This is a genomic window from Mesorhizobium sp. J428, assembly GCF_024699925.1.
Lineage (GTDB): Bacteria > Pseudomonadota > Alphaproteobacteria > Rhizobiales > Rhizobiaceae > Mesorhizobium_A.
Genome location: NZ_JAJOMX010000001.1, coordinates 4,871,117 through 4,924,369 on the forward strand (window position 1 = coordinate 4,871,117; position 53,253 = coordinate 4,924,369).

Sequence of the window (53,253 nt, forward strand, 5' to 3'; positions counted from 1 at the left end):
ACCTTGCCGGCGGCCAGCAGCACCTCCACGTCCAGCCCGCCGGCGAAGGTTTCGAGCGTTAGCCCGCGCACCGGCGAGGCGGCGATTTCACGCACCAACGCCATCGGCTTGCGATCCAGGCCGAAGCCGCCGAGTCCGATGCACATGCCGTCCCGCAGAAACGGGCGCAGCGCGCTCGAGGCGTCGGTCAGCTTGCCGAGCGTCGCACGGTCTTTTCTCAGGCTGCCGGTGTCGTCCGCCACGCAATGCTCCGGATGGTTTCCTCGCCCACGGTCTCTTTGCGCCTTTGCCGCCGCCGTGTCGAATACTCTTAAGGACAAATCTGTCGCTCGTAAAGATAATGCAACCGACTGGACGGTTGAATATTATTCGGATAGGATCGAGGCGCTGCGACGGGAGGACGGAGTGCGTTTTCCACTGACCAAAGATGAAGAGGCGTTCCGCGCGAGCGTGCGCGATTTCTGCGCGCGGGCCTTGCCCCGTCCGCTCAAGGAAAGGGTCGAGGCGGGCGTCGATCTCGACCGCGCCGACTATGTCGGCTGGCAGCAGACACTCGCGGCGGGCGGGTTGCTGTGCGGTGCCTGGCCGAAATCCTATGGCGGCAAGGGCTGGAGCGCGCTCCAGTCCTATCTCTTTGACGAGGAATGCTCGCTGGCCGGAGCGCCCTGGCTGCTCCCCTTCGGCGTCAACTATCTCGGCCCGGTGCTGTGCGAATTCGGCAATGAGGAGCAGAAGCGGCGCTACCTTCCCGGTATCCTCGACGCCAGCACCTTCTGGTGCCAGGGCTATTCCGAACCCGATGCGGGCTCCGATCTCGCCTCCCTGAAGACCCGCGCGGTGCGCGACGGCGACCACTATGTCGTCAACGGGCGCAAGATCTGGACGACGATGGCGCATTGGGCCGACCGTATCTTCTGCCTCGTGCGCACGCGGGCCGACGGCAAGCCGCAGGCGGGTATCTCCTTCCTGCTGATCGACATGAAGGCGCCGGGCGTCATCGTGCGGCCGGTCGTGTCGATGGAGGGACGCCATCACCTGAACGAAGTCATTTTCGAGGAGGTGCGCGTGCCTGTCGCGGACCGCGTCGGCGAGGAGAATGCCGGCTGGACGATCGCGAAATTCCTGCTCGGCAACGAGCGGTTGCTGGTGGCCGAGATCGGCAAGCAGAAACGCACGCTGCGGCTGATCCGCGAGGGGCTCGACCATCTGCGCGACGGCGGTGCGCCGCTCTCCGGCAGGACCTGGGTGAGCGAGCGGCTGGCCGAACTCGACGCGCGGCTGATGGCGCTGGAGTGGACGGCGCTGCGCATCGTGCGCACCGCCGACAGTGGCGGCCCGACGCCGGCCTCCGTCAGCATGCTGAAGATACGCGGCTCCGAACTGGAACAGGCATTGACCGAATTTGCGATGGATGTGCTGGGCCCCGCCGGACTGCGCTACGACCCGCATATGAAGGCGGGCGACGCCGACCCGGCGGAGGTGAGACGCAACGGAGTGGTCGCGCGGCTGCTCGCGGCACGGGCGGCTACCATCTATGGCGGCTCCAACGAGGTCCAGCGCGGCATCATCGGCCGCAGCCTGCTGGGAGTATGACGACGTGCAGGGTCTGATCTCGAGCGAACAAGACATTTTCGGCGGCTCGGTCAAGCGCTTCGCCGAGCAGGAATATGGTGTCGGCCTGTCACCGCACCGGCTGGCATTCGACCGTGCGCGGCTGCGCCGGCTGGGCGATCTCGGTGTCCTGTCGCTCGCCATTCCGGAGGAGATGGGAGGCATCGGAGGAGCGGTCGAAGCGATGGTCGCTCTGGCGGCGCTGGCTCCGGCGCTCCCGCCCGAACCGATCGTTGCAAGTTCGATCCACGCCGCAGCGCTCATCGCCGAAGCGGCTCCGTCCGATGTAGCGGCGCCCCTGCTGCAACGCATTGCCGAGGGACAGGCCGTCGCTGCCGTCGCGGACCTGGAAGCTGCGGCGCGCTACGATCGAGCGGCAATCACGGCGACGGCCGTCGCCAAAGACGGCTCCTACCTGCTGGACGGCGTCAAGCCGATGGTGCCGTTCGGGGCCGAGGCGGATCTGCTTGTCGTCAGCGCCAACGTCGGCGGCGACCCGGCCCTGTTTCTCGTCGATCCGAGGAGCGATGGGGTCACGCGAACATCCCGGCCGCGGATCGACGCCATGCCGGCGGCCGACATCGTGCTGTCGGGGTGCGCAGTGCCCTCGGCGTCGCGTCTGGAGCACGCTCCCGTGCTCCCCGCGCTGGAACGCGCCGCCGACCTCGCCACGGCGGCGCAGATTGCCGAGATGGTTGGCCTGATGGATGCCCTGATCGCCGCGACCGTCGACTACGCTCATGCCCGTAAGCAGTTCGGCGTGGCGATCGGCAGCTTCCAGGCGATCCAGCATCGTATTGCCGATATGTGGATCGCCTGCGAGGAGGCGCGCTCGCTGGCAGCTGCGGCCGCGTTGGCCTGCGCTTCAGGCGAAACCGGGCGCGCGCGCACGGTGTCGGCGGCCATGATCACTGCCTGCGACGCGGCGCATCGGGTCGGCAACGAAGCGATCCAGATTCACGGCGGCATCGGCATGACCGACGAGTTGGTCGTGAGCCATTGAGTACCGGCGCCTGTGGGCGCTGCGCCAGGAGGGCGGCGACCGCCACTGGCACCTCGAGCGACTGGCGAACTGGAGAATCTATCTGCGATCGAAGGCAGGGCGCCGCCCTTCGCGGAAGGCGGCGACCGCTTCGCGATGGTCGGGCAGCATGCTGGAGGCGACCTCATAGCCGAGTGAAGCGTCGAGGACGGAATCGGCGAGCTGCCTGAGACCGATGTTGACCGACATTTTCGTCCAGCGGATCGCGTGCTGCGCGCCACGGAGAAGCTTGTCGGCGAAGCGGGCCACTTCCTCGTCGAGCTTGTCGGCCGGCACGACGATGTTGACGAGGCCGATCGCCTCGGCGCGCTCGGCGCCGATCAGGTCGCCGGTCATGAGAAACTGCTTGGCGCGGGAATAGCCGACGAGTTGCGGCCAGATCACGGCGCCGCCGTCGCCGGCCACCAGCCCGACGCGGACGTGCGGGTCGCCGATGCGTGCGTTCCTGTCGGCGATCACCACGTCGCAGAACAGGGCAAGGGTCGCACCGAGGCCGATCGCGTCGCCGTTCATCCGGCAGATGACCGGCTTGTCGAGATCGAGCAGCGAATGGATGATCCGCCGGCCCTCGATGCCGATGCCGGCCATGCCGCCCGGCGCGTCGAGCAGTGTCTGCATCCAGTTGATGTCGCCCCCGGCGCAGAAGGCCGTGCCGGCGCCGGTCAGCACCACGACATCGGTCTCGTCGTCCTGGCCGGCATCGATGAAAATGGTCGACAACTCGGCATGCATCCTGGCGGTGACTGCGTTGAGCGCTGCGGGATTGCTCAGTGTCAGGGTCAGCTTGCGCCCTTCGCGGCCCACCTCGATGGCCTCGTATCGGTCGTAGTTCATGATCCCTCCCGGTCATGTTCCGCCGGCGGGTGGCCGACCTGTTCAGGTGAGTGTCAGGCCGCCGTCGATGACGAGCGTCTGGCCGGTCACGTAGCTCGCGCCATCCGAGGCCAGGAAGGCCACCGCGGCGGCGAGCTCGTTCGGATCGCCCAGCCGCTTCATCGGAATGTCGGCGCGCATCTGCTCCACGATGTCGTCCGGCACGGTCAGCGTCAGGCCCGAGCGCATCTGGCCCGGCGCGATGGCGTTAACGCGTATGCCGCGGTGCGCCCACTGCGCGGCGAGGTCCCGCGTCAGGTGGATGAGCGCCGCCTTTGTCGTGGTGTAGGGCACGATCTGGGCCCGCTCGGGCGTGAATGAGGTCAGTCCCCCGGTCGAGGCGACAAAGATGATCGCGCCCTTGCCATGCTTAATCATCAGCCTGGCGGCCTCGCGCGCGGCGATGAAGGCGCCGGTCAGGTTCACGTCGACGATCTTGTTCCAGCCGGAAAGCGGAATGTCCTCGGGTGCGCCGGACCAGGATGCGCCGGCATTGTTGATCAGGATGTCCAGCCGTCCGAAGCGTTCCTGCACGGAAGCGACCGCGGCCTTGACCTGCGCCTCGTCGGAGATGTCGCAGGCGAGCGCGACGGTCTCTACTCCGAACGTCGCCGCGATGTCGTCCGCCAAAGCCTGGCACTGGTTCAGTTTGCGGGCCGCCAGGACGATGCTGGCACCGTGGTCCGCAAGCGCCGCCGCCATCGCGCGGGCAAGTTCTCCATGCCCGCCAAGGATGAGCGCCGTGCGCCCCTTCAGCGAGGCGAGGCCCGTCAGAAAGCCGGGCCCGAATTCATCACCGTCCGCCATTGCCGTTCCTCGAAAAAGCGGCCCCGCGCAGCTATGGCGCGGGGCCTACGGGAGGAAGGGTTCTACCTGCCGACCCAAGTCGGCTGGCGCTTCTCCAGGAACGCGCTCACGCCTTCCTTGGCGTCGGCCGACTGGTGGACGACGTTGCAGGTCATGGTCTCGAGCGTGATCAGGGATTCCGTGTCGGCGTCGAGGCCGCGGTTGATCGCTTCCTTGGTCATCCACATGCAGAACGGGCTCTTGTCGATCAGCGGTTCGCAGAACTTCTCGATCAGCGCGTCGAACTGATCCGGTTCCGAAACATCGTTGACCAAGCCCCATTCCATCGCCTCGGTTCCACTGAGCAGCTTGCCGGTCAGCATCAGCTCCTTGGACTTGCGCAGGCCGATATAGCGCGGCAGGCGGTAGATCGGGCCGGCGCCGCCGAACAGCGCACGGCGAATATGGAAATCGCCGATGCGCGCCGTGGTGGTTGCAAGTGCGAAATCGCAAGAGATCATGAGTTCGAATCCGCCGGCGACGGCGTAGCCCTCGACCGCGGCGATGGTCGGCTTCTTCATGTTGAAGAAGTGATTGTAAGTGCGGGCCGACTGCTGCGCCAGATCGAGCGAGTCGACCGTGGTGTGCAGGGCGGGGCCGACCAGCTGGCCCAGGTCGGCACCAGCGCAGAAGGTGTTGCCGCGTCCGCGGAAGACGACGACCCTGACGCTCTTGTCCGCTTCGGCCCGACGGCCGAACTCGCCCAGCAGGTCGAGCACGCGTGGGCTCACGCAATTCTTCACATGCGGGCGGTTGATCCAGATCGTGGCGACAGGACCTTTCACCTCATACTGGACGACATCCTCGGTAACAACCTGGTTCATTTTCCTCTCCTGTGCGTTCCTTGGCGCCTGCTTCGAGGGCCGAATGAGGCGGATTGATATGATCGACTGACTAGTCGGTCCATGAATGCCGACAAAGAGACTCGTTGTCAAGTGCACAGCACGGTAGTGATACGTGCGGAGACACGACCGGATTAATTCGACTTTCTGGACGGTTTATAATTTCCCTGTTATCTGTCGGGACGAAACGAAGGGAAGGCAGTGTCGGTGAACGATTCAAGCCAAGATCGGGACGGGACGATGATGACCGAAAAGCCGGCGCCGCGAAAACGTGGGCCCAAGGTCGACATCGAACTCACCCGCCAGAGGCGGAGCGACATCGTGCGCGAAGCAGCGCATCTTTTCGACCAGGTCGGCTATCACGGCGTCAACATGGAGATGATCGCGGAAGCGGCCGGCCTGAAGAAGCCGACACTCTACCACTATGTCACGGGCAAGGACGAGATCCTGTTCAACATGCAGGAGTCCATGATCGTGCGCATGCGCGAGAACATGGCCGAACGCGTGCGCGAGGGGCAGGACTGCCTGGCGATCCTGCGGGGCGTCTACGAGGACATATTCACCCAGATGCGGGACTCCCCGGGCACGGTGCGCTCGTTCTTCGAGCATCAGCGCGAAATGAGCGAGGAACAGCAGGCCAGGATCCGCAAGGAAAGGCAGGATTACACCGCGCTGGTGATGAAGGTCCTGTCCGATGGGATGGACGCCGGTGTGCTCGTTCGCGGCGATGTGCGGCTGACCGCCCTGTGCTTCTTCGGCATCTGCAACTGGGCTTACCAGTGGTATCGGCCGTCGCGGGATCCCGATCCGGAACTCGTGGCGAGGCAGTGCTTCGAGATCTTCGCGCGCGGCATCGCGGTGCAGCGCTAGCATGCTGCTCAAGGACAAGATCGGCTTGTGACGGGCGCCTCGGGCGCCCTGGGCAGCGCGATCGTGGCGGCGGTGCGGGAACAGGGTGGGACGCCGTTCGCAACCGATCTCAAACCGGACGGCTCGATCGACGCCGCGCACGACGTCACGTCCGAAGCCAGCTGGAGCGAGGTATGCGCTGAGATCGACAGGCGGCACGGCCGGCTCGACGGACTCGTCAACAATGCCGGCATCATTCATGTCGGCAATGTCGAGACGACGGACCTTGCCGCGTTCCGCAATGTGATGGCGGTCAATGTCGACGGCCTGTTTCTCGGCTGCAAGCTGACATGGCCGCTGTTGCGCAGGAGCGCCGCCGCGTCGATCGTCAATGTCAGCTCGACAGGCGGGCTGGTCGGAAGTGCCGACCACGTCGCCTACACGGCGTCGAAGGGTGCCGTCAGGATCCTGTCCAAATCGGTCGCCTTGCACGGAGCCCGCTTCGACCCGGTTATCCGGTGCAACTCGCTTCACCCCAGCCTGATGGCCGGCAACATGGCCGATACGATCGTGGCAGGCATCAGAAACCCGGCCTTGACGGCGGAGAGCGTCGCGGCGGCGCGCAACCCCATGCGCCGGCTGGCGCTGACGTCAGAAGTGGCGGGCGCGGCGGTCTTCCTTCTGTCTTCGCTGTCCGGTTTCGTCACCGGCAGCGAGCTCGTCAGCGACGGCGGACTGACGGCCATCTGACATAAATTATAAACAACCGACTAGACGGTTGCCTTTTTATTGCGTAGGAATCTCCCTGATCATTGGTTGCGATTAGGGGGAGGCCCAGTCGATGTTCGAGTTCTCCGAACGGTCCCTAGACCTGCAAAGGCGCGTCAAGGCGTTCATGGAAGAGCACGTCTATCCGGCCGAGAGCGTCTACAAGGCGCAGCAGGCGGAGCTCGCGGACCGCTGGGACAGTCCCGCCATCATGGACGAGCTCAAGCTGCGCGCGAAAGCAGAAGGGTTGTGGAACCTGTTCCTGCCGGAGAGCCACGACGGCGCCGGCCTGACCAACCTGGAATATGCGCCGCTGTGCGAGATCATGGGGCGCTCCTACATCGGCCCGGAGGTCTTCAACTGCTCGGCGCCGGACACCGGCAACATGGAAGTGCTGGAGCGCTACGGCACGGACGAGCACAAGGAGCTCTGGCTCAAGCCGCTGCTGGACGGCGAGATCCGTTCCGCCTTCTCGATGACCGAGCCCGCCGTCGCGTCTTCCGACGCCACGAACATCAGCCTTTCCTGCGTCCGCGACGGCGATCACTACGTGCTCAACGGGCGCAAGTGGTGGACGTCCGGCGCCGGAGACAACCGCACCAAGATCCTCATCGTGATGTGCAAGTCCAACCCGGACGCCGCGCGCCACCAGCAGCATTCCATGATCCTGGTGCCGAAGGACACTCCGGGCGTGCGCCTGGTCCGCTCGCTGAAGGTGTTCGGATACGAGCACATTCCCTGCGGCCATTTCGAGATCGAGTACAAGGACGTGCGGGTGCCTGTCGGGAACATGCTGCTCGGCGAGGGACGGGGCTTCGAGATCGCGCAGGGTCGTCTCGGCCCCGGCCGCATCCACCACTGCATGCGGATGATCGGCGTGGCCGAGCGAGGACTCGACTCAATGATCGCGCGCGCGCGCCAGCGCGTCGCCTTCGGCAAGCCGCTGGCGGACCAGGGAATGGTGCGCGAGGCGATCGGCCTGTCGCGCATCGAGATCGACCAGGCGCGCCTGCTCACGCTGCATGCGGCGAACATGATGGACAAGGTCGGCAATAAGGCCGCCCGCAGCGAGATCGCCCAGATCAAGGTCGCGGCGCCGAACATGGCCTTCCGCGTGCTCGACCGCGCGATACAGGTGCATGGCGCCGCCGGCGTCAGCGAGGATTTCGGCCTCGCTGATGCGTGGGCGTTTGCCCGCGCGGTCCGGCTGACCGACGGGCCGGACGAGGTGCATCTCGCCGCGATCGCCAAAATGGAACTCGGGCGCGACCTCCCGGCAAAGCCGTGGTGAACGGGCGGTACGCAAGATGAGTCTCGCCGACGAAACGACTCCAATCCGCAGCGGCCATGAGTTCGAGGTCGCACGCCTGCTCGACTACCTGGCGCCGCACATTCCCGGACACCAGGGCGAAGCGCGCGTCACACAGTTTCGCGGCGGCCAGTCCAATCCGACGTTTCTGATCCAGTCGGATGACCGCGTCTGGGTGCTGCGCAAGAAGCCGCCAGGCGTGCTGCTGCCGTCGGCGCACCAGGTCGAGCGCGAGTACCAGGTGATGAAGGCGCTGGCCGGAACGGACGTTCCCGTACCGCGCATGATCGTCCTGTGCGAGGACGCGTCCGTCATAGGCACACCCTTCTATGTGATGGAAGGCATCGAAGGCCGGGTGATCCGCGACCTGACGCTGCCCGGTCTGTCGCCGGGCCAACGCCGCGCCGTCTACGACGTCCAGGCCGAGACCCTGGCCAGACTGCACACGGTCGACTGGCGGGCCGTCGGCCTCGAGGGCTTCGGCAAACCGACCGGTTACGTCTCCCGCCAGGTCGCGCGCTGGACCAAGCAGTACGAGGTGACGCGGACCCACGAGATCGCCTCGATGGACAAGGTAATGCCTTGGCTCGCCCGCAACATCCCCGAAGGCGACGAGGCGGCGATCGCGCATGGCGACTTCCGGCTGGAGAACATGATCCTGCATCCAACCGAGCCCAAGGTGCTGGCGGTGCTTGACTGGGAACTGGCGACCATCGGCCATCCGCTGCCCGACCTGGCCTACAATTGCCTGCCGCGTACCGCGTCGATCCGGATTTCCCGGGCGTCGGCGGCCTGCGCGACCTGGACTATATGGCGACGGGCATCCCGAGCGAAGCCGACTATGTCGCCACCTATTGTGCCGCGGCCGGGCGCAAGGGCATCGACCATTGGCACTACTATCTGGCCTTCTCGCTGTTCCGCACGGCAGCCATCCTGCAGGGCGTCTACAGCAGGGCGCTTCAGGGGACCGCCTCGAACGCCAATGCGCTCGAGGTCGGCAAGCTCGCCGCGCAGGCGGCGGACATGGCCTGGGAACAGACCCGTCTCGACGGGCGCAACTAAGGGAATTGAATCATGCCGGCCGCCGTCATCGTATCCACCGCCCGCACTCCTATCGGCCGCGCCTATCGCGGCGCCTTCAACGCCACCTCAGCGCCCTCGCTTGCGGCGCATGCGATCGGCCATGCAATCCAACGCGCGGGAGTAGCGCCAGACGAGGTGGAGGACGTCGTCCTCGGCTGTGCGCAGCAGCAGGGGCACCAGCGGCTTCAACGTCGCCCGGCAGGCGTTGATCCGGGCGGGATGGCCGGTCCAGGTGGCCGGCACGACGGTAGACCGCCAGTGCGGGTCGGGGCTGCAGGCGATCGCAAACGCCGCGCGCGCCATTGCGCTCGACGGCGTTCCCATCGCGGTCGCCGGCGGCGTGGAATCGATCAGCCTGGTGCAGAACGAGCATTACAATCTGTTCCGCTGGAATGATGAGGACATCCTGCGCGACAAGCCCGCGCTCTACATGCAGATGATCGATACCGCCGAGACCGTCGCGGCGCGCTACGGGATCTCGCGCGAACGCCAGGATGCCTACAGCCTCGCCAGCCAAAAGCGCACGGCCGATGCGCAGGCGGCTGGCCGTTTCGACGCCGAGATTGTCCCGATGCAGGCGACGATGTCGGTTGCCGACAAGGCGACAGGAGCCGTGAGCCAGCGCGAGACCGTTCTGTCGAAGGATGAAGGCAACCGTCCGGACACCACGGCCGAGAGCCTTGCCGGGCTCAAGACGGTGCGCCAGGACGGCACCATCACGGCGGGCAATGCCAGCCAGCTGTCGGACGGCGCCAGCGCCTGCGTGCTGATGAGCGAGGCGGAGGCGGAGCGCCGCGGCCTCGAGCCGCTCGGCGTCTTCCGCGGTCTGGCAGTCGCCGGCTGCGAGCCGGACGAGATGGGCATCGGGCCGGTCTTCGCCGTGCCGCGCCTGCTCGAACGGCATGGCCTGACGATCGACGACATCGGCATCTGGGAGCTGAACGAGGCGTTTGCGGTACAGGTCCTCTACTGTCGCGACCGGCTTGGCATTCCCGACGAACTGCTCAATGTCGACGGCGGCGCGATCTCGATCGGCCATCCATACGGCATGAGCGGCGCCCGGATGGCGGGTCATGTGCTGATCGAAGGCAAGCGCCGCGGGGCGCGCTACGGCGTCGTCACCATGTGCATCGGCGGCGGAATGGGGGCTGCCGGTCTGTTCGAGATATTGTAGCGAGAGACGCAGCGATGACCACGCAGGCCGACACGACCGCACTCTCAGGCGAGCCCGACTGGTACGCGGAGGGCTCATGGCGTTCCGAACCATTGTGGGCGAGCTTTGTCTCCGCCGCGCAGGGGTCGGGCCGGGCCGCCACGGTACGGGAAGGCGATCATGTCCTGACGTTGCCCGAACTCCTGGCGCGTGCGCAGCGCATCGCCGGAGGCCTCGCTGCGGAAGGCGTCCGACCGGGTGCCGCCGTCATCGTCCAATCACGCAATTCGATCGACGCCTTTGCCTCGCTGCTGGCCTGCTATTCCCAGGGTTTCGTCTCGATCCCGCTGCCGCCGATGTTCTCGCCGGCGCAGATCTGCGCCGTGGCCGACAGCGCCGCGGCCGAGGCACTGATCCTGCTTGAGGACAACACCGGCCCGACGATCACGCATGTGCTCGCCAATTCGCCAACGGTGAAGGCGGCCTTCGTCGTGGACGCCGATAGCGCGGGCGATCATGCCAAAGTTCGGCCGTGGACCACCTGTCTCGCCGCTGCGCCCCTGGCCGCAAATCCGCCGTCGCCCGACGCGGACGCCATCGTCCTCTACTCCTCGGGCTCCACCGGGGCGCCCAAGGGCGTCGTCCACAGCGGCAATTCGCTGCGCTTCGCGGCCGAGGCATTGGCGAGGTTCCACAAGGTCGGCCCTTCGGACCGGGTGCTCGTCGCCCTGGAGTTCGGCTTCGTCGGCGGCACCGTGTTGGGCGCGATGCTCGCTTTCCTCGCCGGGGCTTCCACAGTGCTCATGCGCAAATGGGATGTCGAAACCTGCCTCTCCGTCATCGAGCGCGAACGCATCACCTACACGCTGCTGATGCCGACACACTGCTACGACGTGCTGATCCGGGACGACCTCGACAGCTTCGATCTCAGCTCGCTCGGCCGCGCGATACTGGCGGGCGCGACGGCAGAGCAACGGCGCAAGGCGGCAGGCCTGTTCTGCGGCGTGCCGCTGCCGATGTACGGCATGTCGGAATCGATGGGACATTGCACATGCGCACCCGGCGACGCCGACTCCGGCCTGTTCGGCTCGGACGGCCGCACGCTGCCGGGAACCGAGATGAGAGTGCTCGACGAACATGGCCGGCCGGTAGCGCCGGGCGAGGTCGGCAACGTCTTCCTGCGGGGCCCCAACCGCCTGCGGCGATATCAGGCGCGACCCGATCTCACGGCGCGCGCGATCGATCCGGAGGGCTGGTTCGCGACCGGCGACCGCGGCCGGCTCGACGAGGGCGGCTTCCTGACCTTCGTCGCCCGCGCGTCCGAGATGATCCGGCGCGGCGGCATCATGATCCAGCCGGCGGAGATCGAACTGGCGCTGGGCACGCATCCGGCGATCGCGGAGCTCTCGGTCATCGGCGTCCCGGACGACCGGCTGGGCGAGCGGGTCTGCGCCTGCGCGCGGCTGAAGCCCGGCCATGCGCTCGATCTCGAGGAAATCCGCGCGCATCTGCAGAGAGCCGGCCTGCCACGCTATCAGTGGCCGGAGTTCCTGCTGCTGTTCGAGGCTTTCCCGCGCACGCCGTCGCTAAAAGTGCGCCGCGCCGATCTGGCCGCCGAGGCGCGGTCCCGCCTTGTGGCCGAGAAAGACTGACCGATGACTCCCGCGGTCGTGCAACCTGCGACGCAGGTCAGGCTTGCCGCGAGGCCTCGAGGTCAGCCGAAGCTTGAGGATTTCGAGATCGCCACGGCCCCTGTCGCCATTCCGGGCGAGGGCGAGATCCTTGTGGAGACGACCTATCTTTCGCTCGATCCGGCACTGCGGCCTCGCATGAACGAGGTCTCGGCCTATGCCGGGGCCGTTCCGCTCAACGCCACGATCCCGTCCCCGGCCTTGGGTATCGTGCTGGAATCGCGCAGTCCGCTGCACCGGCCCGGCGACCATGTGTTCGGCATGTTCGGCTGGCAGAGCCATGCCACCGTGCAGGGTTCGGAGGCGCGGCGCATCGATCCGGAACGCGCGGCGCTGCCGCGGTGGCTGAGCCTGCTCGGTCTATCGTCCTTCACCGCCTATGTCGGCCTGGTCGAACTGGGTCGCCCCAGGCCAGGCGAGACAGTGGTGGTTTCGGCCGCGGCCGGCGCGACCGGGGCCGCGGTTGGCCAGATCGCAAAGATCCTGGGCGCCCGCGCGGTCGGCATAGCCGGCGGAGCCGCGAAATGTAGCGCCGTCGTCGATGCCTATGGTTTCGATGCATGCGTCGACTACAAGGCGGCGGATTTCCTGGAACAGCTCGATGCCGCATGTCCCGACGGGGTAGATGTCGACTTCGAGAATGTGGGCGGCGACATCCTGCGCGCCGTCTACGACCGCATGAATCCGGACGGGCGCGTGATCGTCTGCGGTCTGGTCTCGGAATACAGCCGCGACGACGGCTTCCTGCCCGGTCCGAGCCTCTGGCCCGCCGTCTACAAATCGCTGCGGATCGACGGCTTCCGGGCTTCCCGCTATTTCGACCGGATTCCGGAGTTCGTGGACAAGGCGCTGGAATGGTCGCAAGCCGGCCTGTTCACGCACCGCGAACATGTCACCGAGGGCATCGAGCACGCTCCCCAGGCCTTCATCGACATGTTGGCCGGCCGGCATTTCGGCAAGGCGATGGTCAAGATCTGAGTCATATATCTCACGGCTTGGAGAGTTCGCTGTGGCAAGAGCAAACGCAGGGGCGCGTGCGAGAAGAAGGGCAGCAAGGCAGCGAAGCCCTGCGGCTGCGTCCGGATGCCATAAACCCCATGGCGCACGGTGGGCCGCCCGCGGTCGAACTTCGTCTTCGACGTGACCATCCGCGAGGATCGACGATCCCAAGCAGCGTCTCACAACGGCCGAGCAGCTTTCGGGGAGCCAATGGTGAGCATAGAACGACCGAGATGGCGCCGGAAGCTGCCGTCGGACGCGCGACCGTGCGTAGGGAGCTTTGAGGCCTGAAGAAGGGGTTTGAGTAGCGTTATCAAGACGTTCAGGTCCTGAAAATCCCGCTCAAAGTAGCAACTCTGCGCCCAAGTTCTGCAACAGTGATGACCATGGGCTTACGGCATCCGCGAGATCCTGCGCGGTCGCCCCTTGCCATAAATACGTGACTCGAGTCGCAAGCAGCTAAAACGGGCGCGGCCCGCGGACGAGGTTCGAGCTGCTGAGAACATTGACGGGCACGGGTGAGGTTAGAACCCCAATGCAATCAGTGCCCGTTTCTGTCGGAAATGGCGGAGGGAGTGTCATTCACACTACTCTCCGCCATCGTCCGCGACCGCCCGAAAATGAACGGTATGCGCGCATTTCACGCGTTTTGCGATTGCCGGCGTCCGCCGCCGTTCGCTAACATCCCCACTTCGAAATGGGGATGGAAGTGGGGACAATGGCTCGCACTCTCTCGAAGCTTTCGGCAATTGCAGTTCGCGGGACGTTGAAATCCGGTCGCCACAGCGACGGCGGCGGGCTCTATCTCAACGTAGGACCGACCGGCGGGAAGAGTTGGCTTTTTATGTGGACGCCCCGCGGTGGGAAGCGGAGGGAGATGGGCCTTGGCGCCTATCCGACCGTGTCGCTAGCCGACGCTCGCGTGAGGGCTGACCAATGTCGGCGGCAAGTCGCTGAGGGAAGGGATCCGCTGACAGAGCGCGATCGGGGGAGCGCCAAGACCTTCGGTGACGCCGCCGACCAATTCATCGCTTCGATGGTGGCCGGCTGGCGCAACGAGAAGCATGCCGACCAGTGGCGGATGACATTGGGGGATACGTATTGTCGAGCGCTCCGGAGCAAAGCTGTCGCCGCGATCGACACGCAAGACGTGCTCGAGGTCCTCAACCCGATCTGGCAATCCAAAGCCGAGACGGCGGCTCGGCTTCGCGGTCGGATCGAGCGTGTTCTCGACTTCGCGCAGGTAAAAGGATGGCGATCGGGCGAGAATCCTGCGCGTTGGCGCGGACACCTTCGGAATGCCCTACCGGCCCGACAGAAGCTCGCCAGAGGCCATCACGCTGCAATGGCCTATACCGACGTGCCAGCCTTTGTGGCGCGCCTTCAGCGCGCCGACGCGATGGCGGCGCGTGGCCTAGAGTTCCTCATCCTGACGGCCGCGCGGTCAGGAGAGGTGCTAGGTGCGCGATTTGACGAGTTCGACCTGGCAGGCAGGGTGTGGACGGTTCCGGCCGCACGTATGAAGGCGGGGAAGGTTCACCGCGTCCCGCTGTCAGATCATGCCGTGACAATAGTCACCGCTTTGCTCGAGACGCGCGTCAGCGATTTCGTCTTTCCTGGGGAGCGACCGCAGAGGCCACTTTCCGTGATGGCGTTCGCGATGCTCATGCGGCGAATGAAAGTCGGCCATCTCACCCCGCACGGATTCCGGAGCGCCTTTCGCGATTGGTGTGGGGACGCGACCACGTTCCCCCGCGAGCTGGCGGAGGCGGCGCTAGCGCACAGAGTCGGGGATGACACTGAGGTCGCTTATCGACGGAGCGACGCACTCGCGCGCCGGCGGAAGTTGATGGACGCGTGGGCGAGGTATCTTGCGAGGTCGACGGCCGCCAAAGTCATCGATTTTCCGCAGCCCGCCGTAGCGGGCCGTTGACAGTCGGGACGGTTTGTCCCTATTTTGTTCTCCGATGACTGCCCTAGGTGAAGCGCGCGGGCGCCCCTCCCGACAGGTTGTTCTGTAGATAATCGGACGGATGTCACCACGACCCAAATAGCGCTTTGCATGGCGCGAACAGGAAGGGTGATCAAGAGCACCGGCCGCGACCAAGGCTCCTCTTTCTTCGGAAGGCGGGGCCCTGGTCGCGGCCGTTTTCGTTTGCCTCGAGCGCTGAAAGGAGTTGCGTTGTGAGCGAGGTTGGAAAGCAGGGGGCGGTCGAAAAGGCCGCCTACACGATTGACGAATTCTGCGTCGCCTTCGGCGTTGGGAAGACCTTGGCCTATGAGGAGATCGCGGATCGCCGACTGAAGGTGCGCAAGGCAGGCAGGCGGACGCTCATCCGTGCCGTTGATGCGCATGCCTGGTTGGACGCCCTTCCGGAAGGAAGCGTAGCATGAAGGCGATCGATCCGTTACAGGGAGGCCTGGTCGACGCTCACCCTGAATGGTCAAATTGGCGTCGAGGAGATCCCCTCCCACATGGATTCCGTTTCGACGGTACCGGCGGCGAATACACAGTCTTGCCCGAAGTGATCGGCGTGAGCCTGTTCGCCGTTCTCAGGTGCGACGATCGTGAGCTGGGCCGATTCGCTACACCAGCGGCCGCGAGTGCCGACCTGCCAGCGGATGTCCCGAAGGATTTGAACAATTGGCGGTGGGCATGAAACCTGTCACCCCCGCGAAGTTCGACGCATTTGCAAAGGCGAAGCCCCGCCAGCGGATCATCTTCACATTGCTGGCGGTCGGCGCCGCAGGCGCTGAAAGCCGGTCGCTTCCCGCCGATAAAAGGCGAGCATCTCAGACCCCACGGCCCTGATCGAGACAACTGGCGACACACTGAACCTGGAGGCAAAGAGGTCCGCCGCCACGCATGGCATTCCTTTCTGGAAGGGACTGGCGACGATCTGGTTCCAGAAATCGAAGAAGCAACCGGCGGCGGCGAGGGAGGCCGCACAATGAGGTGGGATCGCATCAAGCAACAGAACGCGATGAGCCGCAACGGCTATGAGCCTGCGGCGGGGCCCTTGGCCAAGGATGCGCTGCCGCGCGACGCCGACCGGTTGCTCGGCTACAACATTTGAGTCCGCCTGTTGAACCGCCGCAAGCCCAACATTCACCGTTTCCTGGAGGGGCACGGTATCCGCTGCCTGCCGACCCGCCAGGCGACGGAGCCGCGCCCGCGCAACGTCATCTACGGCGGGCGCCTCGTCGGCCGCATGATCCGCCGGCAGGGCGAGCAACACACCGGCAGGGTCATCGCCGCCGTCATCGCCTCAAATCCCTCTGCGCTCTACGGTGACGTCCTGTTCGCGGTGTCGCTGTTCATCACGGCGCACCGGCCCGATGCACAGGTCGCCGATCTACGAAGGGAGTTCGCGGCGATCGACGTCTTGGCGCTACGCGCAGCCGCCCAGCATCTCGCGCATGGCCGCGGCGGGGTGATCGCCGCCCGCGCCCGCGCCCTCGCTCTCCTGATCGCCTCCACCCTGCTCACGAAAGAAGCCGCATGACCTGGACACCCGATATCGTCATGGTTCGCCTGATCGAAGCCTACATGATTGTGGAGCGGCTACCTGCTGCCCAGCGCCCACCGACCACGTCGGCTTCGGCCTGGCCGAACGCCCGCATGTTCGACAGCGAGGGCCGGGCGTTCGAGTTCGAGCGCGTCGACCTCACAACCAACGGCGGCGAGGCTATGCGGCAAATCAAGGAAGCCCGCCGAGAGGATATCGAACGCGCCGCGCGCAAGCGTGTCCCTGCGGTTGCGATCTCGCTCGCCACCGAGGCTCTGCGCTGGCCGATCGACATGATCGAAGATCCTCGGAAGCGGCAATGCCTTATCGCCTACGCCACCTGTCGAGCCCGAAACGTCGCCTGGACGAAGTGGCTGCAGGCCAGAAATCGGCGCGCGGAGAAGGAAAATGCATGGCTCAGACTGAAAACCTACCGCTGGAATGAGCAATCATGTCAACGGATTACGGACAATCTTCTCAAGGCCGACGTGGTGTTGAGGCTGCCGTGGGATTGCTCGATGATACAGCTTGAGCCAAAAAGGCAGGGCGAAACAGATAAGCTGGCTTCGCACGTGTGGATGGCTTCGGACGCAAAACCTCAGCGCCTCATGCCCGAGACGCCAGAGCCTTCTATCCCGACCCCACACGACAATCAAACCGCACGGGCGGCGTAGGGTTACAGAGCCGAGGCAGGCTTAGGTAGGCTGGTCCGCGACTACCTTGGCATCATGCACGAGCCGAGGGATGCCACTGCGTTTTGAAGGCGTCGCCGCTCGTGTCGAGGTCCCTTGCCTCGGAAAGAACGAACCGCTCGACCGAAAGGATGTGCATCTTTCGCAGTGTGGCGTGCCCGCCCTCGATGTCCTGGTAGGCGCGAAGCTTCAGGCCGATGCCTTCGGCCCCAGGCCAGCCAAGCCAGCTTGGCCGCGATGGAACGAATCCGCAGACAATCGAAAGGTGCTCCCGTGACGATGACGGCGCGCGTTGTCTCGAACCTCGACAAGTTCACCAAGGCGCTGATGCATGTCCAGAACGAATTGGACTTTGCGCAGGCCGTGGCGCTGACGTTTACGGCGAAGGACTGTCAGGCGGCAGGCAATGCGTCGATGACAGCGCGCCTCGATCGACCGGTGAAGTTCACCCAGATTGCGATGGCGATCAGGCCAGCGACGAAGGGCAGCCTCAAGGCCACTGTGTTCGCCAAGGATATCCAGGCCGAATACCTCCGCTACCAGGAGACAGGTGGCGAGCGGCGGCCGAAACGGCGGGCGATCCTCGTGCCGGTGAAGGGCTCCCGCAATCAGGCCGGCAACATGCCGCGAGGCTATGTCGCCGGGCTGCTTGGACGAAGCGATGTCTTCTCGGGGCGGGTAGGTCGGGCCGAAGGGCTGTTCCAGCGGCTGAAGAACGGCAAGCTGAAACTCCTCGTCGCTTACGAGCCCGACGTTGACTACGACAAGCGTCTCGGCATGCGAGAAACGGTCATCGCGACCGCACATCGGCAGTTCCCCCGCCGCTACGCTGCCGAACTCGACAAACTCTTCCGCAGCTAGGCCTGCAACCCCCCGGGTCCTTCCAGGGGACCCCAAAGCCCGCGGGTAATTCGCGCCGCGGTCGGTTTTGACGTGAGTGGTGTGGAGCGGGTTGGGAATCACCTTGTTGTTGTTGTTATGGGCAAATGCAGACCGGTGAGCTGACGCAGTCCGAGATCGAGGATCTTGTCGCGCGCCATCCGCTGCCGGAGGGTGTCGGCGACGTCGTGCTGAATCGCGATGAACTCGCCGAAGCGCTCGACGTCTCGTCGAACACGGTCACGGCCTGGATCAACGCCGGGATGCCGGTGCAGCAGGCCGGCGGCAACGGCAAGCCCTACGAGTTCCGGCTGGCGCACTGCCATGCCTGGAACCAGGCGCGCAAGGCCGACGAGGACCTCCGCACAGCGAGCGCGCGCCAAGCCATCGCGGCGATGCGTCTGGCGCTGGTTGGCGGGTCTAGCGGCCAGTCGATCGAAGCGCTGGATCCGAAGCAGCGGCGCGAGATCATCGCCGCGCAGATCGAGGACGAGCGCTTCGCCGCGCAGCGCCGGCAGTTGATGCGCCGAGACGACGTGCGCGAGCTGACCGAGAGCCTGATGATGCTGGTGCGCGACACCATGGAGAGCGCGCCCGACCGCGTCGAGCGTGTCGAGGCGATGCCGCCCAAGGCGGTCGACGCCTTCGTGGACGTCTGCGACGAACTGCTCGAGGAGTTCGCGCGCCGCATCGCCAACTTCTGGGACGTCAACCGGGAAAACCGGGCGCCGGTGAAGCGGGACCTGTTCGATGCTTGACCAGGCCTGGCGCCGGTTCCTGCCGGACACGCCGCCGCCGCCCTTCGCCTCGGCCGAGGACGTGATTCGTGACGCGCTGCCGACGCTTCAGCCGCGGCGGCGCATCACGGTGCCGCAATGGGCGGAGCAGTCGCGGCTGATCGACTTCTCGAACGCGAAGGGGCGCTGGTCCAACGCGTTCACGCCCTACATGACCGAGCCCTCGACGATGGTCACCTCGCGGCGCTTCGGCGCGGTCGTGTTCGTCGGACCGGCGCGGGCGATCAAGTCGGAGCCGCTAATCCTCAACACGATAGGCCACGCCATCGAGTGCAAGCCGCGCGACACGATGGTGGTGTGCCAGACACAGGATTCGGCAAAGCAGTTCTCGGAACGGAAACTGGGACCGATGCTGCGGCACAATCCGCAGCTGATGGCGCGTCAGCTGACTGGCCGGGGTGCCGACAACATCCACGAGAAGAAGTTCGAAGGCGGGATGAACCTGCAGATCCGCTGGCCGGTGATCGGGAACTTCTCGCAGAACGAATATTTCAGCGTCCTGCTGACCGATCGCGACCGCATGACGGACGATGTCGACGGCGAGGGCGATCCCTTTACCCTGGCGCGCAAGCGCGTGCAGCACGCCGGCTCGCTTGGCATCGTCGTCGAGGAGAGTTCGCCAGGCCGGCCGATCGAGCGCGACGACTGGGAGCCATCGACCCATCACGAGGCGCCGCCCTGCGCAGGCATCCTGTCCGACTACAACCTGGGCACCCGCGGCAAGTTCTACTGGTGCTGCCCGCACTGCGGCGACGCGTTCACGCCGATCTTCGAACGGCTGAAATGGGACAGCCGCGGCACGGAGAGCGAGAGCGCCAAGACGGTCTGCATGGTCTGCCCGTCCGGCTGTGTCATCGGCCCTGACCGGAAAAACGAGCTCAACGCCGGCGGGATATGGCTGCACGAGACCGCCGACGGCGGCAGCGCGGTGCCGATCGATGACCCGGCTGTGCGCGACACCGACATCGCATCCTACTGGTGCGAAGGACCGGTGGCGGCGATGCAGAGCTGGGAACAGCTCGTGCTGCGCTACTTGCAGGCGAAGGCGTCCTTCGACGAGCGCGGCGACGAGAAGGCGCTGCTGTCTACCGTCACGCTGGACCAGGGCCGCCCCTACCTGCCGGCCGTGCGCCAGATCGGCGAAGGCCTGTCGGTCGAAACCCTGAAGGCGCTGGCGGAGGGCCATGCGCTCGGCGAGCTGCCGGCGGCGACGCGCTTCGTGACGGTGCAGGTCGACGTGCAGAGCAATCGCTTCGTCGTCTCGGTGGAGGCGTGGGGCCAGGAACTCGAGCACTGGCTGGTCGACCGGTTCGACATCTCGACGCCGCCCGCCGGCGCGCCGGGCGCGGAAGCGGGAAGTGATGGCAAGCCTCGCCGCGCGATCGATCCGCCGCGCTATTTCGAGGACTGGGCGGCGCTGCGTCCGCTGCTTGACAGGTCGTGGCCGGTCTCCGGCAGCGACATCTCGCTGATGCCGCGTGCGTTGATCGTCGACTCCGGCGGCGCGGCCGGCGTGACGCAGAACGCCTACAAGTTTTTGCGGGCAATGCAGCGTCAGGGCCTCGGTGGCCGGGTGTTCCTGGCCAAGGGGCACGGCGGCCTCGATCGCCAGCGCGCCGTCTATGGCCAGCCGGAAAAGGTGCTGGGCACACGCAAGAAGCGCACGACCGACCTGCGCATCGTGGTTGTCGGAACCGACCCGCTGAAGGACGAGGTGGCGCTGTCGCTGACCCGCAGGGAGCCGGGGCCGAACGCCTATCACCTGCCGCGCGCGCTGACCGACACGGTTTTCGCCGAATTCTGCGCAGAGGTCCGCACCGACACCGGATGGCAGGTGCGCAAGCAAGGGCTGCGCAACGAGGCCTTCGACCTCGCGGTCTATGCCAAGGCGCTGGCAATCGTGCTGAAGGCGGAGAAGATCGACTGGTCGCGCCCGCCTGCCTGGGCCGCCGATCCGGGCGAAAATTCATTTGCCGTGCGGGTGGCAGCGCCGACGCAGACGGCGCCCGCACCGCCGACTCCCGTCGTGGTGGGCCGTCCTCGTGGCCGGCGCGTTCGTTCAAGGGGAATCTGAGATGGCCGGAATCACACTCGCACAGGCCGAGGCGCAGCTGGCGCTCTGGCTGACCGCGTCGGAACGGGTGTCGCAGAAACAATCCTACTCGATCGCCGGTCGGTCTCTGTCCTTCGCGGACCTTGCCGACATCAACGCGCAGATCCGCTACTGGGATAGCGAGGTCAAAAAGCTATCCCGCGTCGCCTCGGGCCGCGGTCGCATCCGCTACGCGGTGAGCGAGTGATGCGCGTGCGAGCGGCGGCACCGAACCTGCTCGATCGGCTGGTTGGGTATTTCGCACCCGGCCTGGCGGTCGAGCGCATCCGCGACCGGACCATGCTGTCCATGGTCACCGGTTCCGGCGCGGGCGGCTATGCCGGGGGCAAGCGCGACCGGCGCGCGACGAAGAACTGGCGGCCGGGCAATGGCTCGGCCAATGCCGACCTGCTTCCGGAACTCGACACGCTGCGCTCGCGCAACCGAGACCTGGTGCGCAACGTTCCGATCGCGTCGGGCGCGGTCTCGACCAACAAGACGCATGTCATCGGCGACGGACTGGCCCTCAATGCCACCTGCGACCGCGACGCGCTCGGTATCAGCCAGGAGAGGGCGGCAGCGCACAACAAAGCGGCCGAGCGCGAGTGGGCGACGTTCTGCGAAACGGCCGACTTCACGGGCGTGCAGCACCTCGCGGACATGCAATACATGCTGTTCGGCGCGGTGCTGGACTCGGGCGATGTCTTTGTGCTGCGCCGCTACCGTGACGTCGGCACGCGCTACGCGCTGCGCCTGCAGGCGATCGAAGCCGATCGCGTGACGAACCCGATGTGGCGGGCGGACACGACGACGCTGGCCGGCGGTATCGAGCACGATTCGGACGGCGTTCCGGTCGCTGTCCACATTGCGGACCAGCATCCCGGCGACATTCGCCGCACGTCTATGTCCTGGCGGCGGGTGCAAATGCGGTTCGAGGATTCAAGCCCGGTTGTGCTGCACCTGTTCGACCGGTCACGACCGGACCTCGCGCGCGGCGTGCCGTATCTTGCGCCCGTGATCGAGATGCTGAAGAGCCTCGGCGACTTCACCGACGCCGAAGTGCGCAGCGCGCTCGTCGCCGCCATGTTCGCGGTGTTCGTCGAAAAGTCGCCCGACGCGGAGTCCTCGCCGCTGCCGACGACGGGCGAGGGTTCCAACGGGAAGGACGAGGTGGAGCTGGGATCCGGCGCCATCATCGACCTGGCCGAGGGCGAGAAGATCACGGTCGCGAGCGGTGCGCGGCCCAATCCGCAGTTCGATCCGTTTATGATGGCGATGTTCCGTCAGATCGGCGTTGCGCTGGAGCTGCCAGTCGAGCTGTTGATCAAGCATTTCACGGCGTCCTATTCGGCCAGCCGTGCCGCACTGGAAATGGCGTGGCACACGTTCCGCCGCCGGCGGTCCTGGTTCGCGCGCACGCTGCTGCAGCCCGTTTATGAGATGGTGATCGAAGAGGCCGTGCTGCGCGGATATCTCGACTGCCCCGGGTTCGAAGATCCTCTGCTGCGCGCCGCCTGGTGCAAGGCGACCTGGTCCGGACCGGTGCGTCTCTCTCTCAATCCGAAGCTCGAGGCGGAGGCCGACGAGATCGACCTGCGCAATCACCTGAAGACGCGTCAGCAGGTAATGACGGAGCGGACCGGTGGCGACTTCGATCAGAAGATCGAGCAGGGCAAGCGCGAGAAGGCAGCGATCGACGACGCGTTTCCTGCTGCTGTGCCGGCGCCGCCACCTTCGACAGAAGGCTCCCCGCAGGTCGATGAAAAGGCGGAGCCCGAAGAGGACAAGGAAAACGACGAGCCATGAGCAACACGCTTTTCCATATTGCCGACCGCGTTCTCAACAGGCCGCTGCTGATCACGCCCGACAAGGCGCAGATCATCCTGGAGGTGGTCGCCGGCCGCATCGGTGTAAACTCTCCGGAGGCCAGCCGCTTCGAGGGCGATCAATTCGAACGGGATGCCAGTGGCCAGCCGGTTCGTTTCAAGCCCTATAAGGTGAGCAGCGGCGTGGCGATCATCTCGATCGTTGGCTCCTTGGTGAACCGTGGGGCATGGGTCGGTGCTTCATCGGGGCTCGTCTCTTACGAAGGTATCCAGCACCAATTGCGGAGCGCTGCTCGCGACGAAACGGTTCGTGCAGTGATCCTTGATCTGTCGACGCCTGGCGGAGAGGCCATCGGAGCATTTGAGACTGCGGCGGCGGTGCGCTCTCTCGCAGCGGTGAAGCCGGTTACTGCCATCGTCAACGGCATGGCCGCCAGCGCCGGCTATGCGATCGCTTCTGGCGCATCCGAGATCGTCACCACGGAAACCGGCGTTTCCGGCTCGATCGGCGTCGTGCTGCTTCACGCCGACTTCTCGCGCTATCTCGCGAACGAGGGCATCCAGCCGACCTTCATCTTCGCCGGTGCCCACAAGGTCGACGGCAATCCGTTCGAGCCGCTCGGTGCGGCGGTCCGTGAAGATCTGCAGAGCGAGGTCAACGCCTTCTACGAGCAGTTTCTGAAGACCGTCGCCACCGGTCGCGGTGCGCGCCTGTCGATCGACGCCGCCCGCGCAACCGAAGCGCGGACGATGATCGGCGAGGCGGCCGTCGCGATCGGTCTTGCCGACCGCGTCGGCACCTTCGAATCGGCGCTGGCCGATCTCCAGCAAGTCGCAAACCGCGCACCCGCATCGGGGCGCACAACCTCCATGAAAGGCAAAACCATGGACACGACCACGGGCGCGCCCGCCGCCGATGCGGGCATTTCCCAGGCTGACCATCAGTCCGCCGTGGCGGCGGCCGAACAGAAGGGCGCCTTGACCGAGCGGACCCGTCTCGCAGCCATCCTCGGCGGCGAAGGCATTCGGGGCGATGCGGGCCGCATGGCAGCGGCCATCGATCTCGCAGTGAAGGCACCGACGATGTCTGCTGCCGACGTGACCGCCTTCGTGTCGGCCAACGTGGCGGCGGCCCCAGCGGCGGGCGCCGCCACCGTCTCGGCGCTGCTGTCCAAGCTCGACAAGGCGGCCGAAGGCGTGCAGTCGCGGCCTTCGACCGATGGCACGGCCGGCGCCGCCGACGCGCCGAAGGCGACCACGCCCGAGGGCTGGAAGGCGGAATACGCGGCAAGCGCCACGATCCAGGCCGAGTTCCCGACCGCCGAGGCATACGTCGCCTACCAGAAGCGGCAGGCCGTCAAGGCCGCCTGACCTGGCCGCCCGCGGCAAGCCGCGGGTTTCCATCCGGCGGCGGCGCACGGATCTTCGGGCCGCATCTTCCTCAACCTCCAAGGAATAAACCGATGAAAACAAACCTGCTTTTCGCGGGCGCGCTCGCGTTCGCGCTTGTCGCCGTCGCGGTTCACACGATCTCGCCGGGCGCCGATATCTTCTCGCTGATGCCGGACGCCGGCTTCGCCACCGCGATGGCGACGCTCGCCGTCAACAAGCAGCGCGACTACCAGATGGGCGACAAGGAAGAGTATCCCGTCATCGCCGCCGACATCATCTACCAGGGCGCTGCCGTCGGCGAGAATGCGTCCGGCTATGCCCGGCCGCTCGTCGCCGCCGACCCGTTCCTCGGCTTCGCCGAGGCCATTGCCGACAATTCGGCTGGAGCGGCCGGCGCGATCAATATCAACGTGAAGAAGCGCGGTAACATCGTGCTGCCGATTTCCGGCCTCGCCATCACGGCGAATGACCGGCCGGCGGTCTATGCCTCCGACGACGACACGTTCACGCTGACCTCGGCCGGCAATTCACTGATCGGCTACGTGTCCCGCTGGGTGTCGACGGGCGTGGCCGTCGTGGAGTTCGACGCCGCTCTCGTCAAGGCCGCGTTGCAGGCCTGATCCGCCTCTCGCCTGATCGTCCCGGGCCGGCTTCGGCCCGGCTTCCCGTCCTGCCGGCTCGCCCGGAATCCCCAACACTGCAACAGAAGGAGTGAAGCGCCATGCTTCCGCAGCAGTTCCAGAAAATCACGACCAAGGGCGTGGTCGGCATGATCCTCGCCCGCCTCGAAACCGGCTCGGCCGCATGGGTATCGCTGCTCGCGATGCGCATGACCTCCACGCAGGCGATCGAGGAATACGCCTGGCTCGGCAACGCGCCGGCGCTGCGCGAGTTCATCGGTGGCCGGACGCCGGCCGAATTGTCCGAGAATTCGTTCAAGGTCTCGAACAAGGATTACGAAGGCTCGATCCTGATCAAGTCGAAGGACATGCGCCGCGACAAGACGGGGCAGATCCAGATCCGGGTGAACCAGCTCGCCGACCGCGCGAACGACCATCCCGCCAAGTTGATGTCGAACCTGATCATCGCCGGCGAGTCGACGGTCTGTTACGACGGGCAGTATTTCTTCGATACCGACCATGAAGAGGGCAAGAGCGGTTCGCAGTCGAACGACATCGTGTTCGACATCTCGGATGCGAATACCGGCGGCACGCCGACTGCCCCGACCGCAGCGACCATTGCGGCGGCAATCCTGCGGGCGATCCAGCAGATCTACACCTTCATGGACGATCGCGGCGAGCCGATGAACCAGGGCGCGGCGAGCTTCGTCGTCATGGTCCCGATCAGCTTCATGGCTGTCGGTCTGGAGGCGATCTATGCGCAGCTCACCGGCGGCGGCAACACCAACGTTCTGAAGGCGCTGGAAGGCCGCTTCTCGATCGAGCTGGTGCCGAACCCCCGGCTCACCTGGACAGACAAGATGGCCGTGTTCCGCGTCGACGACGCCGCGAAACCCTTCATCCTGCAGGAGGAGGACATTCCGGATGTCATCGCGCTCGGCGAGGGCTCGGAATACGAGCAACTGAACAAGGAACAGCTGTTCGGCATCGATTGGACCGGCAACGTCGCCTACGGCTACTGGCAGCATGCCTGCCTGGTCACGCTCCAGGCCTGATCCCCGCCCTCCTCGACGCGATCTCCCGGCCGCCTGGCGCGGCCGGGAGGTGCCCTTTCCCGACGCGCTTTCGCGTCCGGCAAGTGCACCGCAACGCAAAAGGAATCCCGACATGAAATTCATGGTTACCGGCGGCACCGCCGAGATCGGCACCGACATGGCGCTGAAGCTGACGCCCGAACAGAGCGCCGCGCGCGCCTTCGCGATCGAGGAGATTGACAAGGGTCTTTTCCGGCCGAAGCAGGTCGTCCAGTTCAAGGCGGGCGAGACCGTGGAGATCGTCGACACGGACCTTGACGACATGCCGCGCACGCTTGCCTCGCTGCTGCAGCCGATCGAGATCAAGGGCAAGGGTAAGGGCAAGGGTAAGAAAGACGAAACGCCGCTGAAGACCGACGGGCCGACGGTCGAAGAATACGTGGCGGCCGGCTATTCGGCGAAGAGCTACCCGCCCAAAGGCTATGCTTCTCGCAGCAGCGACGAAGACATCGCAGCCGCGATCAAAGCCGAAGCCGGCGCCTGATCCATGCCCGTCGAGACCGCCGCGGACCGCGCACTGTTCGTGGATCCGGATGAGTTCGGGTCCGTCGCATCCTGGGTCGTCGGATCCAATACGCCGGTCGTGGTCGCGGGCATCTTCGATGCGGCATCGCTCAACCTGGCGATCGGCGACGGGCTCGATCTGTCAGATGTCGGCCCGCAGTTCCTGATGCGGGCGACGGACGTGCCTGCCGGTGGCCGTGATGGCGACGTTCTGACGATCACGATCGACGGCGTGGCGACCGCCTATACCGTCCGGACACGCGAGCCCGACGGCACCGGGATGGTGCTGCTGCGGCTGGAAAAGAACTGATCGGCGGGATCTGCGATGGCGGACCATATCTGGCTGCAGATCCGCGACGGCTTTGCCGACGTGCTGGACGGCGTCGAAGTGGCGGCGGGCGTTGTGCCTGCCGTTGAAACCGACATGACGCATCGGCCCAACACCGACCGCCTGCCACTGTGGCGGATCAAGTGGGGTGACGAGAGAGTCATCGAGCGGACGCGCGAGGACATCACCCGCGAGGTGCAGTTCCTGGTCGAGGGCTGGTGGACCGGCAAGCCGCTGGAAGCGCTGCTTGCATCGATGGCATTGGCTGCCGAGACCGCGATCGAGGCCGACCCGACGCTCGGCGGTCTCGTCGCCCGAGCGTTTTATGCCGGATCCTCGCTGCAGGTCGACGGCGAAGGCGAGAAGCGCGCCGGGGTGGTTACGTTGCAGTATCGCGTCGTCGTGGTGACGAGCCGCACGGATCCGACACAGCGGGCGTAGCGCCGCGCTGCCGGAACGACTGAACATTTCAAACATCGTGAAAGGATGAGGCGATGACTGTTTATGCGGGCAATGATGGCGTCGTGAAGGTGGGATCGAATGCCCTGACGAAGGTGCTTTCGTTCGAACTGAACGAGGAGGAAAGCACGTCCGACCGGACCGACGGCATGGGCGAGGAGTGGGAGGATTCGATCGGGATCAAGAAGCGCTGGGCCGGTTCGCTCGAATGCCGGCGCAACGATGCCGACGCCAACGGACCGGTGACCTGGGATGTCGGCGACGTGCTGGCGCTGAAGCTCTATCCTGATGGTGACGGCGTCGGACGGCAGGAACTGGCGGGTTCGGCCCGGGTGACGTCGATCGGCAACCCGGTCGACATGGAATCGACCAACCGCATCTCGGTCGAGTTTACCGGCCAGGGCGCGCTGACCAAGACGACGGTGTCGGCATGAGCACCCTGCACGCCAAGGGTGCGCTGCACGCCAAGATCAAGGCGCAGGGCGCCTCCGTCACCTGGCGCACGGTCGGGATTCCCGAGTGGGGCGACGAGGTCAAGGAGGGCGGCAAATCCGTCATCAAGCCGCTCGTGGTCAAGGTGAAGACGCTGAACCTCGACGAGTATGCGACCTGGACCAAAGTGCTGCAGGAAGATGGGACGACGACCGAGCGGATCCAGCTTATTCAGCAGCGCACCTATGATGAGACCGGAAGCACGCTGTTGTTTCCGCCCGACGACCTCGATGCGTTCTCTTTGCTGCGCAATGATGCCGACCCGATCATCATCTCGCGGCTGATCCTGGCGATCACCCGCTACTCGGATCGGGCGACCGCCACAAAAAACTGACCGCCGGGTCGGTCCGCTGGAAGTTCATCCTGGCGGAGCGGCTCGGCAAGACCGTCGGCGAAATCGAAGCGACGATGAGCGTGGATGAGTTCGTCCACTGGCAGGTCTTCCTGTCTGAAAAGACACCCCGCAAGCCGAAGAGGAAGACATGATTCCCGATCTCATGTTCGACCTGCTGGCGCGCGACCTGACCAAACCGGCGTTCAAGTCGGTCGAGGACAGCGCCGCGCGGACCGACAGCCGCGTCAAGCAGATCGGCTCGTCGATTGCCGGGCTCGGCGCGCGCGTCGGGCGGGGGCTGTCGGGCATCGCGGCCGGGCTGACCGGACTCGGTGCCGGCGCGGCGGCGATGGACTGGCTGAATGCGTGGGCAGATGCCGACAAGGCGATGGCCTCGGTCGATCAGGCGGTCACGTCGACCGGCGGGGCGGCGGGTCTCACTTCGGCGGCGCTGGGCGAGATGGCGGCCAAGCTGCAGGGCCTGTCCGTCTATGACGACGACGATATCCTCGGCAACGTCACTGCGCCGTTGCTGACCTTCACCAAGGTTGCGGGGGAAGAGTTCGGGCGCGCGCAAGGGCTGATCCTCGACATGGCGAGCCTGCTCGGCACCGACCTGCAGTCGGCGGCGATGCAGGTCGGCAAGGCGCTCAACGAGCCGGTCAAGGGGATCGCATCGCTGTCGAAGGCCGGCATTCAGTTCACGGCCGACCAGAAGGAGATGATCAAGGCGATGGTCGAGGCCGGCAACGTCGCCGGCGCGCAGAACATCATTCTCGACGAACTCGCGACCCAGTTCGGCGGGCAGGCGGAACGCATGGCCGCCTCCGGCCTTGGCCCTCTCGAGCAGATGAAGAATGCGTGGGGCGACTTCAAGGAAGAGATGGGGGCCGGCGTGGCACTCCTGCTGCCACCCGTGACTCAGTTCCTGAAGGCGGTGGTCGGCGGTTTTCAGGCGCTGCCGGAGCCGGTCAAGCTGGCGATCGGCGCATTCGCCGGCGGGGCGGCGATCATCCTGCCCGTCGGCGTGGCGCTCGGTCTTGTCGCGACCGGCATAGCGGCGATCGGCGTGCCGGTGGCCGCGACCGCTGCCGGCATCGCGCTGCTGACGGCCGGCATCGTCGCGTTCTGGCCTGAGATCAACGCGGCGGCGACCGCCATCACCACCTTCCTGACGGGCGCGTGGGCGTCGTTCGAGGCCGGATGGGATTCGATCGTCGGCAAGGTCGCGACGGCAAAGGCGGCCGTGACGCAATTCGCGGTCGACATCGCCAGCGCGTTTGCTGCTCTGCCTGGGGAGATGCTGGCGATCGGCGGGCAGATCATCGACGGACTGTGGCAGGGACTCCAGTCGAAGTGGGCTGGCGTGAAAAACTGGCTCTCAGGCATCGCCAACTACATCCCGAACATCTTTCGGGAGGCGACGGAGACGCATTCTCCCTCCCAGGTGATGCACGACATCGGCGTCGATATCATGCAGGGCCTGCAGAACGGTCTCAGCAGCATGACGGGCGGCGTGACCGGGACCGTGAGCAGCATCGCCGATCAGGTGACGGGCCTGTTCGAGAACATCGCCGATTCGATCGGTCAGGCCATCGCGAGCACGAAGAGCTGGAAGGACGTCGCGCTGGATGCGCTCAAGGCCGTCGGCAACATGCTGATGTCGCAGATAAGCGCGGGAGGCGGGCTCGGCGGGATATTCGGCAAGCTGCTGAAGGGGATCTTCGGCGGCTTCTTCGCCGACGGCGGCACGCTGCGGCAGGGACAGATCGGTGTCGTCGGCGAGGCCGGGCCGGAGATCATCTCGGCTGGATCGACGCCAGTCGTCGTGACGCCTACGGACGACCTGCGGGCGCCGCGCGCGGGCCGTGCCGGCCCGGCGTCGGTCAGCAATGTCGCGACGATCAATCAGGCGTTCCATCTCGACGGTGCGATCTCGCCCAGCGACGTGCTGGCCATGGTGGCGCAGGGCTCGGCAGCGGCGGTCGCCGAAATCAAGCGCCAGCTGCCCGACATGCAGTTCAAGACCCAGATGTTCGGTCGGGCCTATTGATGACGACCATCTACAACTTCCCGCCGATCGTGCCGCGTGACATCAAGGTCTATGCGCTCACGTCGCGCTTCGCGCCCGGCATTTCCCGATCGGGCAAGACCAACGGCATTCCGGAGCCGAACGGGCGCTGGGCCATGGACCTGGCCTGGGCGCGGCTGAAGAACGCAAGCGGCTCGCTCTGGTATGCGTGGTTTGTCGATGCGCTGCAGGGCGGGGCCGCCGTGTTCCAGGTCAATCTCTGGCGTCACGTCGAAACGGTGACGCCGGAGGCGCTCGGCCTGACCGATCTCACGGCGTTGCCATGGTCGAGCGGCGCGGCGTCGCCGACATTCTCCGATGGGACGGGATTTGCGTTCCAGCCGACCGCGACCGTGACTGCCGTCGCGCTCGCTGGCACGGCCCGTGTGAGCGTCGACACCGGAGACTATGGCCAGGTGCTGAAGCCCGGTCACCTGATCGGCTTCGGCGACGGGGTCAACCGTGTGATGGACATCGAATGGACGGGCAGCGTGGCGGATATCACGCTTCGGCTGCCGCTGCGGTCCTCGCTCGCGCCGGACGACCCGATGCGTTTCTGGCCGCGCATGCTGGTGCAGGCGGCACCCTCAAGCGTGGACACGTTCCGCGCGCTGCATGATTTCGGGCAGTTCACCAGGCCGGGCGCGATCACGTTCGAGGAGTATGAGGCGTGAGCTTCTACGACGATTTGCGCGCGGCGCTGGATGCGGGCGGCGAAATCATGTGCCGGCGCGCGTGGCGGTTCGACATCGACGGCTATGCGCTGCAGCTCTGGGAGGGCAACGGCAAGGCCTATACCGGCAGCGGGGAAAGCGAACTGGTGTGGGCCGGCACGATGAAAGGGCAGCAGAACTTTCTGGCAGCGCCGCGCCTGACAGACGGGCGCTCCGGCCAGTCGCCTGCCTACGAGTTCCGTCTCGGCTATGTCGACCATGCGACCTATGCGGCGGTCAAGGCCGAACAGTCGCGGGCGATCGGTCGCCAGCTGATCTGTTACCGGCTCTACTTCAGGCCGAACGAGGGATCACGATCGTTTTCGACGCCGCTCGTGATCGGCAGCCTGACCATGACCGGCGTCGGCTTCTCGGAACAGCGACGGCGCGAGGGCGCCGGCTATGTCGTCGACTATTCGGTCAGCGTGATGGCGCGCGACGGCAATGCGGGGCTGACCGACACAGCTTTCGCCTACGTGACGGACACCGACCAGAATGCGCGCTCGGCCCTGAAGGGCGTCGTGCCGGATCGATATGCGAGGTTCACGCCGCGCATGCAGAACCGCGAGATCAAGGTGTGACGATGGATGTCGAGACCGCCATCGCCGCCACGCTCGAGCGCTGGAAACGGGAGAGCGGAGATCCCGGCACAAGCGACTGCGCGATGTCGGTTGCGGGCTATGTCGAATTGCTGACGGGCCTCGATCCTGCGCTGCCGTGGCGCGGTCGTTATCGGACGGCGCGGGGCATGGTGCGCCTGACCCGGTCGGCCGGCGGTCTCCACATGATCCTGCGGGCGGGCCTGCCGCCCTGCGGTGCCCGGATTGTTGCGGATTCTCGTCGCGGTGATGTGGTGGTGTGCCGCCCTGACGGAACGGTCGACAACGAGACGGCCGGACTTCACCTGGGCGATTTCACCGCCTTCAGGATGGCGGCCGGGTTCGCCCTGCGGCGCTTGCCGATCTTCGAGGCCTGGCGGGTGACGGGGGAGGGGGCACGATGCGGCTGAAGCTGCTGGCTGCCACGCTGCTGCTGTCGACGGCCCTGACATCGCCGGCACAGGCGATGCCCTTCATACCTGCCTTCATCGCAGGCGGGGCCGCGGCATTCGGACTGGGCACCGCGGCGGGCGCCGCAGCGGGCGCCTATGCCGGCGCGGCTCTGCTGGGCTTCCAGGTGGCGGGATTCCTGACCGGGCCGGTTGGCGGACTGCTGCTGTCGACGGCGCTGCAGTTCGGCATCAATGCGCTGACCCCGAAGCCCAAGGCTGAGGGCATGCAGGGGAATGTCAACTCGGCCATCCCGGTGCGGACGCTGCATTTCGGGCCGCTGCTGATCGGCGGCAGCCTGATCTTCGCCGAGGCCATTGAAGGGCGGATCTATTACGCGATCCATCACGGCGACTGCGAGTCGGAGCTGATCGCGGACTGGTTCAACGACCTCGAGCTGACGTTCAACGGCGGCGGCTACGTCAACAATCCGGAATTCGTCTACAAGGGCGACGCCTACTACACCTTGGAGCGCCATGACGGGGCGCCTGGCGCTGTCGTGTCACCCATGCTGTCGACACGGTTTCCGGAGTGGGACGAGGACCATGTCGGCGAAGGCTGCTGCTACACGGTAATTTTCGTCGGCGCGATGAACAACCCCAAGGCAGCGGCAAAGCTGCGCCGCAGCCAGGGTCCGCTGGGTCTCGGCGTGCCAGCCTATTTCCGCGAAGCCTACTGGGGCAAGGTCTACGATCCGCGGCTCGACAGCACGAATGGGGGTGACGGTCCGCAGCGCGCGGACGATCCGACGACCTGGGCCTATAATGACAATTGGGCGCTGGTGATATCGACCTATCGCATCCATCCGGACGGATGGGCGAAGCCGCCATCGTCGGTCAACTGGGCCCGGATCGCGGAACAAGCCGACATCTGCGACGTCGAGGTCACCGGGCGCGGCGGCTATGTGCAGAAACGCTACGCAGTCGCCACCTCGATCGCCTTTACCGAAGTGCACCGCGACGTCGAAAAGCGCCTCCTCGAGGCGGCCGACGGCATGCGCTTCACCGATTCGGAGGGGCGCTGGTTCGTCCGCTGCGGTTACTGGGAAGCGCCGACAATCACGCTGACCAGCGACGACATCTACAGCCTCGACTGCGCGCCGTCTGGCAACGGCGAGAGCGAGCACAATGTGTTCGTGGCGCTCTATACCGACACGCGGCTCGGCTACAAGACGACCACGTCCTCGGCCTGGAAGCATCCCGATCATACTGGCCCGGGGATCTACGAGCGCCGGGCGCCGGCCGTCGAGATCCCGGAGGCGCCAAACCACAACCAGGCCGTTCGCGTGGCGAAGGCGGTCGGCTGTCGCACGCGGTCGTCGACCCGCCTTGCCATCACCGCCGGCCTGCGCGCGGCCGAGCTGCGCGAGCATCGTTTCGTGACGATCGCGATCGACGACGAGACGTTCGACGGCGACTACGAGATCATGTCCTACGACGAAACTGAGGACGGGTTGCTGTTTCCGTTGCAGCTGGTGCGCAGTGGTTCCGGCAACTGGACGCTGGAGCCGGGCGAGGAAGGGCCTCTGCCGAGCTACGACAATACGATCGGCGTCGCGGTGACCGTGCCCGAGCCGACATCGTTCAACGTGGTCGCAGAGACAGTCGGCGCCTCGGTGCGCCTGAGGGCGACATTCGATCCACCGGCGCTGGGAGCCAGCGACGTGGTCGTCGAATATCGGCCGGACGCCGGCGGGCCCTGGCTGGAGATGGTGTCGAACTCTTCGCTCGGCTACGCCCTTTCCGACTTCGTGACGGATGGCGTCGACTATCGCGCGCGCGCCTATGCCGAGGATTCGACCGGCGCCACCTCGGCCAATGTGCCCGACGATACCGGCCTGCTGGTGACGGCGACGGTGGACCCTGTGGCGCCTGGCGTGCCGGTTGCTTTCTCAGCGACCCCTGACGGTGATGATGTCGATCTGGCCGCCACGGCGTCGAACAGTGCAAATCATCACGCAATACGGTTCTGGCGCGCTGAGGGAGCCGAGACCTTCGCCGATGCTGTGGATGTATCAGGGGCAATCTACGGGCCGCCAAACGGCTCTGTTGCCGCCACCGACACTGATCCGGGCGATGGCGCGTGGCAGTTCTGGGCAACAGCCGAGAACGCGTCTCAGGTTCAGTCGGCGCCGACCAGCCCCGCGCTGCTCATGTTCAACCTGGAAACGGAAACCGAGGACCTGCTCGACCGCATGTCGGCGCTGCCGGTCAATGCCGGCATCGTGGCGATCGACGCGTTCATCGCGTCGCTGATCGCGGCCGGAACATGGGCAAAGCGAGATGTGCTCTATGTGCCGATCCACAATACGATCGACTCGCTGCTGAACTGGAAGGGTGCCAGCTACCCGCTCACAAACCACAACGCTGTAGCTCTCGATCCCTGGGGCGCATTCCAACCGAATGGAACGACCAGCTATCTCTCGACCAGCTATGCGCCAGGTTCGAGTGCGGGTGTCGCCTTGCAGAATGACAATCATATGATGGCGCTGAGTCTTACCGACACGGCCTCAAACAACGTGATTGTCGGTAACGACAACATGTCGATCGTCCCGCGCATCCCGTCCAACGTGATTGGCGTTCGAACATGTCGGCGACATCGAACGCGACGGCAGCGAACACCAACGGCGCCTGCCTTGTGACGACCAGCCGCTCGGGCTCAACGAGTTTCGAACTCTACAAGGACGGCTCATCAGCCGGCACCATGACGCGCACGAGCTCGGCGGCGTCCGCCAACGGGCTGTTTATCGGGGGGGCGCAATGTCGGCGGCGTCTTGACGACGCCCAGCAGCCGAGAAGTCGGCTTCGTGTCGGCAGGGTCCAACCTTTCGTCCAGCGACGTCGCAGCGGATGCGGCTGCCTTGGCCGTGTTCCGCGCCGCCGTCGCGGGCCTCTGATCTCTCGCAACCACAACCTTCGAGGACCGCCGATGGCCGTGACTAGGACACCGCGTCAAGTGCTGATGGGCAATCCGCCGCGCGACGACTACGAGCCCGACAAGATCGAGCACTATACGCTGCTCGACGAGATGCTTGAGCAAATCGGCGAGGCGATCGACAGGGTCGATGTGACCGAGGATAACTTCGAAGCGCTCGGAACTCGCGTCACCGCAACTGAGGGCAACATCAACAGCCTTGGCGGCAGGGTAACGCAAGCGGAGGCGGATATCGATGCGCTGACGGCATCGGTGGTGACAGGGCAGAAGCCGTTGATCTCGTCTGTCCGGCTGCTCGTCACCACCGACGTGAGTGTCGCCACTGGCATGGAAGCCGGAGATTTGTTCGACGGCGAGGTGCTGGTGGCGGGCTGGCGCATCGCCAAGTGCTACAACGGCGCGACCGGCCATTCCTCCAACGGCATCTACGTCGTTCCGGCCTCCGGCGCCGCGACGCGCGCCACCGACGCGGACAGCGATGCCGAGCTGCGCAACGGCGCCTTCTATGTCGACGCCGGCACCCATGCCGGCGAGCTGTGGGCGGTGAAGAACCCGACGGCCATCACGGTGGGCTCGACGGCCATCGTGATCGAGAAGGCCCGCGCCGCATCGGGCGTGGAGGGCGATGTCGCCGCGCTCGAGGAAAGGGTGCTCGATATCGGTCACCAGAGCGGCGCGACGACGAAGGCGGCGACGAAGGTCATTGGTCTCGACGGGACACCGGCCGACGGCACGGCCTCCACCGATGCGGTCTATGTTTTTTCCGACATTTGCGGCGGCGACGGGTTCATCACCGAGGTCTGGGCCTATGGCAAGGGCGCCGGCTCGTTGGAACTTCGGCTCTATTCCGGTGATGCGCCTTCGGCGGAGTCCGGCGTGTCGACGCTGCACAGGGAGTTCACGCAGACCCTGCCACTGGCATCCGGCCTCAACACCTGGTCGTCGGCCGATGGCGACTTCGCGCCGATCCCGGTGCGCAAGACCGATCGCGTCGCCTTCTATGCCGGCACGCTGCTTGCCTATGAGGCCTCGGCATCTGGGGACGGCGGCGGATACCATCCGCTGCTGGGCGCGAACATCTCGCTCGACGATCCTGCGCTGTCCGCCGGGGTCTTCGATGCCAGGCTCCAGTTCGGCTGCCGGGTGGATTATCCGGTCGAACGGATCGAGGCGTCGCCGCCATGGGCTGTTCGCCCCGGCTTCGAAGTGGTGCTCGACAAAGATTGGAACCACGCGGTCGACTACGGCCAGTCCAACAACATCGGCACCGACACGGCCGCGGTGTCGACGACACCCTCGGTGCGGCATTACACGTTCAACATCGGGCCGAAGATGACCAAGCCTGGCATCTCCGGGGCCAGCGGCGTGACGGCGGACGACGGTGCCATCAAGCTGCTGGTCGAGGACAATGCCAAGCCGCAAGAGGCCAATCCCTACGGCGAGACCTCCTGCTTCACCTTCGCGAGCCAGTTCACCAAAAGGGCTCAGAAGGCATCCACGGCCGTTCCGACATGGTTCGCCTCCGCGGCGGGACGAGCCGGCACGGCTTTGTCCGGCGGGGTCTCGCCACTCAACGGCATCGACAAGCTGCAGCCGAACAGCGTCTGGTATCCCAACCTCGTCTATCACGTCGAGGCGGCGAAGCGGGAGGCCGGGCAAATCGGCCGCTCCTACCAGGTGGCGTTCGTCGGCTTCGACGGACTTGAGACAGACCAGCTCAACGGCGCCAGCTATGCCCTGGTCAAATCGCGACTGGCGTCGCTGCTCGACAACTTCCGCGCCGACGCGATGTGCAAGGCAGGGCAGGACCGGAGACCGATCTGGCTGGCAACCACGCCCATGTATGGCGCGACGGTCGCGAGCGGAGCGATCCAGGCGCTGATGGACGCCTGCGAGGCAAGGCGGGATATCCATTTCGTCTGTCCGGGATACCGGCTCCCGTTCGTCAACTCGTTCCACTATTCGGCGCAGGGCCAGATGCTCAAGGGCGCCTACAGGGCGCGCGCTGCGTTCCAATATGCGCAAGGTCTGATCCCCGACCGGTGCTGGTGGCGGACGGTGCGATATACCGGCACGACGGTCACGGCGGTGCTGTCGCATCCCGGCACGGCGCTGCTGTCTTTCGCGACTGCCCATTCCACCATCGCTTCAACGATCGGCGCGACGGCGCAGACCACGGACGGCGGGATCAAGGTCGTCGACGACACCGGCACACTGACCCTGTCCGGCATCACGATCGGCGCGGCGGTATGGAACCCGGTGACGCATCTCTACGACAGCGAGATCTCGATGACGATCAACCGGTCGCTCGGGACGAACCCGAAGTTCCGCTACGCGCGCGACTATCAGGGCGCCAGCCGCGGCGTCACCAGCGGCGCGGACGGGCTGCTCTACGATAATACCGCAGAGACCGTGACCCTGGACGGCGTCACGCATGTCATGGCGCATGCCGCGCCGCCTTGCGAACTCTCCATCATCTCCGCCGCCGACTGACCGCGGCTCACAGACATCAACAGAGGACAGTGCGATGCCGTTGCAGGGCTATAGCAAAGGCCTGGAAGAGATCGGGCGCCTGGCGCCGGCCGAAGGAGATATTCTCCAGAAGAATGGCGGGACGTGGGCCGCTCGCTCCCCTACGGCGCTGCCAGTGTCGGATGCGGCCGAAGCGGAAATGCGGCGGCTGGAGGGCACGAGGGCCGTCGACGTGCCGTTCTATGCCGACGGGAAGCTCGTGCTCGAGACGGACACGGTCGGCGCGACGCACTTCATCGATCCGGTGACGGGCCACCGCTCGATGCGCAACCTCGTGCTCGACGGAGGCCGTGGCCCGGCACAGAACGGCATTCTGCCCGTCGCCTTCGACCGAACCGGCAACGTCATCTCCGGCTATTCGGACGGCGACTACATCCAGTTCCACCCGGAGCGCTTCGCGGGCGTCGTCGTCCAGGGCGACCACAACAAGATCTCGCAGCTGTGGTGGATCGAAGACAACCCCAATCGCGGGGCGCAGATCAAGCGCCAGCTCACCTATTCGCAGCACGGAGTGACGGGCTATCGGTGGGTCAAGTATCCGGACATGGCTGCCGGCGAGCCCGGCATCGTAATTGCCGAGTTCAACGATCATGACCTGATCCGCGACCGGTTCAAGAGCCGCCGTGTGCATGTGCACCCGAGCGCGCCGACGGAAGTGCCAACCAAGATCGTCATGGTCGTGGTCAACTCGCAGTCGAATGGCGTCGGTGCGGGTCCGACCAATGCCGCGTTCCCCGGCATCGGGAACAACGCACAGACCACGCGCAAGTCGATGCCGCTGCGCCGGCTCGTCCACTCGGGGACCGGAGCGCAGCTCTACAACAAACTGCTGATGTTCAACGGTGGCGTTATCCCGCATCAGGGCGGCGCCACCGGCCCCATCGCCGCGCTCGACGCTGCACAGATCGCCAGTCTTCAGCCGCTGGTCGAGGGCACGAATGCGGTCGCGTCGAACCGCGAGACGTTCCTCGGTGCGCTGGCGCATCACCTCAACGGTCCGAACGGCTACGACGGTTCAGCCTACATCATCGCCGCGACGCTCGGGGTCGGAGGAACGGGGTGGAAGGATCTGTTCTACGATGTTGACGATGTCGGAGCGGAGAGGCAGCAGGCATACCTCAACTGCCTGATCGCCATCGAGCGGGCGCAGGTTCTCGCGACGAACGTCGGCCTGCCGCTGGAGGTGCACTTCGTCGTCGACCAGGGCGAGAACGACATGGCGGCGGGCATCAGCACCTACCAGGACCTGATCGAGGAGTGGCTGCCGATCATGCAGGCCGATGTCGAGGCCATCACCTCGCAGGCCGTCACGCCGCAGCTGTTTCTGGCGCAGACCATGTGGGCGCGTGGCACGGAGAACAGGCCGGCAGACAGTTCGCTCGCACAGGTCAACGCGGCCATCGCCAATGCCGACGTCCACATCCTGCCGCCCGCCTACTTCGCGGATTACAACGGCGATACCGCGCACTATCCGGGCTGCGAGCACCAGTGGCGCGGCGCGCTCTACGGCGAGGTAATGGCCGACTGGCTGATCCGGGGCGAAAATTCGGCGCTCTACGCCACGGCCGCCACCTATTCCGGGGCGACCATGCAGGCGACATTCACGCATCCGCTTCAGCGGGACAACGATACGATCGTGCCGCCCACGGCAGGGGGTATCTCGCACGACAACTCGGCCGGAACGACTGTCTCGCTCTCGGCCGTGCGTCTGAACCAGGCCGATCCGACCAAGCTCGATCTCGCCTTCGGGGCTTCCGTTCCGGGTGGCGCCGCGGAGACGTTCCGTGTCGGTCATGGCGCCCAGGTATCGACGAGCGCGCTTGGCTTCGATGTCGGACTCCGCTCCGTCTGGCGACGATCGGACTGGGAGCGCTACTCGATGCTCGACGGTCGGCCTCTCTACATCTTCGCCAATCTCCAGGAAATCGTCGCGACAGCGGCGTGACAGAAAGGACAGTTCCGTGACCGGCTCGATCCCGAAAATCCCCTTCGCCCTTCCCAATATTGCCGCGCGCCCGACGTTCTCGATCCCGGACGCGGAAAAGCGGATACTCGATTTCGAGGACATCGAACTGTGGCTCCAGCCCGACCTCGGCAATGTGAGGGCCCAGGCCAGCAACTATCTGTCAATCACGGGGCGCAAGGGGTGGCTGGCGCAGAGCAACGACGCCAAGATCGTCCTCGGGACCGGCATGGAAGACATAATCCCGACGATCAACTTCACCTCGGGAAACACGACTGCAGGCAAGAACCCGTTGCACGTGCCCGGTTTCGTCATCGATGGCAGTTACTTCGTTGCGGTGCTGTTGCGCTTCGCCGCCGGAACCACGTTTGATTCGACCACCTATCGCATCATATCGGGGGGCATCTCCGGCGGGACCGACGTCGAGTTCTATTGCCAGAACGACCGTCTCTCGCTTCGGCATGGGTCTGGTCAGTCCCAAACGCTGGCGCAGAGCTTTGCCGCCGACACGAGCTATCTGATCTGGGGTTCCTATGACGCCGGGACCAACCAGGCCGCCGTTGGAATCAATTCGCCGACCGCGCTCGTGTGGTCAACCGATAATCTGACCGGCGCGGCGGGCAGTGGCCGCGAGATCGTCATAGGCGGACAGTTCAACGCTGGACGAACGCAGGGCGAGCAGCTGTTCAATGGACAGATGCGCGGCTTCTGGGCCGGTCGCACCGCCTGGGTGGAGCCCGAATTCGATGTCATCCGCGCAGCCTTCCTCGGGGAAATCGCTTCGCTTTATCCGGACGACATCACGCTGACCTGATCGCGGCACTCGCGCGACTGGCGCGGGCCCCGATCCCTCACAATCGACTGAAGCACTCCGCCGGCGGCGGAAAGGAGAGACCTATGGACCGTATTTCAGCTAGTCCTTTGGGGAAAGAAAGCCGCTCGCAGCCGTCTCAGTGCGTGTCTCATTCAGGCAGCGGTGAAGAGAATGACCTGTTTCGCGTGCTGCGCGACTTAGAAACCCGGCTATCGCGTCTAGAACGAGACGTTCAGCGTCTGAAATCCTCGGGTCAGGATCATCGCATGGCACGAGTAGGTTGATAAGGATTTCGGGGCCGCGATCCTCATCTTTCCAGTTCGAAAATGTCAGGTTGACGTTCGCATAGACAGAAAATCTGCCATCAGCATCACGTCCTGTCTCGAGCCCATTCATAGAGACCGCCGTCAGGCGCCGTCCTTCGTAGTCCATCACCAAGCCCTCCCATTGCCCCGCCGCAATCAAAGCACCGAGCGGGCGCGAAGTCGAATCCGCCGAACCTGACCCCAAGCAATCCGCCTCATCGACGGAAAGGAGAACCCATGGACCGCAATTTTGAGCGGGCGCTCAAGCTCGTCCTTAAGCACGAAGGTGGCTGGAGTGATCATCCGGCCGATCCGGGCGGCGCGACCAACAAAGGCGTCACGCTCGCGACGTTCCGCCGATACGTGAAGGCCGACGCCACGAAGGCGGATCTTCGCGCGATCACCGACGAACAGGTGGCGACGGTCTACTATCGGCACTACTGGGCCGCCGTGATGGCGCACGAGCTGCCGGCCGGCCTCGACTATGCCGTGTTCGATTTCGCGGTCAATTCCGGGCCGAGCCGGGCGGCGAAGTATCTGCAGGCCTTTGTCGGCACGAAGCAGGACGGCCGCGTTGGACCGGAGACGCTGAAGGCGGTGGCAAAACACGACGCCAGCACGCTGATCGACGCGCTCTGCGACAAGCGCATGGCTTTCCTGAAGGGATTGAAAACATGGCCGACCTTCAAGAAAGGCTGGACTTCCCGCGTCGCCGATGTGCGGGCACAGGCGCTGGCATGGGTTGGCCGGCCTGCGGACGTCCAGAAGGTGGAGGTCGAGGTCGAGAAGCCCGTCGTTCCCGAGAAGGTCGACAAAGAGGTCAAGCAGAAGACCAACTGGCTGACCTATATCTTCGGCGCGGGCGGCATCGGGTCCGGCGCGATCGCCTTCCTGCGCGATGCGGATTGGCAGACGATCGCGGCGCTGATGGCGGGCGGCGTCGTGGCAGGCGCCCTGTCGCTCGCGGCCGGCATCTGGATCGTGCGCCGCATCAAGGCGATCAAGGCAGAGATCGCGGCGTGACTGGACGTCGTTGCGTGGCCTGTCGAGGCGAGCGCTGGGTTGATGACCAGAACTGGTCCGCTGATGATCCTGAACTCTACTTCAGGATCGGCGACGAGATCCGAAGGCCTGGAGCCGGCCGGATACCCTGCGGCCGCTGCAATTTCGCCGGCTGGAACGTGCCAGACGGCAAGCCTGTGAAGGTGGAATGATGCTCGCACTCCTCCCTACCTGGCTGCGGCTCAGTGCCGTGGCCCTGCTCGGCGGCATGATCGCCGCCGGGCCTGTCTATCTCTACGGCCACTCCAAGGGGCGCGAGGCGGAGCGCGTGGCCGTGCTGAAGCGATCCGTCGACCTCCTGCGCGAAAGGAACGCGACCGATGAAGCAATCAACGGCATGGACGATGCTGGCCTGTGTGCCGCTCTTGGCGGTGTCTGGGTGCCAGACGAGCGGCGGTGCGAGTGAATGCGACGGATGGCGCAAGCTGACGCCGGCCGCGGCGACGCGCGACTTCATCATCCGGCAGGATCGGCCCTTCGCCGAACAGGTCGCCGGACACAACCGGTTCGGCGCGCAGCGCAAGTGCTGGCAGTAGGGCGGGAGACGGGCGACGTGCCGGCATCATTGAATGACATCTATCGCGCGCTCGGCGAGCTCACCGCGACCATCAAGGCGGTGAACGACAAGGTGGACCGCATTTCGGGCGAGATGACCGCCTCGGAAGCCAACGCCAACGCCAGCCGCGCCAATGTGCACCGTCGCCTGGACGAGGCCGCAACCCGCACTGCCAATCTCGAGACGGACATGGCCGGGGTGAAGACCGACATGGCCGGCGTAAAGAAGGTGGTGACGGACATCCAGGCCGTTACCGACGACGTCGTCGCCATGCGCCAGAAGGCGGCCGGCGCCGGCACGCTCGGCCACTGGCTGATCAAGATCGGTATCGGCGTGGTCGCCTTCGCCGGCTGGCTCGTCAGCCTCTACACATGGATCACCGGCCGGCCGCCGCCCTGACCCATCGCGGCGCTGTTAGCCCCACGCCGCCTGTTGCCCCGCTCCGGTTCGCCCGGGGCGGGGCTTTTTGCTATTTGGCCAGCGTCGACCTTATGTCGGCTAGGCGCTCCATGGCCGCGTCGCAGGCGGCAAAATCTCGCATTGCGGTCTCGCAAGGGCTGCCGTCCTCGCAAAAAGGATCGTCCTTTGCGAAAAGCGCCGCCTCGACAGACAGTTCCTCAATCAAGCGTGCACATTGGGCGGTCGCTCGCATGGCCTCGGCCATGCTTTGGAACAGATTCCGCCTTGCAAACAGAAAGTCTGCTACAGCAATTTCGCGTCTGACGGGATCGATGTTGCTCATAGCGTGCAATATAGTCGCAGCGGTGACTTCCGTCCATCCTCGAAGGCGGAACCAGGCAGCGCTTTTGCCCGTTGAGTCGCCGCAGTTCGAGTGCGTGCCATGAGTGATCCCGATCGCCGCTTTGCGGAGACAGTCCCGGTGTGGACCGGTGGGCATATCCGCATGATCGGGTCGGCCCGCGAGGCGGCGGAAACGCTGCTGTATCGCTGGCCCGATGGTCCAGAGACCCGAAAGCGCCGCGCGGCGCGTGAGGCGGCGTTGAAGGCGCTGGAGGGGAGGGCGACCGCCGAGGTGGCACGGAAGGCGCTGATCGCCGCCGCCAAAGAGGACAGGATCTACATGGCCGGCGTGAGGGCCAAATAGACCCGGCCCGCCCGGCAGTGCCAGACGGGCCGTATGCTCTATGCCATTTCAAGCCGCGATTGGTCAGGGTCGTGCTGATGCATGATCTTCTTGACTATCGCTTCTCGCCGGGCGGCCGTGACCGCAGCGGCGCTGTTGCATTCCTCGATCGCCATCTCGATCAGATAGATGAGAAAGCGCCGATCATCGTATAATGCTTGTGCGAGTGCCTTTTCGAGAAAGGCCTTTGTCGTCTCTTGACGCATTTACCCCTCCGCTACTTTACGCCCCAATGAAAAATACTATACCTTCACGGTAGAGTTGAGAAGGTGGGTGCGGATGTCGCTGTCGCAATCACAGCTTGAAACGCTTCGGAAGCTGCGGACAGACCTCCAGCGCCTGCATGACATCGCCAGGCAAGAGCAGTTTCCGATGCTTGCCTACCTCATCGAAATGGCTGTGGTCGAAGCTCAGGACATGGAGGCGCGGGAGCCTCAGTCCCGCCGACACTAGTTTCCGCCGTCGCTCCGGTGTTCAAAACAAAACCATCTCGGCTCGTCTCGCTGATTGCGTGCGAAGCCGAAGCTGCCCCATTTCCTGCATCCGGGATGCTCGCAGATGTGCTCATAGACGCCCGGCGGCGTCGGGACAGGGAGCTGGGCGGGCTGTGGCGCCTCGGTCATGGCGTCTTTCCGGCGCGGCGCAGCAGCTCGGCTCTTATCAGATCGTGTCGCAAAGCATAGAGCGCTTCGTCGAAGTCGAAGTCGTCCGCAAGCTCTGCCGGTGACACGCCGGGCCGGCGATCTTGGACGAAATCGGCGCCAAATCGCGCGATCTGCTGATCGGCCTTCCTGATCTTCTCCAGCGTTGCCTTGTCACGCGGCACGATCCGCACGTCGTCGATCACCATGCCGCAGTCGGTCAGCAGGTAGCCTTCCGCGTCGTCAGGCCGAGCGATCGCCCACAAGGTCCGCGCCTGTTCGCGGGCGCCCTCAAGATCGCGCGCCTGCAGGCAAACGGGATGTTCCCGGCTCGCGGCCTCGGCCCAAGGATCGACCGGGATGCGCCACATGACCCAGTATCGAGACCCTCTATCGGTATAGAGCATGGTCGTTCTCCCTTTCGCCACAGTGAACGAAATGAGAACAAAAGAGTCAAGGCCTACGGCGCGCGGCCTCGATCGCGAGGCGGATGTCCCGCTCCGTCTGGTCGTTGCAGGCTTGCGAGAGCACCCAGTTGTCGGCGATGTCGACCACGGCCGCGGCGATCTCCTGCGGCGAATAGCCCGCATCCTTCATGCCGTTCATCAAGGCGGTCAGGCGAGCCTCCATCTGCTCCTGCACCTTGATGAACCGGCCGGCGTCGATCATGCGGCCAGCCGGACGAGCCGATCGTCGGGGAGGGGACGTTGCAACGTCTTTGCGTCCGGCCACGGCGCGGTCAGCCAGGTCTCGACCTCGGCCTGTGTGGTGAGGATGACGGGCATGGCCTTCTGATGCACTGGCGCGACGATGCCGTTCGGGTCCGTCGTCAGGAAGCCGAACAGGTCGTTCGTGGTCAGGCCCTCGCGGACCTTGCGCACGCTCTCCCATCCGGCGACCCAGATGCCGGCGAAGAAGGCGAGCGGCTGGGTGGCGTCGATCGCAAACCAGGCATTCGGCGTGCGGCCACCCTCGACCTTGCTGGCCGGGTCCGGCTCGGCAAACCTGGTGAACGGCACGACACAGCGGTTCTCGACGCCAAGCCATCGGGTCCAATGCTTCGATGACGTGTTGCGGATGTTGGTCGTGCCGCCGTCCGGCTCCATCTTGAGCAGCTCGGCGAAGTCGACCGGCTTGCCCTTCTCCTCCAACTTGCGCGCCCGCTTCTTCGTCGCTTCCATCAAGGCGAACTGCGACGACGGCATGCCCCAGCGCACCCGTGCCAGCTCCCGGCCGGTCGGCGTGTTGCGCACGATCGGCGCCAGATAGTCGGGGTAGACGTCGAGCGATTCCTCCAGGTTGCCGGAGATGTCACGCAGCGCTCGCGTGAAATCGAGCATCGCCTGCTGGTTCGTGGTGACGTTGTAGAGGTTGCACATAGGGGCAAGCTAACCCCCTTGCGGCCGCTCGGTAAAGATCTCGGCCCTTGACGGCGCAGGAAAATGTTCCTTTTCTGTTCTCATGCCGGAACCCTATTGGCCGAAGAAGAAAAGCGGATACAGGCTCAGCGAGGCAATGCGCATCAACGAACTGGCGCGCATCAGCTGCCGCGGTTGCAGGACGGAACGTCTTTATGCGCTCAAGGATCTGCTCACGCTCTTCGGCGACATCGAGGTCGACGACGTGGTCTATGTGCAGCGCTGGCGCTGCATCTCCTGTGGCAACGACGACATGGGTATAGACCTGCCGAGGCTTTCCGGCGTGGAGCGGCAGGCGGCGAAGGTCAGGCGGATCAGCCGGATTGAGTATGTGCGTAAGGTCTCCTGGCGAGAGGAGTAGGCGCCGCACGCATTCCCTCCAAAGCCGGCCAGCTGCCGCGCCGAACCGGTCCGGAGCAAAAGCGTGGCGATGTGAGTGAGGGCTGCGCTACCGCCGTTTCGCATCCGGCGCGAGATAGGCCGGATCAAAACCAGGACGGAAATAAGGACGCCATTGGTCGAGGTTATTCCACAGCAGGTGCCGGATCTCAGCGCTCTGACTCTGCGTGAGCAGGTCGTCCCCGCGATACCAGTTCGGTCGTGACGCCTGCAGCTTATAAAGCCCCGCAATAAAGGCCCGCCGCGTCTCGCCCGAGAGGCCGACCGCGTTGGCCACCCTGAGCACTTCCGTCAGAGCCGGCCGCAGGCTGCGGTTCTCCTCCGACTCGTCCAGCTCCAATTCCAGGCCATCGCGCCCGATGCCGAACATTGAAAGAAAGTCTTCGAAGATGTTGCCACCGGTCCACTGGGCGCGATCATAAGGAGCAAGAACGAACTCGTGTCCTTCCGCCTTGGCCCATTTCAGAAGATTCTGCCGGTAAGTGGGATCAAAATTCTCCAGCTCTCCGATCGGCCCGGTGCGGGATTTATTCCGAACGACTTGGTCGAAGGCCGAGATCATGCGCTCGTCCGGAGCCCGTAGATAAGCGACAAATGTCGCCCGATAGCCGTCTATGGCCGCTAGCAACGGTTTGGGATCGAAGTCCCCCTTTGCGAGCACTTCGGTGCTGACGACACAAACTTCGCATGAGGAAGCTGCAGCGTCCTCGACATAGCCGCGCATGAGGCCGCCGGCGGCAGGGTTGCGGTGCAGGAACATCGTCGCAAGCGGAGTGTGGTTCGTAGTTCCCTGCCAGCCGCGATACCAGACGCCCTTCTCCCGCAATGCGGCATGGTTCCGGTTGAGAAACGCTTGCAGGGCTGACGTCGCCGTCTTGTGCGGGCCAACATGCACGATCAGTTTCATCGTCCCCGTCCGTAGCGACACGCTCGCGCCCCCTTCATTCCGATGCAGCCGAGCTTTCCCTGACGAACAGAACCAGCGTCTCGGCGATCAGGGCCGGACGCGTCCGCACATGTGATGATCCTGAGATCGACGGCCAGACTAGTCAATCATAATGCGCGGAACGCGCAACGGCCCGCTTTCGAGAAGGCGGTGATAGACATCCTTGCGCGCCCACGAATCTGGCCGCCCGCCGCTGGCCTTCCAATCAAAAGGCTCGGCTCCGAAATGGGTGGCGAACATCTCCGCCGCCCAAAGGGCGCTGAAGCAGTGAATGCGATACTGGACGTATTTGCCGCACGGAAAGGTGGCGTTGATCCGCTTCGTCTTGAACGTCAGCCCCCGTTCTCGGCAGAACGCATCGATCAGGTTCAGGTTGTCGCGGATGCAAAGGTCATCCTGGAGGGCGACTTGAAACGGATACTCCCGCTCCAGCGCGGCCCGCTCCGCATTCGCTCGCTTATGGGATGCGGTCATTGATCGTTCCTCCTGCGATGCCAGCCGCGAGAGTAGCCAAACGAGACGGCCAGGCGGGTTGTGGCGAGTTCGTTTTCCAGTGTGTTGTTCATGATCAGCAGCGCCTTCACCGCCGCCCTTGCATCACCGCCGCACGCCGCGATGGCCTGGTCGGTGGCGACGTCAAGGTCGGGCAAAGCTTCGCCGGCCGTCGCCAGTGCTGGCTCGGACATGTCGTGACTCCATTTTGGGACGGGCGTGACCCTGCCACCGGACAAATGCCGGCGCAAGGAAAATGTTCCTGCTCCGTTCTTGTGCCGGAGCTTTACAACAGGCGCCCGCGGGCCTGCCGTCGTCAATGCCGTGGATAGATTTCAACGCCGCGCCGAGGTTCTCTCGGCGCTAGTGCTTATTCCATCCACCGCTTCCGACCCGGTGGCATCCTCCTCGCCAGGAGGTAGCCATGATCGATATGCGAGTAGTGTTTTGGGTGACGGTCGCGCTGACCATTTCAAGCGGCGCGGCGGCGGTGGTGCTGGCGGCGCGCAGAAACGTATCGGCAGGTGCGATGCGGGTGGCTGAGCGACTGGCGCAGATCGCACTGATCGGGGCTTCCACGATCATCGTCTTGCTCGGCCGCCAGGATTGATGTGGCCGGCGCGAAGAGTTGCCTGAGCGCGCCGGCCTGGTGCGACACGGGCGGGGTAGCTTCGTCGCACCACCTGTTTTCATAGGACTGCGCTACGACGTTGGCTATGTGGACTGCGCGCGCTGGTTAACGGCGGAAGGAGTTGCCGACGCCCGCCCGGACGCCCTCATCGGCAACTCCTTACCCGGTCCGCGGGGGATTGCGGTCTAGGCATTAACGGCGGTGCATTTCGCATGCCAGGAAGGATGTGCCGGTTTGGCACGCCGCGCCCTAAAACGAAAACCCAGACCTTGAGCGATTTGCTACCGCGCTAGAAAGGCCGCAGGGTCGCGGGAGAAATCGGCGGCGGCAGATCGACCAGATACCTTCTCCAGTCGATCTTTGTTTGGCCGTATGATTCTCCCATCTGGTGTCAGGAAGACGCATTCGTAGGCGGCGGCCAGCCTGCAAAGTCCATCAACGAGATCAATAGAAGGGTCGCGCATATCGAGACGCAATTGAACCTCTGCGATTTCCCCGCCATCAAGCCAGACTTGGATATCGTCTGTTTTCTCGTCGCCCCAGATGCGAAGCGCCGCATCCCAACTTGCTTTTTCAGGCAGTAGATCGCTTAAACGCTCGAAGAAGCGATCCAGATCATCGGCATCGACGCGCAGCTTAGCATCCGCGACCTGGCCTTCCGAGAGGCTGATAGCCGCTACACCGTGAATAAGCGTGTCGGTCGCCGACACCAGAAAGCATTTGAATTGCCAGAGCGCCATGGTGCAACGCCATTCTGCATTCGCAGCGAGACTATCGCTTTTCAGGATAACCGTCACTTAAGACGAAAACCCCGGCCGGAGCCGGGGAGCTGCAAATGTTTGCAAGGGGCGACACATGCGCGAAGCCGGACGCCCTGCTCTGGTCAATTGCGGCGCGCCTGCTGTGGTGCTGAGGGTATTCTTATGACAGATCTTCGCGCGACGCGTTTCCACGGCTCACCTTTGAGGCGGAAGGAGACAACGAGTTCGCCGTCTCGTTCGAGGCGTAGCGGCATCCCGCTAATCCCCATAGGGGACAACTCCGGCTTAACGACGTTCATTGCAAATCCGACATTGATGGGCGGATTGTCACTCGGAGCCTCTATCCGTAGTTCGCCTTCATAGTTTCCTGTGGCTGTAGAGTTTATCAACACCCACAGGGCAATTGTAATGTTGGCAGGATAGGCAGGAACCACGATCCCATCGCCATAAGCTCCTATGATGATATCCTTGCCGGTGATCTCCTTGCGGACCTCGTCGCAAACGACAATTGCTTCAACTAGCAGGGTCATGACGGTCAATCAGGTTGTTGGCTGGTGCTGCACCTGGCTGCTGCGTAAACTGGTAGATCTTACCGGGCTCTATCGTGATGCCGTCTAGGCACGCTGGGAACCTGCGATTACTGGTCGGCTGTTCGAGCGGCTTGTAACTCGACATCCGGAGCATGCCTCCATCAATTGCAAACAGCATTTCCGCAATCGTATCCAACGTCCAGTTTCCTGGTGCGCCCAGCATGCGGGTTACTTGCGCAGGGTCTTTGTTGAGACGTCTAGCCAGAGACGCGCGGCTCACCCCTGCCTCTACGCAGGCTGTCGCCACCAAATCAAAAGCTGCCTCTCTCGCCATTTCTGTGACATATCCCAGCGCGCGTTCAGAGATAGGGTCGTCACCAACCGGCTCAGCCAGGAATGACGTTGCGCGAGATGTAGTCGCCATGACTCTCTCCCTTATGTGGTTCAAAGCCCGTGAAAAAGGCATCCCAAACGGATCGACACTTTTTGATCTCGGTTGCGTAGTGTAAGCCGGTCTTCGGCGCCCAAGTAAGCAACACCAACGTGTCGATCTCGGCAAATGCGCCGAAGATCCGCACGTCCGGCTGGTAGCTTATTACACGCAGGTCAACGATGCCTTTCTGGACCGGTCCGTTGCGTGCAACGAGCGTCGAAGGGCTCTTATTGCCGGGATCCATTCCAAAGACGACGTGCCCACCTGATGCAAAGGTATCAATCTTCGCAGTCGCTCGACCTGCGGCGCGACCAAAACTTTGATGGACCCCATTACTCACATCCAAAAAGTGCCGCACGTCTCTAGAGATGAACACGTCACGCTCTACCCCGCTCGACGAGATTGTCGGAGCAACAAATTCAAGATGGCCCGCATCCACCAACTGCCTGAGCCGTAGCCTAATTGACATATAAGTCAATGCCGCCGATTACCAATGGGTTAATTTCTCTCTCGTGTAATGAAGATTTCACGCCTCCCCCTCCACCTCACTATCCTCCTCGAGATCTTGCCCCTCCTTGAACATCCCCATCCCTATCAGCGCATCCCGTAGCGCGCGGATCGCTGCTTCCTCCTCTGAGCATCGGAGCTCGTGCGCCAGGCAGCGGAGCGCGATAGACGAGGTGGTGTCTAGGGTGAGGGAGAGCTTCATCCTCGTATCGATCCGGGCCGGTTGAGCTTCTCTTGGTCGAGTTCGCGCTTCCGTTCGGCCGCCGGCTTGCTCTCGTCGACGACGGCCTGCGGCTCGGCGCACCCCTTCGTCGTCTTCACGCGGGCGATCGTCTCCCTCTCGCCCTTCAGCCGAGATATCGCGGCACTGTGCTCAGGGCTGCCCATCCCGGTCGGCGATAGACCGACTAGGATGATGCCCGCGGTGTCGGCCTTCCGCTGATTGCGCTGATACCAGATCAGCGGCCCGAGCTCGCCGGCGACCCGCGCATCTTCCGTGGCAAGGCGAGGGCACTCGAGTTGCTCGTATCCGACGGTCGAGATGGACATCGGCGTGATGTTGTCCGGATTCGCCGCGACGCAGCCCGCGAGGGCGGCAACGGCCGTGATTGCGATGCGTTTCATCCCAAATCTTCCCTAGACGCCAGACCGCACGCGCTCCGAGTTCGTCAGGGCTTCGCCTAGACGCCCCACGACTTCCTTCATCGCGTCCTCTGCCGACTGGACGAGGGATGCGGCGCCACCCTCGCAGGCAAGGCCGGCATTGCTCTGCGCGTTGCCGTCGCCGCTCACCGTTGTTCCGAGCAGGCGGCCCTTGCGACCGTCGACCACGATTGATCCGACAAGCTCGACCTGCGTTTCCATGCCTGCGGTCCAGAAGCCGGGCACGACGCGCAGCCGGCCATTGACCTCCTCGCCTCGCACAATGATCATCGCTCGAGCACCACGCGGCGCAAGCTCGGCCCGATCAACCGGAGCGTCCACGACCTCGACCTCCTCGACCAGGTTGGCGAACGTCTTGCGCACAGAGCCGGTGAACCCGGCAGAGATCGCGAGCGGGTAGCTGTGCGCAGCGCAGTTGAAGTCCGACGGCTTGATGGTCTTGTCGAGCTTCGACCCGTCCACGTAGAGCAGGTATTTGCCTGGCAGCTTGTTCTCGTAGGACGAGTAGACGTTGTAGGACGCCACCGACATCGTCTCGGCGCGATAAGCGCAGCCCGAAACTGACCCCACTGCCACAAACGCGGCAGCTGCAAAACCAAGTCTCTTCATTCCCCCAGCCCTCCCAAGGCGGCTTATTCTTGCGCAACCGCAAGTCGTCGGCAAGGCCCTCCGCTATCGACAGGATCGGCTACGCCGGCTACCTTCAGGCAGGGATCGGAGGGGATATGAGGCTGATCATCAGCATCTGCATTGCATTGGCGCTTCAGGCCAGCGCCGCACAGGCGCACGGCGGCGGGTGTCGCAAGAGTTCGCCGCCGGGCAAGTGCTGCCACATGGACAACAGCGCCGGTAGAGTTCATTGCCATTGAGGATGGCCGCCGCCCTCGTTGCTGTCTTGCTGGCGAGTGTCGCTGCGCACGGCAACGAGATGATCCTCGGCCGCGCCTCGGTGATCGACGGGGATACGATCGAGATCGCCGGACAGCGGATCCGGCTGGACGGGATCGACGCACCGGAGGGCTGGCAGCGATGCCAGGACGCAGCCGGCGCCGAGTATCGATGCGGGGCGGCGTCCGCCAAAGTTCTCGACGAGTTTCTGGCGCAGTCGCGTCCGACGTCATGCCGGCGCGTGTCGCGTGATCGGTATGGGCGGACAGTCGCGGTGTGCACCCGTGCTGATGGCGCCGACGTGGCTTCCTGGCTCGTCAGGCACGGCCATGCGCTCGACTGGCCGAAATACTCCAAAGGCCGATACGCGCTGCAGCAGAAGGCCGCGCAGGCCGCCAAAGCGGGAATGTGGGTAGGCACGTTCGTCGAGCCGTGGGAGGCTCGGAGGAGCCGATAGCGCGTATCCCCATCGACTATATTGTGGTTTCGATTTCGCCGCACAATCGGGCATTTCGTGGATCGTGTCGATGCGCAACAGCGGGTGGGGTTCTGTGCTACTCGATCAGGGAAAGACGCCGGAAGAATGGCTTCAGGTCTTCGCCGCGCGCGGGATCAAGCTGTCAGCGCGCACCATACGCGCTGAGGCGCGCCGGCTTGGCGCATGTCGGATGCTCGGGAATGCGATGATCCTCCTGCCGGAGCACATCGATCGCATTTTCACCGAGCCGGCGCCGAAGGCCGTGAAGCCATCGTCCCCGCCCCTGCCTTCGCTGTCTCGCGATCGTCGATCTCCCTCGTCGGCCGCCGAAGGGGACCGCCTCTACGAAGAGCATCTCGAAAGGAAATGCTCGCGAGCCACGGAGTCCGCGGAGGATTACCTTCGCCGACGCCAGCAGGCCGGCAAGCGCAAGTCATCGCGGCACCTCCCGAAGAAGGGGAGTTGAATAGTACTGCTAGACCTTGATCACGCGTTTGTTGCAGCGCTGTTGCGGGACAGCAGCGGGACACGAGCGGGACTCAGCGCGACAACCTTGCACAGGAGGGTCGGATTTGCGCCCTTCTTGACCGCCTAGCGGGACACAAGCGGGACGCGAGCGGGACAGTCGCTTCCGCCGGCTCCTCGCGAGGCGCTCACTTCGGCCGAAGCTGTAACAAGAGTTGATCGTGCGGGACAGCAGCGGGACAGACGCTCTCGCACTGCCGCGAAAAGGCAAGGAAACCAGCGAGCCAGCGGGACACGAGCGGGACACGAGCGGGACACGGTATTTGAGCACCGCATTCGGGAGAGCCGCGATAGCGTGCCGAGGCTTGCATCTGGCGCGGAATCTCTGTTTTTCTCGCGGAGACCCTCGCGCACGCGGAGGCAGCGCTGTGAGCTTGGGAGGGCCTGCAGCCCGACCCCTCCACAGTACATCGCTTCCGCCGGGTGCTTACTTATCAAGGCACTGCGGTAGACCAGAATCGAAATCGAAAAGCGCGCGCTGGAGCGCGCTTCGGTCGGAGCTCACAACCATCGCCGTCACCGGCGTCTACGCGTCATCCTGCGGCGGTCACCCTGTAGGCTGCTCCCTCACGTTGGTCGACGACGCGCAAGCTCTTCCCCTGACGGGCGCCGGTCGGGCGATTGCAGATTGGGAGGTTCGGGGAGAGATCCGCCTCGTACCGGCTAAGAAGGTTTCTTCTCATCAGCCCAAGACGGCCTGTTAGGATCAGCCGC

General features: G+C 64.7%; 65 protein-coding genes and 1 pseudogene (2 of these 66 only partly in view). 44 read left to right on the plus strand and 22 right to left on the minus strand.

The features are described 5' to 3' along the window. Nucleotides 1–242, minus strand: the beginning of a protein-coding gene (locus LRS09_RS24510; protein WP_257809633.1) for a CoA transferase subunit A. The gene continues 628 nt to the left of window position 1, outside the view; 242 of the gene's 870 nt are visible here — the first part of the coding sequence; the start codon lies at nucleotides 240–242; its stop codon lies beyond the left edge, outside the window. Between the two features lie 163 nt (nucleotides 243–405). Between LRS09_RS24510 and LRS09_RS24515 the strand changes: the two genes are divergently transcribed. Together LRS09_RS24515 and LRS09_RS24520 are read left to right on the plus strand one after the other, a co-directional pair. After that, complete coding sequence (locus LRS09_RS24515; RefSeq protein WP_257809634.1) at nucleotides 406–1,593, plus strand: acyl-CoA dehydrogenase family protein; 1,188 nt, start codon at nucleotides 406–408, stop codon at nucleotides 1,591–1,593. Between the two features lie 4 nt (nucleotides 1,594–1,597). After that, complete coding sequence (locus LRS09_RS24520) at nucleotides 1,598–2,614, plus strand: acyl-CoA dehydrogenase family protein (protein ID WP_257809635.1); 1,017 nt, start codon at nucleotides 1,598–1,600, stop codon at nucleotides 2,612–2,614. A 78-nt stretch (nucleotides 2,615–2,692) separates the two neighbouring features. Here LRS09_RS24520 and LRS09_RS24525 read toward each other — a convergent pair whose 3' ends face one another. The 3 genes from LRS09_RS24525 to LRS09_RS24535 form a co-directional block, all read right to left on the minus strand. Next, on the minus strand, nucleotides 2,693–3,487 hold the full coding sequence (locus LRS09_RS24525; RefSeq protein ID WP_257809636.1) for an enoyl-CoA hydratase/isomerase family protein: 795 nt from the start codon (nucleotides 3,485–3,487) through the stop codon (nucleotides 2,693–2,695). 42 nt (nucleotides 3,488–3,529) lie between these two features. Then, the gene (locus LRS09_RS24530; RefSeq protein ID WP_257809637.1) at nucleotides 3,530–4,333 is read right to left on the minus strand and encodes a glucose 1-dehydrogenase; all 804 of its coding nucleotides are present in this window, start codon (nucleotides 4,331–4,333) and stop codon (nucleotides 3,530–3,532) included. Nucleotides 4,334–4,395: 62 nt separating this feature from the next. Beyond that, nucleotides 4,396–5,196: an enoyl-CoA hydratase/isomerase family protein gene (locus LRS09_RS24535; protein ID WP_257809639.1), complete on the minus strand. Its 801-nt coding sequence runs from the start codon at nucleotides 5,194–5,196 to the stop codon at nucleotides 4,396–4,398. A gap of 258 nt (nucleotides 5,197–5,454) precedes the next feature. Between LRS09_RS24535 and LRS09_RS24540 the strand changes: the two genes are divergently transcribed. From LRS09_RS24540 to LRS09_RS24705, 34 genes and pseudogenes are all read left to right on the plus strand, one after another. Further along, the gene (locus LRS09_RS24540; protein ID WP_257809641.1) at nucleotides 5,455–6,084 is read left to right on the plus strand and encodes a TetR/AcrR family transcriptional regulator; all 630 of its coding nucleotides are present in this window, start codon (nucleotides 5,455–5,457) and stop codon (nucleotides 6,082–6,084) included. Nucleotides 6,085–6,111: 27 nt separating this feature from the next. Further along, complete coding sequence (locus LRS09_RS24545) at nucleotides 6,112–6,813, plus strand: SDR family oxidoreductase (protein ID WP_257809643.1); 702 nt, start codon at nucleotides 6,112–6,114, stop codon at nucleotides 6,811–6,813. Nucleotides 6,814–6,904: 91 nt separating this feature from the next. Beyond that, complete coding sequence (locus tag LRS09_RS24550) at nucleotides 6,905–8,122, plus strand: acyl-CoA dehydrogenase family protein (RefSeq protein WP_257809644.1); 1,218 nt, start codon at nucleotides 6,905–6,907, stop codon at nucleotides 8,120–8,122. Nucleotides 8,123–8,138: 16 nt separating this feature from the next. Then, nucleotides 8,139–9,347 (plus strand): phosphotransferase family protein, encoded by a 1,209-nt coding sequence (locus LRS09_RS24555; protein ID WP_257809645.1) that lies wholly within the window; start codon nucleotides 8,139–8,141, stop codon nucleotides 9,345–9,347. Then, a pseudogene (locus LRS09_RS24560) lies at nucleotides 9,254–10,397 on the plus strand (acetyl-CoA C-acyltransferase). The gene LRS09_RS24555 and the pseudogene LRS09_RS24560 overlap by 94 nt, the downstream one beginning before the upstream one ends. A 14-nt stretch (nucleotides 10,398–10,411) precedes the next feature. Next, nucleotides 10,412–12,028, plus strand: coding sequence for a class I adenylate-forming enzyme family protein (locus LRS09_RS24565; protein WP_257809646.1), 1,617 nt, complete (start codon nucleotides 10,412–10,414; stop codon nucleotides 12,026–12,028). Nucleotides 12,029–12,031: 3 nt separating this feature from the next. Continuing rightward, entirely contained in the window at nucleotides 12,032–13,045 is a 1,014-nt protein-coding gene (locus LRS09_RS24570; protein ID WP_257809647.1) for an NADP-dependent oxidoreductase, read from the plus strand. 739 nt (nucleotides 13,046–13,784) lie between these two features. Beyond that, nucleotides 13,785–14,999, plus strand: coding sequence for a site-specific integrase (locus LRS09_RS24575; RefSeq protein WP_257809648.1), 1,215 nt, complete (start codon nucleotides 13,785–13,787; stop codon nucleotides 14,997–14,999). 251 nt (nucleotides 15,000–15,250) lie between these two features. After that, nucleotides 15,251–15,460 carry a helix-turn-helix domain-containing protein gene (locus LRS09_RS24580; RefSeq protein WP_257809649.1) on the plus strand — a complete coding sequence of 70 codons (210 nt, stop codon included), beginning with the start codon at nucleotides 15,251–15,253 and terminating at the stop codon, nucleotides 15,458–15,460. Continuing rightward, nucleotides 15,457–15,726, plus strand: coding sequence for a hypothetical protein (locus LRS09_RS24585; protein ID WP_257809650.1), 270 nt, complete (start codon nucleotides 15,457–15,459; stop codon nucleotides 15,724–15,726). Before LRS09_RS24580 ends, LRS09_RS24585 begins: the two co-directional genes overlap by 4 nt. 291 nt (nucleotides 15,727–16,017) lie before the next feature. Next, nucleotides 16,018–16,143 (plus strand): hypothetical protein, encoded by a 126-nt coding sequence (locus LRS09_RS24590; protein ID WP_257809651.1) that lies wholly within the window; start codon nucleotides 16,018–16,020, stop codon nucleotides 16,141–16,143. A gap of 9 nt (nucleotides 16,144–16,152) precedes the next feature. Next, complete coding sequence (locus LRS09_RS24595; protein WP_257809652.1) at nucleotides 16,153–16,572, plus strand: hypothetical protein; 420 nt, start codon at nucleotides 16,153–16,155, stop codon at nucleotides 16,570–16,572. Next, the gene (locus tag LRS09_RS24600) at nucleotides 16,569–17,249 is read left to right on the plus strand and encodes a hypothetical protein (protein ID WP_257809653.1); all 681 of its coding nucleotides are present in this window, start codon (nucleotides 16,569–16,571) and stop codon (nucleotides 17,247–17,249) included. The genes LRS09_RS24595 and LRS09_RS24600 overlap by 4 nt, the downstream gene beginning before the upstream one ends. Before the next feature lie 297 nt (nucleotides 17,250–17,546). Then, nucleotides 17,547–18,128, plus strand: a complete 582-nt coding sequence (locus tag LRS09_RS24605; protein WP_257809654.1) for a hypothetical protein — start codon at nucleotides 17,547–17,549, stop codon at nucleotides 18,126–18,128. 125 nt (nucleotides 18,129–18,253) lie between these two features. Beyond that, entirely contained in the window at nucleotides 18,254–18,904 is a 651-nt protein-coding gene (locus tag LRS09_RS24610) for a terminase small subunit (protein WP_257809655.1), read from the plus strand. Beyond that, a complete protein-coding gene (locus LRS09_RS24615) occupies nucleotides 18,897–21,017 on the plus strand; it encodes a phage terminase large subunit family protein (RefSeq protein ID WP_257809656.1) in 2,121 nt (706 codons plus the stop codon). The genes LRS09_RS24610 and LRS09_RS24615 overlap by 8 nt, the downstream gene beginning before the upstream one ends. Before the next feature lies 1 nt (nucleotide 21,018). Then, entirely contained in the window at nucleotides 21,019–21,243 is a 225-nt protein-coding gene (locus tag LRS09_RS24620) for a hypothetical protein (protein WP_257809657.1), read from the plus strand. Next, on the plus strand, nucleotides 21,243–22,841 hold the full coding sequence (locus LRS09_RS24625; protein WP_257809658.1) for a phage portal protein: 1,599 nt from the start codon (nucleotides 21,243–21,245) through the stop codon (nucleotides 22,839–22,841). The genes LRS09_RS24620 and LRS09_RS24625 overlap by 1 nt, the downstream gene beginning before the upstream one ends. Then, complete coding sequence (locus LRS09_RS24630) at nucleotides 22,838–24,232, plus strand: S49 family peptidase (RefSeq protein ID WP_257809660.1); 1,395 nt, start codon at nucleotides 22,838–22,840, stop codon at nucleotides 24,230–24,232. The genes LRS09_RS24625 and LRS09_RS24630 overlap by 4 nt, the downstream gene beginning before the upstream one ends. A 92-nt stretch (nucleotides 24,233–24,324) precedes the next feature. Next, nucleotides 24,325–24,873 (plus strand): hypothetical protein, encoded by a 549-nt coding sequence (locus tag LRS09_RS24635; protein WP_257809662.1) that lies wholly within the window; start codon nucleotides 24,325–24,327, stop codon nucleotides 24,871–24,873. A 101-nt stretch (nucleotides 24,874–24,974) separates the two neighbouring features. After that, entirely contained in the window at nucleotides 24,975–25,928 is a 954-nt protein-coding gene (locus tag LRS09_RS24640) for a Mu-like prophage major head subunit gpT family protein (protein WP_257809663.1), read from the plus strand. Between the two features lie 112 nt (nucleotides 25,929–26,040). After that, nucleotides 26,041–26,451, plus strand: a complete 411-nt coding sequence (locus LRS09_RS24645; RefSeq protein WP_257809664.1) for a hypothetical protein — start codon at nucleotides 26,041–26,043, stop codon at nucleotides 26,449–26,451. A 3-nt stretch (nucleotides 26,452–26,454) separates the two neighbouring features. Continuing rightward, nucleotides 26,455–26,781 carry a hypothetical protein gene (locus tag LRS09_RS24650; RefSeq protein ID WP_257809665.1) on the plus strand — a complete coding sequence of 109 codons (327 nt, stop codon included), beginning with the start codon at nucleotides 26,455–26,457 and terminating at the stop codon, nucleotides 26,779–26,781. 15 nt (nucleotides 26,782–26,796) lie between these two features. Further along, entirely contained in the window at nucleotides 26,797–27,240 is a 444-nt protein-coding gene (locus tag LRS09_RS24655) for a hypothetical protein (RefSeq protein ID WP_257809666.1), read from the plus strand. A 53-nt stretch (nucleotides 27,241–27,293) separates the two neighbouring features. After that, nucleotides 27,294–27,692 carry a hypothetical protein gene (locus LRS09_RS24660; RefSeq protein ID WP_257809667.1) on the plus strand — a complete coding sequence of 133 codons (399 nt, stop codon included), beginning with the start codon at nucleotides 27,294–27,296 and terminating at the stop codon, nucleotides 27,690–27,692. Next, on the plus strand, nucleotides 27,689–28,084 hold the full coding sequence (locus LRS09_RS24665; RefSeq protein WP_257809668.1) for a hypothetical protein: 396 nt from the start codon (nucleotides 27,689–27,691) through the stop codon (nucleotides 28,082–28,084). The genes LRS09_RS24660 and LRS09_RS24665 overlap by 4 nt, the downstream gene beginning before the upstream one ends. A 148-nt stretch (nucleotides 28,085–28,232) precedes the next feature. Then, complete coding sequence (locus LRS09_RS24670) at nucleotides 28,233–30,137, plus strand: phage tail length tape measure family protein (protein ID WP_257809669.1); 1,905 nt, start codon at nucleotides 28,233–28,235, stop codon at nucleotides 30,135–30,137. Then, nucleotides 30,137–30,829 (plus strand): hypothetical protein, encoded by a 693-nt coding sequence (locus LRS09_RS24675; RefSeq protein WP_257809670.1) that lies wholly within the window; start codon nucleotides 30,137–30,139, stop codon nucleotides 30,827–30,829. Before LRS09_RS24670 ends, LRS09_RS24675 begins: the two co-directional genes overlap by 1 nt. Then, the gene (locus tag LRS09_RS24680; protein WP_257809671.1) at nucleotides 30,826–31,449 is read left to right on the plus strand and encodes a hypothetical protein; all 624 of its coding nucleotides are present in this window, start codon (nucleotides 30,826–30,828) and stop codon (nucleotides 31,447–31,449) included. The genes LRS09_RS24675 and LRS09_RS24680 overlap by 4 nt, the downstream gene beginning before the upstream one ends. Nucleotides 31,450–31,451: 2 nt before the next feature. Beyond that, nucleotides 31,452–31,877 (plus strand): hypothetical protein, encoded by a 426-nt coding sequence (locus LRS09_RS24685; RefSeq protein ID WP_257809672.1) that lies wholly within the window; start codon nucleotides 31,452–31,454, stop codon nucleotides 31,875–31,877. Next, a complete protein-coding gene (locus tag LRS09_RS24690) occupies nucleotides 31,868–34,558 on the plus strand; it encodes a hypothetical protein (protein WP_257809673.1) in 2,691 nt (896 codons plus the stop codon). Before LRS09_RS24685 ends, LRS09_RS24690 begins: the two co-directional genes overlap by 10 nt. Before the next feature lie 287 nt (nucleotides 34,559–34,845). Further along, entirely contained in the window at nucleotides 34,846–37,344 is a 2,499-nt protein-coding gene (locus LRS09_RS24695) for a hypothetical protein (RefSeq protein ID WP_257809674.1), read from the plus strand. A 34-nt stretch (nucleotides 37,345–37,378) separates the two neighbouring features. Beyond that, nucleotides 37,379–39,328: a hypothetical protein gene (locus LRS09_RS24700; protein WP_257809675.1), complete on the plus strand. Its 1,950-nt coding sequence runs from the start codon at nucleotides 37,379–37,381 to the stop codon at nucleotides 39,326–39,328. A gap of 16 nt (nucleotides 39,329–39,344) precedes the next feature. Further along, the gene (locus LRS09_RS24705; protein WP_257809677.1) at nucleotides 39,345–40,160 is read left to right on the plus strand and encodes a hypothetical protein; all 816 of its coding nucleotides are present in this window, start codon (nucleotides 39,345–39,347) and stop codon (nucleotides 40,158–40,160) included. A 99-nt stretch (nucleotides 40,161–40,259) separates the two neighbouring features. Here the strand turns inward: LRS09_RS24705 and LRS09_RS24710 are convergent, their stop codons facing one another. After that, on the minus strand, nucleotides 40,260–40,595 hold the full coding sequence (locus LRS09_RS24710; protein WP_257809678.1) for a hypothetical protein: 336 nt from the start codon (nucleotides 40,593–40,595) through the stop codon (nucleotides 40,260–40,262). 107 nt (nucleotides 40,596–40,702) lie between these two features. Between LRS09_RS24710 and LRS09_RS24715 the strand changes: the two genes are divergently transcribed. The 3 genes from LRS09_RS24715 to LRS09_RS24725 all read left to right on the plus strand — a co-directional run bounded on the left by LRS09_RS24715 (nucleotide 40,703) and on the right by LRS09_RS24725 (nucleotide 42,482). Further along, nucleotides 40,703–41,488 (plus strand): glycoside hydrolase family 108 protein, encoded by a 786-nt coding sequence (locus LRS09_RS24715; protein WP_257809679.1) that lies wholly within the window; start codon nucleotides 40,703–40,705, stop codon nucleotides 41,486–41,488. Nucleotides 41,489–41,678: 190 nt separating this feature from the next. Beyond that, on the plus strand, nucleotides 41,679–41,933 hold the full coding sequence (locus tag LRS09_RS24720; RefSeq protein ID WP_257809680.1) for a hypothetical protein: 255 nt from the start codon (nucleotides 41,679–41,681) through the stop codon (nucleotides 41,931–41,933). Nucleotides 41,934–42,080: 147 nt separating this feature from the next. After that, entirely contained in the window at nucleotides 42,081–42,482 is a 402-nt protein-coding gene (locus LRS09_RS24725; protein WP_257809681.1) for a DUF1515 domain-containing protein, read from the plus strand. Between the two features lie 70 nt (nucleotides 42,483–42,552). Here LRS09_RS24725 and LRS09_RS24730 read toward each other — a convergent pair whose 3' ends face one another. Beyond that, a complete protein-coding gene (locus LRS09_RS24730; RefSeq protein ID WP_257809682.1) occupies nucleotides 42,553–42,825 on the minus strand; it encodes a hypothetical protein in 273 nt (90 codons plus the stop codon). Between the two features lie 99 nt (nucleotides 42,826–42,924). Here LRS09_RS24730 and LRS09_RS24735 point away from each other — a divergent pair, with 99 nt between their 5' ends. Beyond that, nucleotides 42,925–43,188, plus strand: a complete 264-nt coding sequence (locus tag LRS09_RS24735; protein WP_257809683.1) for a DUF982 domain-containing protein — start codon at nucleotides 42,925–42,927, stop codon at nucleotides 43,186–43,188. Nucleotides 43,189–43,226: 38 nt separating this feature from the next. Here the strand turns inward: LRS09_RS24735 and LRS09_RS24740 are convergent, their stop codons facing one another. Continuing rightward, a complete protein-coding gene (locus LRS09_RS24740; RefSeq protein WP_257809684.1) occupies nucleotides 43,227–43,433 on the minus strand; it encodes a hypothetical protein in 207 nt (68 codons plus the stop codon). 73 nt (nucleotides 43,434–43,506) lie between these two features. Between LRS09_RS24740 and LRS09_RS24745 the strand changes: the two genes are divergently transcribed. After that, nucleotides 43,507–43,680, plus strand: a complete 174-nt coding sequence (locus LRS09_RS24745; RefSeq protein WP_257809685.1) for a hypothetical protein — start codon at nucleotides 43,507–43,509, stop codon at nucleotides 43,678–43,680. Here the strand turns inward: LRS09_RS24745 and LRS09_RS30425 are convergent. From LRS09_RS30425 to LRS09_RS24760, 4 genes are read right to left on the minus strand one after another with little or no spacing between them, the layout of a single operon-like run. Continuing rightward, nucleotides 43,677–43,850: a hypothetical protein gene (locus LRS09_RS30425; protein WP_374684880.1), complete on the minus strand. Its 174-nt coding sequence runs from the start codon at nucleotides 43,848–43,850 to the stop codon at nucleotides 43,677–43,679. The genes LRS09_RS24745 and LRS09_RS30425 overlap by 4 nt on opposite strands. After that, nucleotides 43,847–44,275: a hypothetical protein gene (locus LRS09_RS24750; protein WP_257809687.1), complete on the minus strand. Its 429-nt coding sequence runs from the start codon at nucleotides 44,273–44,275 to the stop codon at nucleotides 43,847–43,849. The genes LRS09_RS30425 and LRS09_RS24750 overlap by 4 nt, the downstream gene beginning before the upstream one ends. A 46-nt stretch (nucleotides 44,276–44,321) precedes the next feature. After that, nucleotides 44,322–44,537, minus strand: a complete 216-nt coding sequence (locus LRS09_RS24755; RefSeq protein ID WP_257809688.1) for a hypothetical protein — start codon at nucleotides 44,535–44,537, stop codon at nucleotides 44,322–44,324. Next, nucleotides 44,534–45,247, minus strand: a complete 714-nt coding sequence (locus LRS09_RS24760) for an SOS response-associated peptidase family protein (protein WP_257809690.1) — start codon at nucleotides 45,245–45,247, stop codon at nucleotides 44,534–44,536. Before LRS09_RS24760 ends, LRS09_RS24755 begins: the two co-directional genes overlap by 4 nt. A gap of 136 nt (nucleotides 45,248–45,383) precedes the next feature. Between LRS09_RS24760 and LRS09_RS24765 the strand changes: the two genes are divergently transcribed. Next, nucleotides 45,384–45,647, plus strand: a complete 264-nt coding sequence (locus LRS09_RS24765; protein WP_257809691.1) for a hypothetical protein — start codon at nucleotides 45,384–45,386, stop codon at nucleotides 45,645–45,647. Nucleotides 45,648–45,734: 87 nt separating this feature from the next. On the opposite strand, the gene LRS09_RS24770 is transcribed toward LRS09_RS24765, so the two are convergent. From LRS09_RS24770 to LRS09_RS24780, 3 genes are all read right to left on the minus strand, one after another. Then, nucleotides 45,735–46,592 carry a hypothetical protein gene (locus LRS09_RS24770; protein ID WP_257809692.1) on the minus strand — a complete coding sequence of 286 codons (858 nt, stop codon included), beginning with the start codon at nucleotides 46,590–46,592 and terminating at the stop codon, nucleotides 45,735–45,737. 138 nt (nucleotides 46,593–46,730) lie between these two features. Then, complete coding sequence (locus LRS09_RS24775) at nucleotides 46,731–47,105, minus strand: hypothetical protein (protein ID WP_257809693.1); 375 nt, start codon at nucleotides 47,103–47,105, stop codon at nucleotides 46,731–46,733. Continuing rightward, nucleotides 47,102–47,317 carry a hypothetical protein gene (locus tag LRS09_RS24780; RefSeq protein WP_257809695.1) on the minus strand — a complete coding sequence of 72 codons (216 nt, stop codon included), beginning with the start codon at nucleotides 47,315–47,317 and terminating at the stop codon, nucleotides 47,102–47,104. The genes LRS09_RS24775 and LRS09_RS24780 overlap by 4 nt, the downstream gene beginning before the upstream one ends. A 230-nt stretch (nucleotides 47,318–47,547) precedes the next feature. Between LRS09_RS24780 and LRS09_RS24785 the strand changes: the two genes are divergently transcribed. Beyond that, nucleotides 47,548–47,733 (plus strand): hypothetical protein, encoded by a 186-nt coding sequence (locus LRS09_RS24785; protein ID WP_257809697.1) that lies wholly within the window; start codon nucleotides 47,548–47,550, stop codon nucleotides 47,731–47,733. A 302-nt stretch (nucleotides 47,734–48,035) separates the two neighbouring features. Here LRS09_RS24785 and LRS09_RS24790 read toward each other — a convergent pair whose 3' ends face one another. The 7 genes from LRS09_RS24790 to LRS09_RS24820 all read right to left on the minus strand — a co-directional run bounded on the left by LRS09_RS24790 (nucleotide 48,036) and on the right by LRS09_RS24820 (nucleotide 51,257). Continuing rightward, nucleotides 48,036–48,494, minus strand: coding sequence for a hypothetical protein (locus LRS09_RS24790; RefSeq protein WP_257809698.1), 459 nt, complete (start codon nucleotides 48,492–48,494; stop codon nucleotides 48,036–48,038). 143 nt (nucleotides 48,495–48,637) lie between these two features. After that, nucleotides 48,638–49,045, minus strand: coding sequence for a hypothetical protein (locus tag LRS09_RS24795; protein ID WP_257809699.1), 408 nt, complete (start codon nucleotides 49,043–49,045; stop codon nucleotides 48,638–48,640). Next, complete coding sequence (locus LRS09_RS24800) at nucleotides 49,029–49,469, minus strand: hypothetical protein (protein WP_257809700.1); 441 nt, start codon at nucleotides 49,467–49,469, stop codon at nucleotides 49,029–49,031. The genes LRS09_RS24795 and LRS09_RS24800 overlap by 17 nt, the downstream gene beginning before the upstream one ends. After that, nucleotides 49,432–49,854, minus strand: coding sequence for a hypothetical protein (locus LRS09_RS24805; RefSeq protein ID WP_257809701.1), 423 nt, complete (start codon nucleotides 49,852–49,854; stop codon nucleotides 49,432–49,434). Before LRS09_RS24805 ends, LRS09_RS24800 begins: the two co-directional genes overlap by 38 nt. A 150-nt stretch (nucleotides 49,855–50,004) precedes the next feature. Beyond that, on the minus strand, nucleotides 50,005–50,187 hold the full coding sequence (locus LRS09_RS24810) for a hypothetical protein (protein ID WP_257809703.1): 183 nt from the start codon (nucleotides 50,185–50,187) through the stop codon (nucleotides 50,005–50,007). Further along, complete coding sequence (locus LRS09_RS24815; protein WP_257809704.1) at nucleotides 50,184–50,609, minus strand: hypothetical protein; 426 nt, start codon at nucleotides 50,607–50,609, stop codon at nucleotides 50,184–50,186. Before LRS09_RS24815 ends, LRS09_RS24810 begins: the two co-directional genes overlap by 4 nt. A gap of 12 nt (nucleotides 50,610–50,621) precedes the next feature. Next, nucleotides 50,622–51,257 carry a hypothetical protein gene (locus LRS09_RS24820; RefSeq protein ID WP_257809705.1) on the minus strand — a complete coding sequence of 212 codons (636 nt, stop codon included), beginning with the start codon at nucleotides 51,255–51,257 and terminating at the stop codon, nucleotides 50,622–50,624. 262 nt (nucleotides 51,258–51,519) lie between these two features. Between LRS09_RS24820 and LRS09_RS24825 the strand changes: the two genes are divergently transcribed. Then, the gene (locus LRS09_RS24825; protein WP_257809706.1) at nucleotides 51,520–51,993 is read left to right on the plus strand and encodes a thermonuclease family protein; all 474 of its coding nucleotides are present in this window, start codon (nucleotides 51,520–51,522) and stop codon (nucleotides 51,991–51,993) included. A gap of 1,209 nt (nucleotides 51,994–53,202) precedes the next feature. Here the strand turns inward: LRS09_RS24825 and LRS09_RS24830 are convergent. Beyond that, nucleotides 53,203–53,253: the 3' end of a hypothetical protein gene (locus LRS09_RS24830; protein WP_257809707.1), read on the minus strand. Its footprint extends 327 nt past the window's final position; 51 of the gene's 378 nt are visible here — the last part of the coding sequence; its start codon lies beyond the right edge, outside the window; it ends in the stop codon at nucleotides 53,203–53,205.

What these genes read in the sequence shown, in the direction of transcription:
- LRS09_RS24540 (WP_257809641.1), top strand. Translation starts at nt 5,455, where the DNA reads ATGATGACCGAAAAGCCGGCGCCGCGAAAACGTGGGCCCAAGGTCGAC.
- LRS09_RS24590 (WP_257809651.1), top strand. Translation starts at nt 16,018, where the DNA reads ATGAGGTGGGATCGCATCAAGCAACAGAACGCGATGAGCCGCAACGGC.
- LRS09_RS24800 (WP_257809700.1), bottom strand. Translation starts at nt 49,469, where the DNA reads ATGGCGACTACATCTCGCGCAACGTCATTCCTGGCTGAGCCGGTTGGT.
- LRS09_RS24625 (WP_257809658.1), top strand. Translation starts at nt 21,243, where the DNA reads ATGCGCGTGCGAGCGGCGGCACCGAACCTGCTCGATCGGCTGGTTGGG.
- LRS09_RS24565 (WP_257809646.1), top strand. Translation starts at nt 10,412, where the DNA reads ATGACCACGCAGGCCGACACGACCGCACTCTCAGGCGAGCCCGACTGG.
- LRS09_RS24750 (WP_257809687.1), bottom strand. Translation starts at nt 44,275, where the DNA reads ATGCTCTATACCGATAGAGGGTCTCGATACTGGGTCATGTGGCGCATC.
- LRS09_RS24760 (WP_257809690.1), bottom strand. Translation starts at nt 45,247, where the DNA reads ATGTGCAACCTCTACAACGTCACCACGAACCAGCAGGCGATGCTCGAT.
- LRS09_RS24700 (WP_257809675.1), top strand. Translation starts at nt 37,379, where the DNA reads ATGCCGTTGCAGGGCTATAGCAAAGGCCTGGAAGAGATCGGGCGCCTG.
- LRS09_RS24715 (WP_257809679.1), top strand. Translation starts at nt 40,703, where the DNA reads ATGGACCGCAATTTTGAGCGGGCGCTCAAGCTCGTCCTTAAGCACGAA.
- LRS09_RS24615 (WP_257809656.1), top strand. Translation starts at nt 18,897, where the DNA reads ATGCTTGACCAGGCCTGGCGCCGGTTCCTGCCGGACACGCCGCCGCCG.
- LRS09_RS24825 (WP_257809706.1), top strand. Translation starts at nt 51,520, where the DNA reads ATGGCCGCCGCCCTCGTTGCTGTCTTGCTGGCGAGTGTCGCTGCGCAC.
- LRS09_RS24535 (WP_257809639.1), bottom strand. Translation starts at nt 5,196, where the DNA reads ATGAACCAGGTTGTTACCGAGGATGTCGTCCAGTATGAGGTGAAAGGT.
- LRS09_RS24770 (WP_257809692.1), bottom strand. Translation starts at nt 46,592, where the DNA reads ATGAAACTGATCGTGCATGTTGGCCCGCACAAGACGGCGACGTCAGCC.
- LRS09_RS24755 (WP_257809688.1), bottom strand. Translation starts at nt 44,537, where the DNA reads ATGATCGACGCCGGCCGGTTCATCAAGGTGCAGGAGCAGATGGAGGCT.
- LRS09_RS24645 (WP_257809664.1), top strand. Translation starts at nt 26,041, where the DNA reads ATGAAATTCATGGTTACCGGCGGCACCGCCGAGATCGGCACCGACATG.
- LRS09_RS24525 (WP_257809636.1), bottom strand. Translation starts at nt 3,487, where the DNA reads ATGAACTACGACCGATACGAGGCCATCGAGGTGGGCCGCGAAGGGCGC.
- LRS09_RS24655 (WP_257809666.1), top strand. Translation starts at nt 26,797, where the DNA reads ATGGCGGACCATATCTGGCTGCAGATCCGCGACGGCTTTGCCGACGTG.
- LRS09_RS24530 (WP_257809637.1), bottom strand. Translation starts at nt 4,333, where the DNA reads ATGGCGGACGGTGATGAATTCGGGCCCGGCTTTCTGACGGGCCTCGCC.
- LRS09_RS24605 (WP_257809654.1), top strand. Translation starts at nt 17,547, where the DNA reads ATGACGGCGCGCGTTGTCTCGAACCTCGACAAGTTCACCAAGGCGCTG.
- LRS09_RS24675 (WP_257809670.1), top strand. Translation starts at nt 30,137, where the DNA reads ATGACGACCATCTACAACTTCCCGCCGATCGTGCCGCGTGACATCAAG.
- LRS09_RS24575 (WP_257809648.1), top strand. Translation starts at nt 13,785, where the DNA reads ATGGCTCGCACTCTCTCGAAGCTTTCGGCAATTGCAGTTCGCGGGACG.
- LRS09_RS24695 (WP_257809674.1), top strand. Translation starts at nt 34,846, where the DNA reads ATGGCCGTGACTAGGACACCGCGTCAAGTGCTGATGGGCAATCCGCCG.
- LRS09_RS24670 (WP_257809669.1), top strand. Translation starts at nt 28,233, where the DNA reads ATGATTCCCGATCTCATGTTCGACCTGCTGGCGCGCGACCTGACCAAA.
- LRS09_RS24665 (WP_257809668.1), top strand. Translation starts at nt 27,689, where the DNA reads ATGAGCACCCTGCACGCCAAGGGTGCGCTGCACGCCAAGATCAAGGCG.
- LRS09_RS24740 (WP_257809684.1), bottom strand. Translation starts at nt 43,433, where the DNA reads ATGCGTCAAGAGACGACAAAGGCCTTTCTCGAAAAGGCACTCGCACAA.
- LRS09_RS24730 (WP_257809682.1), bottom strand. Translation starts at nt 42,825, where the DNA reads ATGAGCAACATCGATCCCGTCAGACGCGAAATTGCTGTAGCAGACTTT.
- LRS09_RS24570 (WP_257809647.1), top strand. Translation starts at nt 12,032, where the DNA reads ATGACTCCCGCGGTCGTGCAACCTGCGACGCAGGTCAGGCTTGCCGCG.
- LRS09_RS24780 (WP_257809695.1), bottom strand. Translation starts at nt 47,317, where the DNA reads ATGTCCGAGCCAGCACTGGCGACGGCCGGCGAAGCTTTGCCCGACCTT.
- LRS09_RS24550 (WP_257809644.1), top strand. Translation starts at nt 6,905, where the DNA reads ATGTTCGAGTTCTCCGAACGGTCCCTAGACCTGCAAAGGCGCGTCAAG.
- LRS09_RS24820 (WP_257809705.1), bottom strand. Translation starts at nt 51,257, where the DNA reads ATGAAGAGACTTGGTTTTGCAGCTGCCGCGTTTGTGGCAGTGGGGTCA.
- LRS09_RS24660 (WP_257809667.1), top strand. Translation starts at nt 27,294, where the DNA reads ATGACTGTTTATGCGGGCAATGATGGCGTCGTGAAGGTGGGATCGAAT.
- LRS09_RS24735 (WP_257809683.1), top strand. Translation starts at nt 42,925, where the DNA reads ATGAGTGATCCCGATCGCCGCTTTGCGGAGACAGTCCCGGTGTGGACC.
- LRS09_RS24815 (WP_257809704.1), bottom strand. Translation starts at nt 50,609, where the DNA reads ATGAAACGCATCGCAATCACGGCCGTTGCCGCCCTCGCGGGCTGCGTC.
- LRS09_RS24640 (WP_257809663.1), top strand. Translation starts at nt 24,975, where the DNA reads ATGCTTCCGCAGCAGTTCCAGAAAATCACGACCAAGGGCGTGGTCGGC.
- LRS09_RS24620 (WP_257809657.1), top strand. Translation starts at nt 21,019, where the DNA reads ATGGCCGGAATCACACTCGCACAGGCCGAGGCGCAGCTGGCGCTCTGG.
- LRS09_RS24745 (WP_257809685.1), top strand. Translation starts at nt 43,507, where the DNA reads ATGTCGCTGTCGCAATCACAGCTTGAAACGCTTCGGAAGCTGCGGACA.
- LRS09_RS24555 (WP_257809645.1), top strand. Translation starts at nt 8,139, where the DNA reads ATGAGTCTCGCCGACGAAACGACTCCAATCCGCAGCGGCCATGAGTTC.
- LRS09_RS24600 (WP_257809653.1), top strand. Translation starts at nt 16,569, where the DNA reads ATGACCTGGACACCCGATATCGTCATGGTTCGCCTGATCGAAGCCTAC.
- LRS09_RS24785 (WP_257809697.1), top strand. Translation starts at nt 47,548, where the DNA reads ATGATCGATATGCGAGTAGTGTTTTGGGTGACGGTCGCGCTGACCATT.
- LRS09_RS24610 (WP_257809655.1), top strand. Translation starts at nt 18,254, where the DNA reads ATGCAGACCGGTGAGCTGACGCAGTCCGAGATCGAGGATCTTGTCGCG.
- LRS09_RS24690 (WP_257809673.1), top strand. Translation starts at nt 31,868, where the DNA reads ATGCGGCTGAAGCTGCTGGCTGCCACGCTGCTGCTGTCGACGGCCCTG.
- LRS09_RS24650 (WP_257809665.1), top strand. Translation starts at nt 26,455, where the DNA reads ATGCCCGTCGAGACCGCCGCGGACCGCGCACTGTTCGTGGATCCGGAT.
- LRS09_RS24685 (WP_257809672.1), top strand. Translation starts at nt 31,452, where the DNA reads ATGGATGTCGAGACCGCCATCGCCGCCACGCTCGAGCGCTGGAAACGG.
- LRS09_RS24585 (WP_257809650.1), top strand. Translation starts at nt 15,457, where the DNA reads ATGAAGGCGATCGATCCGTTACAGGGAGGCCTGGTCGACGCTCACCCT.
- LRS09_RS24720 (WP_257809680.1), top strand. Translation starts at nt 41,679, where the DNA reads ATGCTCGCACTCCTCCCTACCTGGCTGCGGCTCAGTGCCGTGGCCCTG.
- LRS09_RS24810 (WP_257809703.1), bottom strand. Translation starts at nt 50,187, where the DNA reads ATGAAGCTCTCCCTCACCCTAGACACCACCTCGTCTATCGCGCTCCGC.
- LRS09_RS24775 (WP_257809693.1), bottom strand. Translation starts at nt 47,105, where the DNA reads ATGACCGCATCCCATAAGCGAGCGAATGCGGAGCGGGCCGCGCTGGAG.
- LRS09_RS24790 (WP_257809698.1), bottom strand. Translation starts at nt 48,494, where the DNA reads ATGGCGCTCTGGCAATTCAAATGCTTTCTGGTGTCGGCGACCGACACG.
- LRS09_RS24795 (WP_257809699.1), bottom strand. Translation starts at nt 49,045, where the DNA reads ATGACCCTGCTAGTTGAAGCAATTGTCGTTTGCGACGAGGTCCGCAAG.
- LRS09_RS24765 (WP_257809691.1), top strand. Translation starts at nt 45,384, where the DNA reads ATGCGCATCAACGAACTGGCGCGCATCAGCTGCCGCGGTTGCAGGACG.
- LRS09_RS24630 (WP_257809660.1), top strand. Translation starts at nt 22,838, where the DNA reads ATGAGCAACACGCTTTTCCATATTGCCGACCGCGTTCTCAACAGGCCG.
- LRS09_RS30425 (WP_374684880.1), bottom strand. Translation starts at nt 43,850, where the DNA reads ATGACCGAGGCGCCACAGCCCGCCCAGCTCCCTGTCCCGACGCCGCCG.
- LRS09_RS24635 (WP_257809662.1), top strand. Translation starts at nt 24,325, where the DNA reads ATGAAAACAAACCTGCTTTTCGCGGGCGCGCTCGCGTTCGCGCTTGTC.